Genomic DNA, 54,914 nt, shown 5'->3' on the forward strand with positions numbered 1-54,914 from the left:
GCAGGACCACCAGCCCGGCCGCGGCTCCCGCGGTGAGGTAGGCGGGCAGCAGCGGCCACGGCACGGCCGAGCGTTCCGGATCCCGGCGCGATGTCTTTCGTCGAAAACCATTGATCACCAAGGGAATCGAGGTCACCAGCACGACGGCGCCGGTGATCGACAACGCGTATCCGGGATGCCGCGCGCACGCCCCGGCCAGCACCGAGCCGCCCACCAGGCCCGCCGCCATGACGGCGTACCAGATCCCCACTGCCCGCTCACCGGTCAGCACCGCGACCCGACCCGCGATCAGCAACGGCCCCGTCGCCGCCCCCGCCACGAGCACGCCGACCGTGAAGGCCGCCACCCCCTGCCCCGAACCGGCCGTCACCAGGCCCACCCCCGCCAGCAGCCCGCACGCGGCGCGGAACAGCGGCGGCACACCCCGCCGCACGAGCAGCATCGCCCCGCCCGTCCCGGCCGCCAGCACGAACGCCGTCACCGCGAGGTAGAGGCTCACCGCGCCCGGAATCCCCGCCACCCCGGCCAGCGGCTTGGCCAGCAACACCAGGGCGACGCCCGCCACCGGCCCCGCACCCACCCCGGCCGCCGCCGCGGACCAGTCGCTCGGCGTCGCCGAATACGGTGCGCGACAGCCGGATTCGACGGTCGTGTCGGAGGTGGCCGGACTCGGCCCCGGATCGATTCGGATGCGCATCGGATCGCCATCCCTATCTTCGGCATCCGTTTCTCTAGAGGAAACGGAGTTTCACAGTTGCCCTATTGAACCCGGCGCACCCACCCGCGTCAAGGCGGGACGCAACCGTAACTACCTGGAAACAAGCTCGATTCAGGATCGGTCGTGAACCGGACGGATCTCGGCGATCGCTGGACAGATCGACGGCCCGGGTACAGAATCACGACTGTTAGGAAACGCTGTTTCGATCTCCGAAACACAGGAGAGGAGGTGACGCCCATGGTCCGGATCGCGGCCGCGCAACTCGCCTCGGGCACCGATGTCGCCCGGAATCTGAACGCCTGCCTCCGGATGATCGACGCCGCCGCGGCGGCCGGGGCCGAGCTGGTGGTCCTGCCCGAGTTCTGTAACCACCTATCGTGGTACGCCGACCGCGCCCACGCGCACAGAATGGCCTGCGAGCCCGGCGATTTCTTCCTCACCGCCATCGCCGAACGCGCCGCGCGGCACGCGATGTTCGTCAAACTCGGCGTCACCCTCGCCCGGCCGGACGGGCGGACCACGGCGACCAGCCTGCTGTTCGGTCCGGGCGGTGAACTTCTCGGCGAGTCGGACAAGCAGATCCTCATGGGCGCGGAGAACGACCACCTCGATCCCGGCCTTGCCGATTCGCCGGTGCTGGACACCCCGCTCGGCCGCATCGGCATGTACGCCTGCATGGAGGGGGTCATCTCGGAGGTGACCCGTTCGCTCGCGGTGCGCGGGGCGCGACTGCTGCTCAACAGCCTCAACTCGTTCGCCACCGACGAGGCGGATCTGCACGTTCCGGTGCGCGCGGCGGAGAACAAGGTGTGGGTGGTGGCCGCCAACAAGGTCGGTCCACTGCTGCCCGAGGCGCGGCTGCCCGATATCGCCGCCCGGCTGGGCGTTCCGGCGGATCGGCTGCACGGGGCGGGCGAGAGTCAGATCGTCGCGCCCGACGGCACGGTGGTGGCCAAGGCTCCGGTGTCCGGCGAGGCGCTCGCGGTCGCCGACATCGAGGTGAGCGCCGCCGACGACAAGCGCCGCCCCGACGGGACCGACGTGTTCGCGGCCCGTCGCCCCGAGTTGTATCGGCCGATGGCCGCCCCGGCGCGGCGTACCGCGCCCGCGGGGTCCGAGTCGGTGGAGGCGGCGGTGGTCGCCGACGCGGCCGAGGTCGCCGCGGCGGCCGCCGCCGGGGCGCGGCTGATCGTGCTGCCCGAACTCGCCGCCCCTGTCACGGATGTGGTTGCGGCGCTGAGTGATTCGAACGCGTACGCGGTGCTGACCGTGCGCGCGGACGACCGGCACACCGGCCTGCTGCTCACGGCGGAGGGGATCGTCGGGCGGCAGGATCAGTTGCACCGCACCGAGCGACATCCGTGGCTGCGCGAAACCGGTTCCGAACTCACCGTTTTCGCGCTGCCCTGGGGCCGGCTGGCGATCGTGGTCGGCGACGACGCGATCTTCCCGGAGACCTTCCGGCTGGCCGCCATCGCCGACGCCGATGTCGCCGCGGTCTGCTGCGCGCCCGCCGAGGACTGGGAGCTGACCCTGGGCCTGCCCGAGCGCGCCGCCGAGAACCGGCTCAATCTGGTTGTGGCGTCATCGGATTCTCGCGGCGGGCTGGCCGGCGCGATCCACGCCCTGAGTCCCGACTTCACCCTGTGGACCGCGTGGCGCGGACCGTTCACCGGGGTGATCAGCCAGCCGGAGAGCACGCTCGTCCCGCCCGGTGCGACGCGCGTCCACGCCGAGATCCGCCCCGCCGAGGCCGTCAATCGCGCCGTCTCCCGGGGCACCGATCTGGTCGCGGGGCGGCCCCCGGCCGCGCTGGCGAATCTGACGAGAGAACTGGAGTTGCGATGAGCGAGACCGTCCAACACGTCGAGGAGATGGTCGATTCGACCGCCCGCGCCGACGTGACCGAGACCTTCGAGGAGTGGCAGCGCCTGCTGCGCACCCTCGCCGACCGCATCGGCGAACGCTTCGAACTGCACCGCGACCCCTCGACCGCGGATCTGGAGTCCTACGGCGATCCGAGCACCGGCCCGTCGGGGCGGCTCGCCGCCTACGCCGGGCCCGAGATCGACTGGCTGGTGCACTCCTGGATCGGCGATCCGAGTACCGGTTTCGTGAACATGCACCTGACCGCCTGGCTCGGCCCGCGGATCCGGGTGCCGCATCTGGGCTGCGCGCTGCTGCTGTGGCCGGAGGGCTGGTTCTACATTGACGCCATTCCGCGCGGGGATCTGCTCGGCGAACCCGACTACTACGACCGCTACTACCTCGACGCCGACGAGCCGTGGCTCACGTTCAAGGCCGAGCACCCGGACTTCCGGTGGTTCACCAGCCGCACCGGATTCATCCGGGCGAGCCTGTCCCCCACCGCATACTGCTACTCCTTCCCCACCACCCGCGCCAATCTCGACACCGTCGCCGCGCTGCTCACCGACCGCGTGGGCCGCTGGCTGGGCTGGGTGGACGCGGCCGAACCGGTCGCGCCCGGCGAACGGGCGGCGCTGGCGGCGCGGGATCTGGCCGTGCGCCGCAATATCGCCGAACGCGATCCCGCGAACGTCATGGGCCGCCGCATGTTCGGCGACGAGCTCACCGACCGCCTCGTGCGCGCCCTGTGGGGCGGCGACCGGGTGCTGGAGAGGCCGAGCGCGTGACCGTCGTCCGATCCCTGTGGTGGTCCGCGCGCACCGAGGGCGTCGCGCCCTTCGACACCGCCCACCTGAAGATCTACTACCCGGCGGCGGTGTCGGGGGACGACACCGAGCGGCTCACCGGCGTGTTCGCCCCGGATCCGGCCGGTGCGCCGTATCCGGTGGTGCTGTTCCTGCCCGGGGTGAACGTGGCGCAGGACAGCTATCGCCGGTTCGCCACCGCCCTGGTCGAGTCCGGGTTCGTGGTCGTCACCTTCGATCGCGTGGCCGAATTGTTCGGCGGCCAAACGGGTTTGACGCCGGGTGTCGATCTGGCGGCGGCGCGGCCCGAGACCTACGGCAGCCGCCCCACCTGCCCGACCATCGGCACGATCCTCGACGCGGTCGCCGCGGTGAACGCGGACGGGCCGCTGTCCGGCGCGCTGGACACCGAACGCGTCGGGCTGGGCGGACATTCGGCGGGCGGCACGGTGGCATTGCAGTCGGCGCGGTACTTCCCGGCCGTGGGCGCGGTGTTCGCGTGGGGCGCGCACACCATGGTGGCGACCATGCTGGGCTGGGATCCGGGTACGGTTCTGCCCGCGCAGGTGACGTGCCCGGTGCTGCTGGGCGTGGGCACCAACGACGGCGTCATCCGGGGCAGCGCCGACCGGTACGGCGAGGACGGCGAGGATCGGCCCGATCCGGTGCGGCGCACCTTCGACGAGGCGCTGCCCGACGGGGAGCATCTGCTCGCGATCGTGCCCGGCGCCAACCACTTCGGCATCGCGGACGCGGACCCGACCGCGGCGCGCGCCTTCCTCGACGGGCCCGCGGACGCCTCGGCCCTGACCCCCTTCGCGCGGCTGACATCGGCGTTCCTGCGCACCCACCTGCTCGGCTCGGCGGCCGCGCGGGACGAGCTGAACGCCTTCGACGATGGCGTGCTGCTGAAGCGACGATAGGAGATCGCCCGTCATGCTCAAGAACTTCTGGTACGCGGTGGAATTCGCCGATCGGGTCGATCGCACGCCGCGGCGCGTGACGTGCCTGGGCCAGGATTTCGTGCTGTACCGCACGGAATCCGGTGCGGCGGTGTGCCTGTCGGATCTGTGCGTGCACCGCGGCGGCGCGCTGTCGATGGGCAGCCTCACCGGCGATCACATCACCTGCCCGTACCACGGGTGGCAGTACGGGACCGACGGCGCGTGCGTGCGGATTCCGGCCAATGCCGAGGAGCGGACCATTCCGCGCAAGGCCCGGGTGGACGCCTATCCGACCACCGAGCGGTACGGGATGGTGTGGGCGTTCCTCGGCGATCTGCCCGAGGCGGAACGACCGCCGATCCCGGTGATCCCCGAGCACGACGACGCGAGCTTCACGGCCGTGCAGTACGAGATGGTCGTCGACGCGAATTACGAACGGACACTGGAGAATGTGGTCGACGCCGCGCATACGCCGTTCGTGCACGGCACCTCGTTCGGGAATCCGGCCAAACCGCAGATCCCGGATTTCGGTGTGCGGCAGACGGATTGGTCGGCCGAGGCGGACATCCTGCTGAGCCCGCCGCCGCCGAAGGGCCTGTGGGGGCTGCTGTCGCGCCGGCGGCCGCGGCCGGAGTACGTGACCGTCACCAACGGGTGGTACCTGCCGAACGTGGTGAAACTGCATGTGCGGCTGCCGATCGGGGATCTGATCCTCTACGACTTCAACATCCCGCTGTCGCAGGAGCGGACGCTGATCAAGATCCTGGGCTACCGCAACTTCTTCACCGGATCCTGGGCCGACGGCAACACCCGCCAGCGCATCGAGAAGATCCTGTTGCAGGACCGGCCGATCGTGGAATCGCAACGGCCCGAACTGCTTCCGTTCGATCTGTCCGACGAACTGCACGTGCGCAGCGACGCCCTCCAGGTCGCCTACCGCCGCCGCCGCGCGCAGCTGCGCAAACAGGGCTGGTGGGTCGGCGACGACGACATCGTCACCGGCGACGCGCCGCGCCGGACCGCCACCGTCATCGCCTCCCCCGCCCGCCGCGACAATCCGGAGTTGGCCAGCGCGTGGGTGCACAAAGCCCGGACCGGAGGGGAACCGCGATGAGCCTGCCCGCCGCGCTGTGCGAGCGCACCGTCGAAACCACTACCGCCGCATACGATCTCGCGGTCGCCGTGGACCTCGAGCTGACCGGCGAATTGTCGCCCGATCCGGTCGGGCGGCTGCGGGTGTTGTGCGGTGATCCGCTGGCGAAGGTGGTGACCGTCGATCTGGTGGTCCCGCCGATCGGACTGGACAGCCACATGATCTTCGCGTTCCTGCCCGGCGACAGCGCGATTCCGCATTTCACGCTGGATTCGGTGGCGGCGAACGGCTACTTCGCCATGCATCTGGACCTCATCCCCCGGACGGATCTGGCGGTGTCGCTGGACTATCTGGACGCGGCCTTCCTGCCGCTCACGCCGTCGCTGGAGGCGGCCTGGCGGATCGAGGGGGTCTCGCCCGCCGCGGTCGGGCCCCGGCAGCGGGCCATGATGTCGCCGTGGATGGTGGTGTGCCGCGCCACCGAGTCGGCGTTCGGCGAACTCGGCGGGACGGTGGCGGAGTATCTGCGGCACTGGCTCACGCTGGTGGACAAGGGTGTTCCCCCGGTCGACATCGACCTCGCCGCGCGTGATCGCGTCAATCGGGCCAACCTGTTCAGTCCGCGGGTGGATCCGGTGTGGGCGCAGGTGACCCGGCTGCTCGGCGCGGAACAGGCCGAGCGGGTGCGCGGGGAGTTGCTGTCGTGACCGCCTCGCCCGCCCCGAGCGTGTGGCAGCGGCGCATCGCGGGGGAATGGGTCGGGCGGCCCTCGCTGTTCGACGCCGCGGGAACCTGGCTGGGGTTCGAGGACATTCGCCGCTCGTCGGTGTTCGCCGACGGGGTCACCACCTATTACATGGACGGCGGGCTGACCGGCGGCGGGCCGCTGGCGGCGCGGTTCGCGCTCGGGGCGCCGTTCGCCTTCGGCGTGGTCGACTCCGACGCCGACCGGCTCTACACCGGGCCGGATTTCTACGGCGCGGGTCAGCCCTACGGCGGATTCGTGGACGCGCACTACTACGGACCCGGGTGGCAGGTATCGCTCAACACCTGGAATCAGACCCTCGGCGACACCCAGGTGTACTCGTCGGTGCTGTACCAGGGCCCCGCCATGGTCGGGATGTTCAACGGCGTGTACACCCGGGACCCGGAGCTGGTCGACGAGCGTGTCGAGACCGAGACCCGGTGCGGCGCGGCCTGTTTCGTGCTGCCGACCAAGGACCGGAGCCGGTATCGCGGCGAGCTCGAGGTCTGGGGGGCCGATCAGCGGCCGCGGGGCGGCGCGCGGATGGTCCTCGACGTGACGCCGACCGGGCTGCTGACGGCCGACCATCACCTCTCGCTCACGGGCGAGGTCGAGCTGGACGTCCGCGCCACCGTGCGGCGGGACGGCACGCGATGGTTCCACGAGGGGCCGGGGCTGTGGGGGAACGCGACCGCCTACGGCCGGGCGAGCTATCCGCGCCTGCACCTGCCCGACGGACGGCGAATGCTCGGACGGGAGTTCATGATCGACGCGGAACCGGGCATGGGTGCGGGGTCGACGCTGGCAGTGGTGTACGAGCTGTTCGAGCACAACGCGCTGACCGCGGTGCTGCACGGCGTGCTGGAGCGGTCGTGAGCACGGTCGTCGTGACCGGCGGCACGCGCGGGATCGGGCTCGGCGTCGCGCGCGCCCTGCTCGATCGGGGCCATCGGGTCGCGGTGTGCGGCAGCGACTCCCGGCGGGTGGCGCGGGTGCGGGAGGAGCTGCCCGGCGAGGCGCTGGTCCGCGCCGCCGACGTCACCGACCGCGCGCAGCTGCGGGAGCTGTGGGACGCGGCCGTGCACCGGTTCGGCTCGGTCGACATCTGGATCAACAACGCCGGGATCAGCCACGCCCGGAACCCGTTGTGGCGGTTGCCCGTCGACGAGGTCGAGGCGGTGGTGCGGACGAACCTGCTCGGGGTGATCAACGGGTGCGCGGTCGCGCTGGCCGGTATGGCCGAGGCCGGGGGTGGCCACATCTGGAACATGGAGGGGCTGGGCAGCGACGGGCGCGTGGTGCCGGGGCTGGCCGTGTACGGGACCAGCAAGCGCGGGGTCACCTATCTGACCGAGGCGCTGGCGCGGGAGGTGCCCGCCGGGGTGTCGGTGGGCCTGCTCAGTCCGGGCATGGTCGCCACCGACCTGCTCAGCCACGGCTACGCCGATCCCGCCGAATGGGCGCGCGCCCGAAGGGTTTTCGACATTCTCGCGGATCGGGTGGACACGGTGGCGCCGTGGCTGGCCGAGCGAGCGATCACGCGGGCCCGCAACGGCGCGCATGTGCGCTGGCTGACCGGTCCCAGGATCGTGGGCCGGTTCGCACTGGCCCCGTTCCGCGATCGACACGTCTTCGACAAGGAGGGTTCCGATGCCTGACGTTCTCGGCTGGCGGGCCAAATTCGGGGTGCTCGCCCCGTCGACCAATACCGTGGTGGAACCGGACTTCGCCCGGATGGGAGTGCCCGGGGTCACCGCGCACTTCGGCCGCATCCACATTCGCGACCAGGATATGAGCGACGACGCGGGCATGGACCGGCTGCTCGACCAGATCCGCGCCGAACTGGCGGCCGCCTGCCAACGGGTGCTCACCTGCGAGCCGGACTACATGGTCATGGGCATGTCGGCGGAGACCTTCTGGGGCGGCGTCGAGGGCAATCGCCGGTTCGTCGCGCAGATCCACGAGCTGACCGGCCTCGAGGTCGCCACCGGGGCCGAGGCGTGCCGGCGCGCGCTGGAACTGTTCGGGGCCGAACGCATCGGCGTCGTCACGCCCTACCAGGCCGTCGGCGACCGGAACGTGGTGCGGTTCTTCGGTGAACTCGGCTTCGAGGTGAAGGCCATCGAGGGATTGCGTTGCCCCACCGCGGTTTCCATCGCCCACGTCACCGAGGACGAACTGCGGGCCGCGCTGCGCGCGGTCGACGGGGACGGGGTGGACGCGCTCGTGCAGTGCGGGACGAACCTGTCCATGGTTCGCCTGGCCGACGAGGCCGAACGCTGGCTGGGCAAGCCCGTCATCGCGATCAACGCGGCGACGTGGTGGATGGCGTTGCGGGACAACGGGATCGCCGATCGGGTGGAGGGGGCGGGCACGTTGCTGCGCGACCACTGACGGTCAGTCCTCGAGCAGGCGACGGGCGGCGCGGACCACGGCGAGGTCGATCATGCGGCCCCGCTCGTCCAGCACGGGCGCGCCCTGGGCGTTGTCGAAGCGGGCGACGAGGGCGCGGGCGGCGGCCAGGCGCGCGGGGCTGGGGGTGAAGACGTCGTTGACGATGGGGACCTGGGCGGGGTGGACGCAGGCGCGGCCACGGAAACCCATGCGGGCCAATGCCTTCGTGGTGGCGCGGAGGGCCTCGGGATCGGCGAGGTCGGTGCGGACCGGGGCCAGGGGCGGGGCGATTCCGGCGGCGGCGCTGGCGAGGACGATCCCGGTGCGGATGGCGAGGAGTTCCAGGTCGTCGGGGCCCGGATCGATGCCGGTGTCGGCGCGCAGGTCGGCCTCGCCGAGTTGCAGGCGGCGGACGCGGGGGACGGCGGCGATCTCGCGGGCGGCGAGCACGGCCGCCGCGCTCTCCAGCAGGGCGCACACGGCGACGGAGTCGGGACGGGGTTCGTGAGCGCGCAGCAGGGCGTCGGCGGCCCGGATCTGTTCGGGGGATTCGGTTTTCGCCAGGCACACCGTCGAGACCCCCGCCGCGGCCACGGCGCGCAGATCCTCCGCGCCGAGTTCGCCGGAGTTCACCCGGACCCAGATGCGTTGCGGGGCAACGTTCGTCGCGCGCAGCCAGGCCGTGACCTCGCGACGGGCGGCCGCCTTGTCCGGCAGCGGGACCGCGTCCTCGAGGTCGAGCAGCAGCACGTCGGCGGGACCGGCCAGGGCCTTGTCGAACAGTTCGGGACGATTGCCGGGAACATACAGCGCCGATCGCACCGGCCCTCCCAAGTATTCGAAACATTGTTTCCCTATGGGGAACGTAGTGGGCGAGAGGTCGCGTTGTCCAGCCCGAACGCCGATCGTTTCGAGTTGACAGCGGGCCCGCGGTGGGCGCTAATGGAGGTTCACAACCTTATGAAACGCCATTCCATCAGTGGAAACGGCCCTGCTTCCGGAGTCGCCATGCGCCCGAAGGGACCGGTCCTGGCCGCCTTGGCCACCGCCGCCGCACTCGCCCTGTCCACCAGCCCGGCCGCCGCCGACGCCCTGCCCGGCTCCGTCGAGATCCCGTGCGCCGCAGACGTTCTGCGGCAGAGCGCCGACTGGTATCTGCCCGCCGGACCGCCGCGCGGGCTGATCTGGCTGCAACACGGATTCGCCCGGACGAATGCCAATGTGGCCGAACTGGCCCGGACCTTCGCCGACGCCGGTTACCTCGTGTTCGCGCCGAGCCTGCCGTTCGTGAACCTGTCCGGCTGCACCATGCAGAACCTCGGCGACAACACCGCCTTCCTGGACAATGTCGCCGCGCTGCTGTCCGGCGATCCGACCGGGGCCCTCGGCGTCAGCCTGGCCGCCGCCGTCGGACCCGGGCGGGAGGTTCCGGCGATCCCGAGGGAGTTCGTCTTCGTCGGGCATTCGGCGGGCGGCGAGGTCGTCGAGTACGTGGCGAACCACCTCCGCACCAATGCCCCGGGCGTGTGGGCCGGGCTGCGCGGGCTGGTCCTGCTCGACCCGGTGAAGTCCTTCCTGGGCGAGAACACCGACCGGGCCCTGGCCGGGCTCGACCCCACCCCGCTGCCGATCCTCACCGTCTCCGGTCCGCCGTCCTGGTGCAACAACTTCGGCAGCGGAACGGCCGCGCTGCGCGCCCACCTGCACCGGCCGTTCGTCGGCGTGCTGCTCACCGGCGGGGCCCACACCGACGCCGAGGGCGGCAGCTCCGACGCGGTGGGCGAATTGCTCTGCGGCACACCGCAGCCCGCGAATGTCGCCACGCTGCACCGGCTCGCGGTCGGCTGGGCCGACGACTTCTTCTCCGGCGGCGCCACCCCCGACCTCTACCCCGCCGCGGCCTCCCCCACCACCGCGGGCACGATCCCCGCCGCCATCGGTGCGGTGGCCGCCGCACCGGGCGCCCAGGTCCTGTCCGGTTCCTGACCCGGGCGCGCGGTTCGTCAGTACTCGCGCAGGAGCCGTCCCGCACCCTCGACGCGATCGGTGATGCCGTGCTCGCGCAGGGCGTGCCAGAGGGTGGCGGCGTTGATGGCGACGACGGGTTTGCCGAGTTCGCTCTCCAGGCGGTCGGCCTGGGCGACGAAGGAGAGGTTGGTGCCCACCTGGACGATGGCGTCGACGTCGGGAGCGTCCAGGGCGGTGACGGTGTCGCGGATGCGCTCGGGGGTGACGCGGGCGATGGCCATGGCGGTGGGGCAGCGCAGGCCGGTGATCGCGGCGACGTCGAACCCGGCCTCGGTGAAGAAGCGGCCGACCTCCACATCGGCGACGGGCTGGTAGGGCGAGAAGACGGCGATGCGGCGACATCCCAAGGCGCGCAGGGCGGCTCGGCAGGAACCGGCCCCGGTGGTGACCGGCAGGCCGGTCCGGTCGCGCAGGCGCTGTTCGAAGGCGGCGTTGCCCGCGACGCCGCCCCAGAACGTCTCCGCGGACATGCCCATGACCATGCGATCGGGTTCGGCGGTCAGCACGTCGCGCACGGCGGTATCGATGGACGCGCGGATCTGGCCGAGCAGGGCCGTGAAATCGCGGTCGTCGGCCATCACCGGATCCGGGATGTACATCGACCCCGCGCGATAGGCCACGCCGGGCAGCCCGGCACGCCAATAGTCGTGTTCCACAACGGTATTCGTGCTGGGCACGATCACACCGAAGACTGCCCGGGGGCCCACCACATTGGTCATCTCGACTCCTTCGACAACACCTCGTCCACCGCCCGGTGCGCGCGTTCGCGGTCCACGGGACGATCCAGCAGCAGCACGTCCACCAGCAGCGGCGCGACGATCGCCAATGCCGCGTTCTCGACCCGCTCGCGGCCCGCCAGCCCGATCGCGGTCAGCGTGCGGCGGAACGGTTCGAGCAGATCCATGACGTAGCGGTGCCGCAACGGCACGCACGCGGGATCGGCGGACGACGCGGTCACCAGCGCGCGCAGGAACACCCCGACGGGCTTGTCGCGCAGGCGATCACACAGCAGATCCACCTCGCGCCGCAGATCCGCCACCGGATCGCCCGTGGGTTCCGGCGTCGGATGCGGGGCCACCGAGATCAACGCGGCGAGAACGTCTTTCGGGGTGGGCCAGTGCCGATAGATGGTCGTGCGGGCCACGCCGGTGCGGGCGTGCAGGCGCTGCGCGGTCAGGGCGCCCGCGCCCTCGGAGAGCACGAGGTCGAGCGCCGCGGTGAGCACCAGCTCCTCCGTCTCCGTCGCGGGTCCCGCCGGTCGTCCGGGTCTGTTCACGAGAATAAACGATACAGGTTGTTTTGGTTTCTAGTTTGCAGTACATTTTGTAGCGAAAAGTTGTTCCTCCCTTCAGGAGACCCCATGCGTCCGCATGTAGAACTCATCGACGAACGCGATCTGCTCTGGCACCCCGCCGAATTCGAGCACGCCACCGGCTCCGCCGAACAGCGCAACCTCAGCTACGACGAGGAGGACGGCTCGGCCTCGCTCAAGGTGCGCTTCACCACCGACTGGTCCCGGCCCGCGGGCACGCATCACGCCGACACCGAATGGTTCGTGCTGTCCGGCCGAATCCGCGTCGGCGACACCGACCTCGGCCCCGAGGGCTATTGGATGGCACCCAAAGGCGTTCGGACACCGGCGATCTCGGTGACCGAGGGCACGGAGATCCTGCTGTTCCGCGAGCAGGGCGACTGGCGGTTCGAACCGGACGGGGGTGACCCCGGCGGGGACGGGGGTTTCCTCGTCCTGGACGCGGCGGCCATGCCGTGGATCGATGTGAAGGACGGCAGTCCGATGCGGTTCGATCTCGGGGGCACCCCCGTGCCGGGGCTGTACATCAAACTGCTGTACCGCGATCCGGAGACCGGCTTCTACACCCGATTGATCAAGGCGAAGCCGGGGTGGCGGGAGGAGCCGCTGGCCCATCATCCGTGCAGCGAGGAGGCGTACTGCCTGGCGGGCGGGTTCGACTACAACTACGGAAGGATGTGGCCGGGAACGTATTTCTGGCGGCCCGCGCTCATCCGGCACGGCGACTTCACCGCCGACGCCGAGGAGGGCTGCACCTGGATCATTCGCTCCGACGCCGATCTGGTCGATTGGTACACCGACGAACCCGCGGTGGTCATGTCCGGCCGACCGCGCAACTGGGGTCCGGACTTTCCGCAGACCCTCGCGCCGCGCTTCATCGAACCGGTGCGTTCCCGATCGATCGGGCCGTGGGTCGATCCGTCCTATCAGTGAATCGACCGCACCGACCGGGACCGCGAGCAGCCGACCGGCGAACATAGTTCGGCGCGGGCGGGGTAGATCGTTCGCGATGAACGAGTTCATGCCGACCATCGGGGTCGAGGAGGAGTACCTGCTGCTCGATTGCGAGACCGGGTCACCGGTCTCGGGCAATCGCGCGGTGGCCCGCACGGCCGAGCGGATGGGCCTGGATCTCCAGCTGGAGTTGTCCGGCTGCCAGGTGGAGGCGGCGACGGGGGTGCATCGCGGCGTCGAGGATCTGCTGGACGAGTTGCGGCGCCTGCGCCGGGATGTCGCGGCGGCGGCGAAGGAGAACCGGACGATCGCCCTGGCGGCGGGCGTCTCCCCGACCGATCCGTCGTCGGTGGCGCTGACCGCCTCGGATCGGTACCGCCGCATCGGGGACTCCTTCGGGCTGCTCGCGCGCGAGGAGGTGGTGTGCGGGTGCCACGTGCACGTCGAGGTGCCCGATCGCGAGGTCGCCGTGCAGGTGAGCAACTTCCTGCGGCCGTGGTTGCCGGTGCTGCTGGCGTTGACGGCGAACTCGCGGGTCCACCACACCCGCGACACCGGGTACGCGAGCTGGCGCAACATCCTGTGGCACCGCTGGCCGAGCGCCGGGCCGCCGCCGTACTTCACCTCCGGCAACGAGTACGACACCCATGTGGACGTGCTGCTGGCGGCCGGGGTCATCCTGGATCGGAAGATGATCTATTGGGATGTGCGGCCGTCGATCTCGTTCCCCACCGTCGAGGTCCGGGTCAGCGATGTGCCCGCCACCGTCACCGAGACCGCGTTGCTGGCGAGTCTGGTCCGCGGCCTGGTGGTCACCGCGCGAGAAGCCGTGCGGCACAACCACGCAGCACCCGCCGTCTCCCCCGAACTGCTGCGCGCGGCCTATTGGAAGGCGGCGCGGACCGGCCTCGACGGCGACAGCATGGATCCCGCCGACGGCGGCCTGCGCCCGATGGCCGAACGCGTGCGCGAACTCGTCGAGCACGTCGGGCCGGTGCTGGACCGCTGCGGCGAACGCGACTTCGTGGAGACCACGATCCGATCGGTCCTCGCCGACGGCAACGGCGCGCAGCGGCAGGCGCGTGCCCTCGCCCGCCGCGGACGGGTGGACGATCTCGTGGACGAGCTGGCCGAGACCACGCTGACCGGCTGCCATTGAGCCGCGAAAGACGCTGATCCGCCCCGGGTTTGACCCGTCCGGTTCCGGGAACGTCGGCGGTAGCCGAGAGATTGCCTACAGAGGGGACGAACGATGGACGACTGGCCGACGGCGAAGTCCTCGGCGGGCGCGCGCCCGGACGGGGTGTCGGACGAGACGGTGCGCGGGCTGGGCAAACTGTCCGAGGCCCTGGAGTTCGTGGAACGCGCTCGCGGACATCTGTATTCGCTGCACCAGCTCATCGGCGGCGCCGATCTGGCCCTGTCGGAGGCCGCCGACCTGCTCGCGGCCGCGGGCCACGACGAATGGGCCGAGCGCGTGCGCACCGACCTCATCGGCCTCAACGTGCTCGACGGTCGCTGGACCTTCCAGGTGGTCGAGGAGTTCGACGACGGCTACTGGTCCACCTTCCGCTCGCTCGAGCGCGCCGCGCGCGAGGAGTTGGCCGACGGTGTGCGGCACATCTTCGAGGCGGAGATGAAGGAACAGCGCCGCACCGACGGCGCGCCGGGCCACGAGCCGGTGCCCGACTCGGCCTGATCGCTCAGCCCCGCCGCACCACCGGACCGAGCAGCAGCCCGCCCGAGGCGTCGACGCATTGTCCCGTAACCCAATTCGCGTCCGGCGAGGCGAGAAACGCCACCACGCCCGCGATGTCGTCCGGTTCGCCCACCCGGCCGAGGGCCGCCCATCCGGCCGCCTGCGCGCCGAGTTCCGCGTCCGCCAGCCACGGCGTGATGTCGGTCCGCACGATGCCGGGTTCCACCGCGTTCACCGTGATGCCGCGCGGGCCGAGTTCCAGGGCGAGCGTGCGGGTCAGGGTGTTCAACGCGCCCTTGGTCATCGAATAGGCGATGGTCAGGGGCGTGGCGATGCGGGCCGCGCCGGAGGAGACGTTGACGACGCGGCCGCCGTCGCGGAGCCGGGACAGGCCGTGTTCGAGGAGGAAGAACGGCGCCTTGGCGTTGACCGCGAACACCTCGTCGAAGTCGTCCTCGGTGACGGTGTCGATGGTCCCGTAGACGGCGACGCCCGCGTTGTTGACGATGATGTCGACGCCGGAAGTGTCGGCGTACCTGGCGATTTCGGTGTCGAAGCGCTGCCACAGCTCGCGCGCGTCGCCCGGCCGCCCGAGACGGGTGCCGATCGCGAACGCCAGCCCGCCCTTCGCCTCGATCGCCGACACCACCTCTGCGGCGGCCTCGGCGCTGCTGCCGTAGTGCACGGCCACGAGCGCCCCCTCCGCGGCGAGGCGTTCGGCGATGGCGCGCCCGATGCCGCGGCCGGCGCCCGTGACCAGGGCCGTCTTGTTCGCGAGAGTCCCCATGGGTGTCCCACCCTTTTTCTAGTGATCGCTAATCAAACAGCACCCTACGGCATTTGTTTAGCGGTCGCTATAGTTGCGGCATGGCCACTTCCGGACGTCGGGGACGCCCGTACGCGTTCGATCGCGAGGCGGCGCTGGACAAGGCGCTGCACCTGTTCTGGGAGCGCGGCTACGAGGCGACCTCCATCGCCGATCTGACCGCCGCGATCGGCGTCGCGCCGCCGAGCCTGTACGCGGCCTTCGGCAGTAAGCACGAACTGTTCGCGCGGGTGGTCGAGCGGTACGGGCAGCGGTATCGGACCTATCTGGCCGAGGCGATCCGGCGCGAACCCACCCTGCGCGCCGGAATCGAGCGATTGCTGCGGGAGGCGGCGGCCGCGTACACGATGCCGGGGCATCCGGCGGGCTGCCTGATCATCACGGCGACGGTGAACTGCGCCACCCCGGACGCCCGAGAGCTGTTGCGGGAGTTACGCACTGGGAGCCTGGTTCAGCTGGAGCGGCTCGTCGAACGGGCGATCGCTGTGGGCGAGTTGCCCGCGGACTGCGACGCGCACGCGCTCGCGGTGTTCACCGGGGTCGTGATGCAGGGCATGGCGTATCAGGCGCGCGACGGGTCGTCCCGGGCCGCGCTCGAGGCCGCGGCGGGGATCGCCGCCGCGGCCTGGCCGTGGGTGGACCCGGAGTGAGCCCTCAATTGTGTTGCGGCCCTTGGCCGTCGAGCCAGGTGGCGGTCTGGGCGGAGACGAGATCGAGCAGATCCCGCTGGGCGATATCGATGTCGAGCAGGTGCAGGCCCCAGGTGGCGTCGGGGATGGTGGGCAGGGCCGTGGCCGGGGGCACGCCGTCGCCGCCGCCCTCGATCATCAGCACGTGCGGCGCGGAGGTGGTGCAGTGGCCGCGGTAGGCGTCGACCGGACGACCGGTGAGGACGCCGTGCAGACCCGTGTCGGCGCCGGTGGCCAGGGCGGCCGGGTCGGTGCAGAGCACGTCGTAGTCGGGGCCGTAGGGGAATCCGCCGCGCGTGCCGCTGGTGTTCGGTTCGGTCGGCGCGAGCCCGAAGCGGGTCTTCGGCGGCGGGGTCGCGGCGAAGGTCGAATACGCTATGACACAACCGATTTCGCCGGTTCGGGTGCACGCCGGGATGGCGTCGAAGTCCCCGCCGATCCCGGTTCCGCGCCGGACCAGGACATTGGCCCCCGGCAGGATGGCCGAGACCAGCAGGCGCTGGTCGGGCGTGCCGTCGATACGCGTGCGCAGCAGCGTCCGCAGCATGACCGAGCCCTGCGAATGCCCGAGGAATACGACGCCGCGGCCGTGGTTGTGGTGCGCGAGGTAGTCCGTCCAGGCACGGTCGACGTCCTCGTAGGCGAGGTCCAAAGCCGGGGAGCGTTTCGCGCCGGGCGAGGCGAACAGCCCGAGCAGGGTGCCCTGCCGGTACATCGGCGCCCAGACATTGCAGCGGCCGTCGAAGGGGGCGGCCTGCTGGCGGGCGACGGTCCGCTGTTCGGGGCCGGGCGTGCGGTCGGCGTTGGCGGTCGGTTGCAGCGAGACCGTGGGATAGACGTAGAAGCAGTCGACGGGGGCGTCCGTGGTTGTGCCGCAGGGGTTCTCGGCCTGACCGGGGCGGCACAGCCAGATCGTGCCGGGGTCGTCGTCGGCGGCGGCGGTCGGGCACAGCCCGAGCATCGCCACGAAGGCGACGGCGACGACGGGGACCAGATGGCGCAGGCGGGACCGAACGGGCATGATCGAAGAATAGGGCCGCCCGAGGACGACCGGGCGTCAATTCCCCTCCATCACAATCGGCGGCACGGCCGCATGGGACGCGGCGGCGTGGGCCTTCACCCCGCCCACGAGAGCCGCCAGAGCCATGGCGACGATCAGGAGGCGAACCAGTCCGCGCAGCACCACGTCCTGCGCGAACGCGGCGCGCAGCCGCGGCGACGCCCGGCGGCGATCTCGTCGTCCAGGTAAAGCGTTGTGGCGCTGGTCGATTCGCCGTATCGCGGTCCGCGTCGCGGGCGACTTCTGGTCCTCCGTGGACGGCTGCATAGCGGCAGGCTAACCGACAGCAACCGAATATCGTCACACCTCGCGGGTGATTTCGGCCCGCTGGTCCTCGGCCGGGCGGATCTCGACGCAGCATTCGCCGGCGGCCGGGGCGAGGACGGCGCGCGTCGAATCGGCCCCGAGCCCGGCGAGCAGCCCGGTCAGATACGAGTGGTTCAGGGCGCAGACCAGCTCGGGCGCGCGGGCGGCCAGGGGGTGGAAAGGGCAGTTGCGCAACCGGATACCCCCCGGCGCGGTGTCGGCGGGCTCGAAACCCCACTCCGCCAACGCGTTTCGCACCAGGACGAGGGCACGCTCGCCCGTCCCCGGCCGCTGCCGCAGCTCGCGGCCCGTCGCCGCACCGCGCTCGGCGGCGGCGCGGACGGCCGCCGCGCGCCCCGACTCGCCGTCGCGCTGGCCGAGCACCGCGTCGACCAGGATGTCGGCCAGCACCTCGGGTCGCCGCTCGGGGATGCTGACCCGCACGTCGGCGTCCACGGGCCGATACACCTTCGGCGTCCGGCCCACCCGGCGGATGCCGCCGACATGTTCGTAGTGCGCCCGCAACAGCCCGACATCGACCATCTTGTCCAGATGGAACGCGGCCAGTTTCCGCGAGATCCCCACGTACTCGGCCGCCTCGTCCCGGGTGACCGGGCGGCCCGCCTCCCGGATGAACCGGTACATGCGGCGGCGCAGCTCGTCGTCGAGCGCGGCGACGGCGCCGATGGCCGCATCACTGGTCACCGGTCCACGATAACGCCGGTCGTGATATCCGAACCGGAACGGGTACGACGCGCGCGTACGGAACCTTGACCCGCTCAGGCGATTGAACCAAACTTTGTTGGCGTAATCGCGGGACACCTCGAGGAGGTCGTCGTGACCGAGGACATGCGGCAGGCCAAGCGTCCGGTGAGCGCGGCACTCGCCGGGCCCTACGGGCATCCGTTCCATCCGATCCTGGTGACGGTGCCGATCGGCGCCTGGATCGCCAGCGTCGTGTTCGATATCGGTTCCCATATCGTCGACGAGCCCGCCACGCTGGCTCGCGGCGCGCAGTGGCTGATCGCGATCGGCGTACTCGGCGCGCTGGCCGCGGCGGCGATCGGGTTCCTGGATCTGTTCGCCATCCCGAGCGGGACGCGCGCGTTCCGGATCGGGTTGATCCACATGAGCCTGAATCTCGTCGTCACGCTCGCGTTCGCGCTCGGATTCTGGTGGCGCACAGCGGGAACCGGTGTCGACGGCGCGGTCGGAGCCGGGCCGTTGACGCTGTCGATCGTCGCCCTGGTCCTGTTGGGCGTCTCGGGCTATCTCGGCGGCATGCTCGCCTACCACTTCGGTGTGCGGGTCGCCGACGAGAACACCCAGGCCGAGGGCTTCCGCCGCTGATTCCGCGTTCCATCCCTTCTCACCTCAGGAGACATCATGGGCATCGCGGCACTGATCCTCTGGCTGCTCACCGCGGGCGGCGGCTTCTTCATGCTCGCCACCTGGATCGCGAAAGGCGGTGCGCGGCAGCCGAGTTCGAGCCATCTTCCGGTTCCGGTGGTGTTCGGGCACTTCCTGCTCGCGGCGGCGGGGCTGGTGGTGTGGATCGTCTATCTCGTGGCCGACACCGACGCGCTGGCCTGGATCGCCTTCGCCCTGTTGGTTCCGGTCGCGCTGCTGGGCCTGGTGATGCTGCTGCGGTGGCTGCCGGTGTACCAGGGCCGCGCGACCGCCACCGATCCGGAACCGGCCGAGCGGCACTTCCCGGTCGCGGTGGTGGCCGCGCACGGCGTGTTCGCGGTCGCGACCGTCGTGCTGGTGCTGCTCACGGCCTTGGGCGTCGGCGAGAGTTAACGCTCGACGAGCAGGACGTCGAGGGTGCGGGGGCCGTGCACGCCCTCGACGCGGTCGAGTTCGATATCGCTGGTGGCGCTGGGCCCGGAGACGAAGGTCAGGGGGCGGTTCGGGTCCAGGGCGGCGAACGCCTGCGGGACGGTGCCGACGATCTGGTCGGTGAACACCACGCAGAGGTGATGGTCGGGGACGAGGGTCAGGGCCCGACGGCCTTGTGCCGCACCGGAATCGAGGACGAAGGTGCCCGTGGCGGCGATCGCCAGGGCGCAGCCGGTGAGCACGGCGTCGGCCCCGTCCAGGACGGCGATCGGAAGCGGCTCGGAATCGGTTACGGCCGTGAGTGATTCGATCCACGCCGCGGGGATGTCGGCGGGCACCACGACGCGGGCCGCCGCCCCGCACAGCCGGATCACCGTCGCGGCGATCGCGTGCTCCTCGATCCGATGCACGCGGGCGTGGTACCGCTCGACGGCGGCGGCGAAGCGGTCGGCGTCGGCGCGGCCCTGGAGCGGATGCCGGTCGTAGTCGCGGGGCACCGGCACCCGGTCGGTTCCCGAGGCCGCCAGCGCGGTCCGGATCCGGTGCAGCACAACGCTTTTCGCGTCACTCATCGCGGCCTCCCCGGGTACGGGCCCACCACTGGCGGAAGGTTTCGGCGGGCGGGGCGGGTAGGTCGCGGCTCGCCGTCCAGCGCGAGCCGGGCCACGGCAGCGCCGAGATCCGCCGATCCGAGCCCGCGAGCGCGCGCCCGGCACCCAAAGCCCGTGCCGCCGTGGCGAATCGGCTTTCGGAGCTCATCGCCCAGGCCGCGCCCTTCATCGCGAGGTCTTGTCCGCCGGGTAGGCCGTGCCGCTGGGTGTCGACGTGTTCGGCGCGCAGGTGGACCAGGATCGAGGGGATATCGATGCGCACCGGGCAGGCGTCGAAACACGCCCCGCACAGCGTCGACGCGTACGGCAGCGACGCGTTCGGATCGTCGGCGCCGCCGATGCCGGTCAGCTGCGGGCTCAGGATCGCCCCGATCGGGCCGGGATAGATCGAGCCGTAGGCGTGGCCGCCGGTGCGCTCGTAGACCGGGCACACATTCAGGCACGCGCTGCACCGGATGCATTTCAGGGCGTCGCGGCCGACGGCGTCGCCGAGTACCCGGGTGCGGCCGTTGTCGAGCAGCACCAGATGGAACTCCGCCGGGCCGTCGCCGGGGTGTACACCGGTCCACATCGAGGTGTAGGGGTTCATCGGCTCGGCCGTGGACGAGCGGGGCAGCAGCTGGAGGAACACCTCGAGGTCGGTGAATCGCGGCACCACCTTCTCGAGGCCCATCACCGTGATCAGGGTGCGCGGCAGGGTCACGCACATCCGGCCGTTGCCCTCGGATTCGACCACGGCGAGCGTACCCGTCTCTGCCACACCGAAATTCGCGCCGCTGACCGCGATCCCGGCGGTGAGGAATTTACGGCGCAGATACGCGCGGGCGGCCATGGCCAGCGCGCGCGGCTCGTCGGTCACCGCACCCGCGCCGGGCATCGCGCGGGCGAAGATCTCCCGGATCTCGGCGCGGTTGCGGTGGATGGCGGGCACCAGGATGTGGCTGGGTGTGTCGTGACCGAGTTGCACGATCAGTTCCGCGAGATCGGTTTCGACCGCCGCGATGCCGTGCCGCTCGAGGTGTTCGTTGAGCCCGATCTCCTGGGTGGCCATGGACTTGACCTTGACCACCTCGTCCGCGCCGCGCTCGCGGATCAGGCCGGTGACGATCTCGTTGGCCTCGGCGGCGTCGCGCGCCCAGTGCACGACTCCGCCGCGGGCGGTCACGTTGCGTTCCAGTTCCTCGAGCAGTTCGGGCAGCCGGGTGAGCACCTCGTGTTTGAGGGCGCTGCCCGCCGCGCGCAGCTCCTCCCAGTCCGGGCATTCGGCCACGGCCGCAAGACGTTTGGCGCGGATGGTGGCGGTGGCGTGGCCGAGGTTGCGGCGCAGCTGGGTGTCGCGCAGGGCCTCGCGGGCGGCGGCCGGAAACGATTGCGCGCCACGGAGATTGCCGGTGCCCGGGATGCCGAGGAAGGTCATGCGCGGGCCGCCGTCGTGTCGGTGGCGGCCAGGATCTCGGCCAGATGCACCGTGCGCACCCCCGAGCGCAGGCGACTCAGTCCCCCGCCGATATGCATCAGGCACGACGAGTCACCCGCCGTGCACACCTCCGCGCCGGTGCCGATCACGCGCGTCATCTTGTCGGCCAGCATGGCGGTGGAGGTGTCGGCGTTCTTCACCGCGAACGTGCCGCCGAAACCGCAGCACGAGTCGGCGTCGGCGAGTTCGAGCAGGGTCAGCCCACGCACGTGCCGCAACAGCCGCAGCGGTTTGTCGCCCACCCGCAACATGCGCAGCGAATGACAGGTCGGGTGGTAGGTGACCCGATGCGGGTAGTACGCGCCCACATCACCGACACCCAGCACATCGACCAACAGCTCCGACAACTCGTAGGTGCGGGCGGCGACCGCCTCGGCGCGCGCGGCCAACCGCTCGTCGCCGAATCTCCGTGCCACAGCGGCATGTTGGTGCCGCACCGAACCCACACACGACCCGGACGGGGCCACCACCGCGTCGCAGCCCGCCTCCTCGAACACCTCCACATGCCGCCGCACCAGACCCAGGGCCTCGCGCGCGTATCCGGTATTGACATGCATCTGACCGCAGCAGGTCTGCCGCTCCGGAAACACCACCTCGTGCCCGAGCCGCTCGAGCAGGGTGACGGTCGCGATCGCCGCGCGCGGGAACATGGCATCCGCCAGACATGTGACGAACAGGGCGATGCGCATGGCGTACTCCTCACGATCGGGTCCGGCGGAGAAGAACATGCCCCGAGATTAGACAGCCGTCCCGGCGGTCGACGGTTTCTGACCATCTAGTCAAACTCCCGACCGAATGGTAAGTTCGGCGGCATGGAGTCGAAGAATCAGGCGTTGACCAGGACGCAACGCGCGCGGCGGGAGGACATCGTGGCCGCCGCGATCGATCTGATCGACGCCCGGGGATTCGCCGCGGCCTCGGTGGATCGGATCGCGCAGGAGGCGGGGACGATCAAGGGGACGGTGCTCTACCACTTCAAGACCAAGGACGCGATCTGCGCGGCCGTCATCGCCGAGTTGTACACGCGCGGTGCGGCTTTCCGGGCCGAGCGGCAGCGGGATACGGAGTCGGTACGGGAACGGCTCGCGCACTATCTGCGCACCAACCTCGAGTTCATCCAGCTGCACGCCGTGCACGTGCGCGCGGTGCAACGCATCCTCGAGAACGCCCCGGGCCATCGCGAGCACATCCCCGACCTGCTCACGCCGTTGGCCGAACTGCTGCGAGACGGACAGCGCGCTGGCGAGTTCGCCCGCTTCGATCCGGTGATCGCCGCGGCCGCGATCCGCGCGCTCGTCGACGCCTCCGCCCAGTACCTCGCCAATGGCGGCGACACCGATATCGACCACTTCTTCACCGAGGTCATGCACTTCGTGGACCGGGCGACCCGCGCGCCGGCCACGGGAAACGGGGAACTGTGAACACCTCGCCCACCGTCACGCGTCTCACCGCCGCCTACACCCTGCTCAGTGTCGCGACAGTCGTTGCGCTGCTGATCCTTTCGGCACTCGCCCCCGACCTGGTCACCGATCAGGCGTGGGTGCGCGGGGTGATCGTCGCGGCCACCTCGCTGCTCACCTACGCGTTCGCGCGCCGGGCCGAACGCGGCGAACCCCGGGCCCTGCTCCGGCTGCGCATCGTGGTCACCGTCCTGGTGATCGCCTTCGCCGCCGTCCTGTTCTTCCTGCCGCTGCCGGGGTGGATGGTCGTCGAGCAGGTCATCGGCCTGGCTCTGCTCGTGGTCATCGCCGTGCTCGTCTTCCGCGGCCGGAGGCCGAGCGCGGTCACCGGTCGGTCGTAGCGGGGTCCGGCCCGGTCAGCAGGGCCGCCGCCACCGTGTCCACATACCAGGCTTCGAATCGAGTCGGCTCCCAACCGCGTTGGCGGACAAGGTAATCGAAGTTGTGGACGTCCATCGCCAGCCACAGGACGTCGACGATCTCGTCGCGGGAGTAGTCGGGGCGGAGTTCGCCGGTCGCGGCGAGGTCGGCGGCGAACATCGACATTCCGGCGCGGCGTTCGGCGCGGTTCTTCTCCCAGATCTCGGCCGCGTCGCCGTCCACGAGGGCGGCGCCGGCGACGGCGAGCATCACCTCGGCCTGCCGGGTGTGCGTTTCGACGAGATGCCTTGCGTACCTTGCCAATTTGGCGCGCGCGTCGGGCAGGGCGCGGATATCGGCGACGAATCGGCGCTGGGCGAGTTCGGTAGGTTCGTCGTCGCCCGCGATCGCGACGTCCACCAGTTCCGACAGCAGGGTCTTCTTGTTGCCGAAGATCTTGTAGACCGTCTGCACCGCCACCCCGGCCTCCTCGGCGATCGCCGCGAGCGTCGTCCCGCCGTAGCCGGACCGCACGAACAGCGTGCGGGCGGCGTCCAGCACGGCCCGCCGCGTGCGCCGCGCCTGGTCCTGCCGGTGGGTGGACTCGTATCGCCGCTTGACAACCACGCCGATAGTGTAGTGATCTATTAGATAGAGTCTTACTCTATCGAAAGTGAGCCGTCATGGCCGAGAACTCCACCACCGAGCGCGGCGCGCGGGTCGTCTACATTCCGCCGCCGCTGTACTACGCCGCCGCGCTCGCGGGCGGCATGCTCCTGAACGCCGCGTTCGCCCTTCCGGTCGGCGGGCGGCCCGCAACGGCCATCCTCGGGGCCGCGGTGGCCGCGGCGGGGCTGGCCTTCGCGTGGGCGGGGGTCGCGGCGGTCGTGCGGCACCGGACGACGATCGTCCCCCATCGCCCGGTGGCCAGGCTGCTGACCGGCGGCGTCTATCGAATCTCCCGCAACCCGATGTACACCGGATTGACCGCGGCCACAATCGGTTTCGGCCTGCTCGCCGGAAGCTGGTGGCCGATCCTGCTGCTACCGGTCAGCCTGTTGCTGGTCCTCCGCCTGGTCATCGAGCCCGAAGAGCGTTATCTGACAGAGCGATTCGGCCGGAGTTACGTCGACTATCGCGCGCGGGTGCGACGCTGGCTCTGAATCGCGGCCGCCTGCGGGGGCCGGAGTGTCTCCGGGCTCGTCTCCATGCGAAAAGCGTTGCGGTGGTTACGCTTCCGATCCTGCCGGATCGACCAGTCTGCCGTCGGCGACCAGCCCGCCGGACTGCTTGACGACGCGGCCGAACGGCACGACCTCCATGGTGACGATGCCCTCCGCCGCACCGGCGTACCGGGTGCTGAATTCGTAGAGTTCGGCGAGGTCCCGGCAGCACACCGCGATGATCAGGTTGTGGCGTCCGGACAGGGCGGCGACGAAACCCACGGCCGGAAGCCGGGCCATGGTCTCCCCGACCTCGTGCAGTCGGGATGGGCTGACCGCGCAGTACAGCTGCGCCCAGGTGGTGTAGCCCAGCGCCTCGTGCGCGAGATCGACGTCCAGGACGAGCGAGCGGGTGCGCACCAGGGTGTCCAGGCGACGGGCGGCCCGGCCCGGACTGATCCCGGCGGCCTCGGCGAGTCGCGCGGTGGTGGCGCGGCCGTCGGCGGCCAGGACGTCGAACAGCGCGGCGTCGTGGGGCTCGGCCGGGATGTCGATGATCTCCCCCGCGGGTGGGTGCTCGGCGGTCAGCCGCGCGATCTCCGCGGGGGTGAGCAGCGGATCGAGCTGGGACCATCCGCGGGAACCGAGTCCGAGGAAGACGTGCAGGACCACGCTGGCCTCGATGTCGTGGACCTGCGCGGACCGTGGGAGCAGCCGGGTGAGCAGCAGATCGCGCTGCCGCGCCGACAGCGACCGGACCGAGAACGACACCTCCGATCCCGGCGCCGACACGCCCATCCAGGCGATGTCGGCGCGGGCGGCGAGGGCGGTCGCCAGCCCCTGCGCGGCGTCGGGCCGGCACCGCAGCCGCACCTGCCAGAGCTGATGGCCGACGGCCAGCGGATTGACCATGCCGACGATGCGCACGATGCCGGCCCGGCGCAGTCGCCGATAGCGGCGGGCGACCGTGCGCTCATGGGCGCCCAATATCCCGGCGAGCGTGGCGAACCCGGCCCGGGGCGCCAGTTGCAGCGCGCGCAGGAGACGCAGATCTTCGACGTCCATCGGCCCCCTTGTGTCGGAAAGTGCCGTCCGGGTGGGCATTTCGAGCGGAAATCTCCACCGCGTCCCCTACGCACGCATCCTACGAGCCACGCCGCGGCTATAACAGCAGCATGACCGTTCAGCTCAACCACACCATCGTCCACTGCACCGACAAGCACGCCTCGGCCCGGTTCTACGCCGACATCCTCGGCCTGGCCGCCCCGGCCGAATTCGGCCCGTTCGTGGTGGTCCGCACCGACAACGACGTCTCCCTCGACTTCGCCGACGGCCGCGACGCCCCACGCCCCCAGCACTACGCCTTCCTGGTCTCCGAGGACCGCTTCGACGCCATCCACGCCCGCATCCGCGCCCGCGGCCTCACCTGGTGGGCCGACCCCCACCACACGCTCGAGAACCGCGTCAACACCAATGACGGTGGGCGCGGGCTGTATTGGGACGACCCGGACGGGCACGGGCTGGAGATCCTCACGGTGCCCTACGGCGGGTGGCGGCGCTGATGCCGGAGCACGCGACCGACTATCTGGCCGCGCCGACATTCACTCGCGCCGAGGTTCTGGCCAGGCCGAGTCCCGTACCCGGCACTCCCGGCGTCTACGGATGGTGGTTTCGCGCACTGCCCGCGGACATCGATACGTCGGGCTGTGCCACGAAAGATGGCCTGACGCTGCTGTATACGGGCATCAGTCCGACGAAGCCACCGGTCAACGGTCGCCCGCCCAGCCGCCAACACCTCCGTAAGCGGATCGCCACCCACTACGCCGGAAACGCGGCGGGGTCGACATTGCGGTTGACGCTCGGATGCCTGTTGGCGGACGAACTGGGGATCGAGCTTCGACGCTACGGCTCGGGTCGGCGATTCCATTTCGGTACGGGCGAGGTGTTGCTGTCGAAATGGATGCACACGAACGCCCTCGTCTCGTGGATCACCGCACCGGAACCCTGGCAGATCGAAGACGAGTTGATCGCCTGCCTCGACGTCCCCCTCAATCTTCAGGGCAACCGGCGCAACGCTTTTCATCCGCATCTCACCGCGATTCGCAAGGCCGCACGCGTCCGAGCCGCTGCGCTGGAGGTACTCCCGAATCCAGGGAAGGGCGGAAAGTACAGCCCGTAGGGGTCGGGGATCGTGGCGAACTCGGGGTTCGGCGAGGAGACTGGCCGTAGGACACCCCCTACGTCAGGAGTATGCGATGGCGGGTAATGGGCCTTTCGGGATCGATCCCGAGGACGTGGAGCGCGCGCTGCGGGAGGCGGGTGTGGAGTTCCGGGATCTGGCGGGGCGGATCGGGGGCTATCTGGGGCGGGTGGATCAGGCGACCATGGGGTCGGTGGTGAGCCTGTTGGGGCAGTTCGCGCAGCCGGAGCGGACGCGGGCGCCGGAGGGGGAGACGACCGGGGAGAGCGGCAGCGGGGTGTGGGCGATCTACACGGTGGACGACGACGGGGCGGCCCGGGTGGATCAGGTGTTTCCCAGTGAGCTCGAGGCGTTGCGGGCGCATCGGGACAATACCGACGCGCGGCGGCGGGTGCGGTTTCTGCCGTACGGGGTGCCCGCGAGCGTGTTGGACGCGCCCTGAGGCACGGCTTTAGCGACGCCGTTCGTGAGGCGTCAGTGAACGATCGTGCACATTTTCGCTCGGTTACTTCCGGCGGCGACGGCGGTCGGCTCGGGCGCGGAGGGCGCCCCGGGTCAGTTCCGCGATCTCCCGATTGAGTTCGTAGAGTTCGCCTTCCACATCTCCGGCGGCCCGGCATGCGGAGCGGTTCGCGCGCCGGAAACGGTCTGCGGCTGCCCTGCCAACCTCGCGCGCCAGTTCGGACACCCAGGCCGCTTCCTCGTTCGCCGAGCGCCGCCACTGCCGCCGAAGACCCGACCAGGGTTCTTCATCGATGATTTGCCGCCGAGCCATCTTTCACGCTCCAGTCGAGAGTTGGGTGCACGAACGTTCACTGACTCAGAAGAATATCGGCACTTCCGGTACCAGGCAACGCTCCGGTGCGTGGGAGACGCGGCGCACGGCTGTCGCTGAACATTCGCCAACTCCGTACACGGGCCGTATCGGCGCAGTAGAGTACGGCATTCGCGGCTCCATTTTCCTGGTACGGGAGGTCATGGTGGCCAAGATTGCCGGGGGTTGGTCGGGGCGCTGGTCGGTGTCGTGGTGTTGTGCGGCGGATGCGGGTCTCCGTCGACGCCGTCCGGTAGCTCGGTCACGTCGGCGGCGGCCGTCCGTCCGATCGACGAGGCGGCGTTGGGTGATCTGGTCCGCTCGACCGCTCGGGACTTCCTGGTGCCGGGTGTGGTCGCGCTCGTGCGGACGCCGTCCGGGGATGTCACGAGTTCCTACGGCACCCGGACATTCGGCGGCGGTCCCGCGGTGACGGCGGCCGACCACGTGCGCGTCGGCTCGATCACCAAGACGTTCACCGGCACGGTCGTTTTGCAACTGGTCCAGGAGGGCAGGCTCGGGCTCGACGATCCGGTGTCGAAATATCGTCCGGACGTCCCGAACGGCGGGGCGATCACCATCGCCCAACTCCTCGATATGCGCAGCGGGCTGTTCAACTACAGCGAGACCCTCGAACTGGCCGAGGCCATGGACGCCGATCCGGCGCGCGTCTGGCAACCCGATGAACTACTCGCCATGGCCTACGCGCATCCGCCGTACTTCCCGCCCGATCAGGGCTATCACTACTCGAATACAAATACGGTATTGCTCGGGCTCATCGCGCAGCAGCTGGATGGCGAACCGCTGGAACAGATCCTGCGCGATCGCCTGTTCGGTCCCCTCGGCATGACGGAGACCTCGTTCCCCGCGCTCACCTCCGCCGCGCTGCCCGACCCGCATCCACAGGGGTACATGTTCGGCAGCAATGTACTGACCATGGGCTCGCCGCCCGCCCTGCCCGCGCCGATGCAGGCCGACGCGCACGACGGCTCGCTGCTTCCGGGTGATCGGACCCTGGACAACCCCTCGTGGGCGTGGGCGGCGGGGGCCGCCATCTCCACGGTCGGCGATCTGGCCCGCTGGACCGAAGCGCTCACGAACGGCAAGGTGCTCGACCAGCGCACTCAGTCGCTCCGCATGTCCAGCCCGCGACCCACCGATCCGGCCAACCCGCCGGAGGCGCCGCGGTACGGGCTGGCGATCGCGAAATTCGGTGCGCTGTACGGACATACGGGAGAACTGCCGGGGTTCAACACCTTCGCGGGGACCGATCCGGAGCGGAAGGTGACCGTGGTGGTGTGGGCGAATCTGGAGCCCACCGTGGATGGGCATGCGGCGGCTTCGGAGATCGCCAAGCGGATCATCGAGAGGATGTACGCGTCCGCCGGACCCACGCCGACACGGTAGGCGCGGGGTATGCCCCGTTGCGAAAGGTCTTGCGGCCGTTCGCTTCCTGTGCGGCTCGGCCCTGCCGAAGTCGATCACCTCGGCCACCTTCAAAGTCGGACCGGTGTCGAGGATTCGCCGCGCCACACACGGGTATGCACCGAATGGCCGAGCATTGCGCATTATGCGTAATACGTCATCGGGGGGAAGGGCGCGGAATGGCGGGGATCGAGTTGAAGCCGCTCGCGGAGCAGGTCGTGGTGGTCGCCGGCGGGTCCAGCGGGATAGGCCGGGAGACGGCGCTGCGGCTGGGCGCTGCGGGCGCGAAAGTCGTTGTGGCGGCACGCAATGAGGACGGCCTCGCCTCGCTCGTGCGTGAGATCGGCGCGGCCGGTGGGGAAGCGGTGTACGCGGTGTGCGATGTCAGCGACCGCGCGCAGGTCGAATCCGTCGCCGATCTGGCGGTGGCGACCTACGGCCGCATCGACACCTGGGTCGCGGCCGCGGGCGTCGTCGTCTACGCGGATTTCGAGCACACCACACCGGAGGAGTTCCGTCGGCTCATGGAGGTCAACTTCATGGGCCAGGTGCACGGTTTCCAGGCGGCACTCCCCCACCTGCGCCGCGCGGGCAGGGGCGCGCTGGTGGCGATCGGCTCGGGCGAGACGGTGGTCGCCATGCCGCTCAACAGCGCCTACGCCGCGTCCAAGCACGCGGTGGAGGGCATGCTCGACGCGCTGCGACGGGAGTTACAGGCCGAGGGGACACCGATTTCGGTGACCAGCATCAAACCGTCGGCCATCAATACGCCGTTCTTCAACAACGGCCGCAACAAGATGGAGGTGAAACCCAAAGGGGCGCCGCCGTTTTACCATCCGGCAGTGGTCGCGGACTGTGTTCTGTTCGCGGCCACGCATCCGGTACGGGATCTGTATGCGGGTGGGGCGGCGAAATTGATGAAGGTGACCCAGCACCTCACTCCTCGGTTGGCCGATGCTGTTCTGGCGAGGTTGGGGATTCCGATGGAGCAGACCAGTGAGCCCGCTGTGGACGGGGAGGGGAATCTGTACGCGCCGAGCGGAGATGCTCGGGCGGAGGGGGATTTTCGTAAACAGGCGCTTCCGTTCAGCCCGTATACGTGGCTTGCTACGCATCCGGTCGCGCGGCGGTTGTTGTGGGTTGGTGCGGCGGGGGTTTCGGCGGCGGGATGCGCCGCGTGGTCGCGCGGGGGAACTCGCTGAGGGGACGCGGGGACCGCGCCGTGGTGTCGCGGTACCGTCGGGACGACCCATGCACTGACGGACTGCGTCGAAAGACCGGGTGGCGATGCGGAGACTGCTGTGGACGCTGGAACCCGTTCTGGCGGGTCTGGGTATTACGTGGCTGGTGGTGTTCCTTCGCGGTGGACAGGTAGCCGTGCCGCTGTCGCTGTGGAACGTGACCGCGGTCGTGTACATCGTCTCGGGATGGCTGATGATGCGCCGGGAGCTGTCATCGGCCACCCTGGAGAACCTGCCCGACCTGGTCGGCCCCCGCTGGTACACCCAGTTCTTCGCCGTATTGGTCAGCTGCTTCGGCCTGGCCGGCGGCACAATCGTCAGCGCCCACCGCGGCGACGCCGACGCCATAGCGCAAGGACTCGCGGCAGCCACCATCGTGCTGTCCTGGTTGCTGCTGCACACCGCCTTCGCACAGATCTACGCCCGAGAACACGCCGGTGAGGGCGGACTGGACTTCCCGAACTGCACCCAACCCCAACTCACCGAATTTCTCTACTTCGCGACGACGATCGGAACCTCGTTCGCGGTGTCCGATGTCACCGTTACGACCCGGTCCATGCGGCGGAGGGTGGTCATGCACAGCATTGTCAGCTTCTTCTTCAATGCGGCCCTCATCGCGATTGCTATCGACTGGATCAAAAGCTGATTGGGGGCGAGGTGGGAACCGCAAACCGAAGGGTCTTCGGAGGGTGTGACCAAATGAAAAAGTCAGGGCCGCTGCATTATCGGACCTGACCTGTGAAACGAGTGGACGTTAGGGGAGCTTACTCGAACACGAAAGCGCAGGTAGATGCGTTGGAGCAGCTGCGTCGGAAGTTGCCCGACCCCAGCGTCACTGTTCCTCCGCCCATTGCGAAGCCCCGAACCGGCCGGACACGCCGACTCGGGCCTGACCAAGTTCAAGAACTCATCACCGGATATCGGAGTGGGGAGACGGTGTACCAGTTAGGCGTCCGGTTCGGTATCGAGCGGCGCACAGTCAGCGAGATCCTCCACCGTAACAACGTGCCGATGCGCCGCCGGGGCCTGTCCGCCGACCAGATCGATGACGCCATCCACTTGTACAACCTGGGCTGGTCCCTCGCCCGAATCGGGCAACGCCTAGGGGTCGACCCGACCACCGTGTTGACCAAACTCCGGCAGTGCGGCATCCGTACCCGCGACACCCACGGACGTCCACGCACATGAAGCGGGGCCGGATCGACGGACGGGAACGGACGTCGCTGTCGCAGGAGGGGTTACGTCCTCGGCAGCGGTGGCTTGGCAGGAACTTTCTGGCCGGACTCCGTTAAACGGCAGGGCCGATCATTTCTCGAAGTCCTAGTGCCGGGCTGTACATCAGAATTATCTCCCACGTTAAAGATTCGCGTCCTTCTCGTCAGTTAGATCGAGCACAAGGGCATGCAGCGTAGACGTGTCGACGACGGGCAGAGCCGAAACTGGGATCTCCAACGTGGAGATCGACCATGCGCGCGCCAGCAATTGTTTGCTCGATCTCCCGCAACCGCATAGTCCCGAACGTGCCAGCGCCCCCGAGCTTTCTGAGGTGAGCTCAATGGCCTCGCACCGTTCTTCGGTACCTGCGACGACATCAGCGATCGCGGTGAGTATCTCGGCCTGTTGGTTCGAATCGGTGATGGTGTGGGCGAGGGTTTCGGCGTGTTCGGTAAGTCGGGCTGCGTGTTCGGGATCGGTCGCGGCCACCGCCCGGACGATCCTGATGAGTGCCTTGGCCTGCCGGTTCGGGTTGGCGATGGTACGGGCGATGGTTTCGGCGCGTTTGGGATTGGTCTGGGCCACCACCCGGGCGATTATGGCGAGCGCGTTGGCTCGAGAGGTTGGGTTGGTGATGGTGTGGGCGATGGTTTCGGCGCGTTCGGTGAGTCGAGTTGCGCGTTCAGGGTCGGTGCCAGCTACCGCCTCGGTGATTCCGATGAGTGAAGAACTCTGCCAAAGCGGGTCGGTGATGGTGTCCGTGATTGCTTCAGCGCGTTTGGGATTGGTCTGGGCCACCACCCGGGCGATTGCGGCGAGTGCCTTGGCCTGCCGGTTCGGGTTGGCGATGGTACGGGCGATGGTTTCGGCGCGTTGGGGATTGGTCTGGGCCACCACCCGGGCGATTATGGCGAGCGCGTTGGCCTGCCCGTACGGGTCGGTGATGGTGTGGACGATGGTTTCGGCGCGGTCGGCGAGTCGGGCTGCGCGTTCGGGATCGATCGCGGCCACCACCTCAAGGATGCTGACGAGTGCGTTGCCTCGTGTGGTCGGGTTGGTGATGGTGTGGACGATGGTTTCGGCGCGGTCGGCGAGTCGGGCTGCGCGTTCGGGATCGGTCTGGGCTGCTGCAAGGGCGATTTCCGTGAGTGTCTCGGCCTGCAAAAAACCGTCGGTGATGGTGTCCGCGATGGTTTCGGCGCGTTCGGGATCGGTCTGGCCCACCGCGTAGACGATATTTTGAAGCACATTGTCGTGTTGGTTCGGGTCGGTGATGGTGTGGGCGATGGTCTCGGCCCGTTCGGTCAGCCGAGCCGTGCATTCAGGATCGGACCCAGCTACTGCTTTGATGAATTCGGCAAGCACGTGGACTTGATGGCTGGGGTTGGTAATGGTGTGGGCGAGGGTTTCGGCGTGTTCGGTGAGTCGGGCGGCGCGTTCGGGATCGGTCCGGACCACCACTCGGGCGATCGTGGCGAGCGCCTTGGTCTGCAGGTCAGGATCGGTGATGGTGTAGGCGATGGTCTCGGCATGTTCGGTGAGTCGAGCAGCGTGTTCGGGATCGGTCGGGGCCACCATCTCGATGATGCTGACGAGTGCGCTGACCCGCTGGTAAGGGTCGCCGATGGCGTGCGTGATGATCTCAGCGCGTTCGGGATTGGTTCGGACCACCACTCGGGCGGTTGCGGCGAGTGCCTCGGCCTGCCGCTTCGAGTCGGTGATGGTGCGGGCGATGGTCTCGGCGCGTTCGGGATCGGTCTGGCCCACCGCGTAGACGATATTTCGAAACGCGCTGTCGTGCTGGCGAGGGTGGGTGATGGTGTGGGCGATGGTCTCGGCGTGTTCGGTGAGTCGGGCCGCGTGTTCGGGATCGGTCTGGGCCACCGCGCGGGCGATCGTGGTGAGTGCCCCAGCTTGTTGGTGCGGGTTGGTGATGGTGTGGGCGATGGTCTCGGCGTGTTCGGTGAGTCGGGCCGCGTGTTCGGGATCGGTCCGGACCACCGCGCGGGCGATCGTGGTGAGGGCCTCGACCTGCCGGTTTGGGTCGGTGATGGTGTGGGCGATGGTTTCGGCGCGTTCGGTTAGTCGAGTTGCGCGTTCAGGGTCGGTGCCAGCTACCGCCTCGGTGATTCCGATGAGTGAAGAACCTTGCCAATGCGGGTCAGTGATGGTGTCCGTGATTGCTTCAGCGCGTTCGGGATCGGTCTGGGCCACCACTGCGACGATTCTGCCGAGTACCGCGGCTTGTTGGTGGGGGTCGGTGATGGTGTAGGCGAGGGTTTCGGCGCGTTCGGTGAGTCGGGTCGCGCGTCTGGGATCGGTCGCGGCCACCTCCCGGGCGATTGCAGCGAGCGCATCGCCCCTCTGACGTGGAGTGGAGTAGGAGTGAGCTAGGTCTTCTGCGCGGTCATATTGACCAAGAAGCGCCATCACGATCAGCAACCGGGTCGGAATGTTGTCGTTGCGACTGTGGAGGCGATCGCGATAGCGAGCCAGGCGTGCGGTGCTGAGGAGGTCAGGGTCGGGTTGGTTGCAGATATGTTGTTGTACCGTGCGGATCTCACTCAATGCGGTGGCATCGCCCCCTGTGCGCATACGCATCCGACTGTGACGAGCTGTATCGAGCGCCGCCGCGACCATCCGGGTCAAATCGTGGTGTCTGTCTAGGACTGAGAAGTAGCGGCGCAATAGGAAGTCGGGAGTGTCGGTCGGCCATGCCTGGTCTCGGTAGTGGTCGGCCCAGGCGTGGAGCCGGCTCATACCCGCGGTGAGGTGTCGCGTGCCGAGTCGTTCCTCAGCGGTGCGTTGCAGCGTTTCGTGGGCCAGCACGTACACCGGGTCACTGTGTCCGCCAGACCGCGGCGATGCCGTCGTCGTGCGGGTACGGAAACTGCGGCCGGCCACCGCGCGCAGTAGGCCGTCGATCTCGTAGGGCGCCATGCCGGAGAGTTCGGTGAGTTCGGATGCAGTGAGGCCATTGGCGGCGGTGATCAGCGTGAGCAGGTCACGGTGCTGGTCGGGTCCACCAAGCAACGCATCGAGTTCGGCGACAGCTTTGGCTTGGACGTCCGCGGCGAATGGTGATGAGGTGAGCGGATAAGGCTCGGTAGCTGTCAGCGGGTGACCATGCGGGATGGGCAGGGCGGGGCCGTGACGGCTGGCTACGACGACCCGCAGATTGGGCTCCGGCCTTGTCGGCAGCAGCGTGACGATCGGTGGTGTACCGGTGTCCTCGTCCAATCCGTCGACCACGAGCACCAACCGTCGTCCGGCTTCAGCTTCGCGGCGTGCGGCGAGGGTGAGGAGTTCGTTGCGCAGCCCGTCGCGATTGATCGTGGCGGCGGCGATGAGGGATCGTTGGTCCGGCAGCAGAACGGCGAGTTGATCCAGGACAGCAGCGGTGAACGCGTTGTGGTCGTTCTGATCGGCGAGGCGGTCGGTGATGAAGAACCCGATCGCCGTTATGTCGGCTGGAGGGAACAGCGTGAACCACGACAACAAAGCCGATTTACCCGCCCACGGCTCGGCCCTGATCCACATATACGGTTGCTCTCCGCGGCAGAAATCGACCACATCATCGAGTTCGTCCTGCCGATCTCGCAGTCCATCGACCGGGGCGAGGAACTCGCGCACCTGAGACACATACAGCGACCTGCCGGTGAGCAGCGCCCCGTTCGACACAACGCCGATCTCGTAACGGTTGTCTGTGTGATGAATCGACAGATCCCGCCCGGCTTTCACCCGGTCGAAGTCGTAGATCGGCGCGACGGGCCGTCGAGCCTGGTCGTTCATGGGTGTGTGGGATTATCAACGCCGGTGCGGATGTCCTCGAAGGACATGTCACCGCCGGAACGTACCCTGGCTGCTCTGATCCCCGTGCCCGTCGAGCGGACTCCTTTGACCCGTAGCCCCCTTTCGGTTTTCACGTTCCGCAGATCGACACCGATCGCCAGCTCCCGGTCGGTGGAGGGTGCATGCTGGACCCACAGCGAAACTGCGAACACACCCACGGTCAGCGCGACGACGGCGACCCATGCCCAGACCGAGTGATTCGCGCCGGTTGCATAGTTCACCGCCACCGCCAGCCCCGTGGCCAGCACTGCCGTCGCGGCAGTGGGCATCACCACCCGCAACAATGTCTGTCCTGAAGTCACACAACCTCCCGCCCAAAGTAGTGAGATCGATCCTCACAGCTCCACGCCGAGAAAGCCAGCCAGCATCACCGACGCCGACCATCAAGGCTCGGCTGAATTTCCCGCTTGAGCGGCAGACTCCGACAGCTTTCCAGAGACGACCGCCCGAAATGGTCGACGCCGCAGGTGATTCGATACCCAGGCGCAACGTCCCGATGCGCCGACGCGGCCTGTCCCCGACCAGACCGGCGAGGCGATCCACTTCTACTGTCTCGGTTGGACACTGACACAAGTCGGAAAACACGGGGCAGTCCCCACTTCGCCGTCGACCTAACCACCCATTAGCAGTCGTTCGACTGCGGCCAAACGCGGTCCCGGGCCGGTCGGGCATTGCAGACCGGCGGCCAGCCGATGCCCAGAAACCCCGCACTATCCAGGCTGGTGTGCTGCCAACGGTTGCAGGAGGGCGCAAACCGCCTGTGCCGCAGTTCGGTTCAGGTTGCACGCAGGAGAATGTGGCACGCCTACGCTGACACCAAATACGCCTGCGAAGGCCGTGCGCAGGCATGCCCGGCCGATTCCGTCGCTGTTACTCGCTGGCGTGTTCCCGCGTGCCCTCGATCACCGCGTCCACACAGCACTGCAGCACTATCATGTCGAGTGCAACAACCTGATCTAGATCGACTTCCACCGCGTTGTCCATCGTCGTGTACACCATGATGCCTGCCCAAAACCGCTTAATGGCCTTCAAGATCTCCACTGCCTCGACGAACAGATCGGTATCTAGCCGCTCCTCCGGATCGACGATGTACTTGATGAGCTCGTGGGTGACCGCGTGCCGATGGGTATAGATATCGTCCAACCGGTCCGCCTGCGCCATGGTGATGGCTTCGGACTCGACCAGCCAGAGCAGCGAGGCCCGAAACTTGTTCTTCGGTGCTAGATCCAGCACGTTGCGGCGGTAGGCGTCCTCGTTGACGATGCTGCGGCCGGAGTCATCGCAGCCCACACTGTAGAATTCTCGAACCTCGTCGAGCACAACCAGTTTCAGCCGCTCATGAAGCATCTGGAGCAGGCCGGCGAACATCAAGGCGAAACGGATGTTCTCTGGTCGCAGCTTGGCTTCGAGTGCCCGCTTATATCCCTCCGGATCGTCAGCAAATCCCACTGACTCAGTGTGCCGAAGCTGGCGGTGATCGGCATCAGAATTTGGTGGCGGCCATTGCCGCCGAGCCCATGGATCAGCTACGGCAGATCATCGCCGCCGGGAGAGAGTGCCTTTCGCACTCAATCAATACTGAGCCGAAGCGAAACTCCGGCAGCGCGGCATCCCTACCCGCGACACCTCCGGACGTCCACGCTCATGAAGCGGGGCAGGATCGACGGACGGGAACGGACGTCGTTGTCGCAGGATCGCATCGTCGGCGGGGCACTGTGAACATGGGAACGGGGATGACCTGCAATTTCCTGTAGGACGGTTGGTCATCGAAGCTGATTACCAGCTGTGAATCGGGTAGATCCCGCTGGTATGGGATCCATATTTTGTCTTGCGTCAAGTTTTTGGCGTTGTTTGCCGTGGTGGATGTTGCGGGTGCGTTATCGGGTGGTGGGGATGATGAGGATGTCGCAGGGGGTGTGGCGGGCGAGTTTGATGGCGGGGGTGTCGAGGATGTGGCTGGTGGCGCGGTCGGCCCATGTGTGTGGTGTGGGTTGGGTGACGACGATGAGGTCGGCGTGTTGGGTGGTGGCTAGTTGTAGGAGTGAGTGTTGGGCTGGTTCGGGGAGGAGGTGGGTTTCGATGTGGGGTGCGCCGTGGGCGCGGGCGTGGTCTGTGGCGGTGCGCAGGATGGTGTCGGTGGGGGTGGTGCCGCGGAGTTGGTAGTCGTCGGGGCGAAGGCGGTCGAGGTCGTCGGTGAGGGTGTGCAGGTCGAGTGGGTGGTGTACGCAGGTGATCAGGAGGCGGGCGCGGCTGGCGTGGGCGAGGTCGGCGGCGTGGTCGACGGCTCGGTAGTCGCGGTCTGCGGGGTCGGTGTCGACGATGATGGTGCGTATCGGGCGGGCGGTGGGTGTGGTGTGTGGGGGGTTTTCGGGTGTGGGATGTGGGTGGCGGTGGCCGGTGAGTGTGTGGAGCCAGCGTGGGATTCGGGTGTGGTGGTGGGTGGTCATGGCTGGTCCTCGGGGTCGGGCTGGTAGGAGGGGCCGGGTGCGGTGAGGGCGAGGGCGGCTCCGGCGGCGGCGATGCCGGCCAGGGCGAGGGTGGCGTGGTGGGTGCCGGACAGGAACGCGTCGCGGGCGAAGTCGGCGAGAGGCTGGGCGACGGGTCCGGCTTTGTCGGCCACGGCCAGTGCGGCGGCCAGGGAGTCGGAGACGGGTCCGCGTGCTGGTGGGGGCAGGTGTGTGAGGGCGGGTTGGATGCGGTGGTGGTATCCGGCGGCCAGGACGCTTCCGGCGACGGCGATGCCGATCGCGGCACCGATTTCGCGGGCGGCGTCGTTGACCGCGGCGGCGATGCCGTGTTTGGCGCGGGGTGTGTCGGCGACGATGGCGGCGGTGGCCGGTGCCGCGCACAGGCCGAGTCCGGCGCTCATGATCAGCACGGGGCCGAGGAGGTAGAGGTAGGTGGTGTGGGTGTCGATGCGTGAGAGCCACACCAGTCCGGCGGCGATGACGCTCATGCCGGTGGCGGTCATGATTTTGAGTCCGGCTCGTTCGCACAGCCAGGGCGCGATGAGGGAGATGCCGACCAGGGGCCCGGCCATGGGGGCCAGCGCGAGCGCCGATTGCAGAGGGCTGTAGTCGAGGATGAGCTGGAAATATTGCACGATCAGGTAGAACAGGCCGAAGGTGACCAGGAACTGCAACGCCAGCGACACCGCTCCGGCGGCGAATCCACGGCGGACGAGCAGCCGGATCGGTAGCAGTGGGTGGGGCACGCGGGATTCGGTGAGCACGAACACCACGGTCGCGGCGAGCGCGACGGCGAGTGTGGTGAGCACCAGTGGTGAGGTCCAGCCGTGTTCGGGGGCTGCGGTGACAGCGACGACGAACACCCCGACCGCCGTAGCCGAGGACATCGCTCCGGCGACATCGACCGGTGGCCGGTCCCGGTCGCGGGATTCGGTGAGGGTGAGCGCGGCGACGACCAGGATGGTGGCGGCGGCGGTGAGTGCGACGAACACCGCCCGCCACGAGAACACCTGTAGTAGCAGGCCGGATCCGAGCAGGCCGATCACGCCGCCGGATCCGGCGACTCCGGCCCACACTCCGACCGCGCGGCCCTGTTTGTCGGCGGGAAATCCGGCGGTCAGGATCGACAGGGTCGAGGGCATCACCAGTGCCGCGCCCACCCCCGCGACCGCGCGGGCAGCGATCACCCAGGCCGGGCGGTCGGCGAACAGCGGGATGGCGGACCCGGCGGCGAAGATGACGAGCCCGGCCACCAGCACGATCCGGCGCCCGTAGCGGTCACCGACCGCGCCCCCGGACAGCACCAGGCACGCCAGTGCCAGCGTGTAGGCGTCGACCACCCACGTCAGCTGTGCTTGGGTGGCGCCGGTGGACTCCGCGATCTGCGGCAGCGCCCCGTACAGGGCGGCCATCGACGCGATCACCAACGCCACCGACACACACGACACCACCAGCGTCCACCGCTGCGCACCCGACAAGCGAGCGGGGACGGGTATCGAATCGGTCTGCGGGACAGCCACCAAACCTCCCAAGAAACGCTAACGACATTATCGTTTCGGTGATGTCGTTAGCGTAACCCCGCCCGAGGCGTGAACACCAGGGTTTGCCGGTCGGGCACAATGAGGTGTGTGAGTTCCACCCCCGCCCTCAGCGACGACGAGGCCGGTCAGCGGGTCGATCCGCGCCGGGCCCGTTCCCGCGAACGGCTCCTGGACGCGGCGACCCGGCTGCTGGCCACCGGCGGAATCCACGCGGTCACCGTGGACGCGGTCACCAAAGCCTCCAAAGTCGCCGCGACCACCCTGTACCGCAACTTCGGCAACAGCGCCGGACTGCTCGCCGCCGCGTTCGAACGCCTCCTGCCCCAGGTCGAACCGCCCACCGGCACCGGCAGCCTGCGCGAGCAACTCACCGACCTGCTCACCCGCCAAGCCACCCTCATCGACCACACCCCGATCCACCTCACCGCCCTGGTCTGGCTCGGCCTGGGCCCCACCGAACCCACCGATCCTGTCGCTCCCATCGATCCCATCGATGCGGGCGACCCAGGCCGCGGTGACGGAGAATTGCACTCGCTACGCGCCCAGGTCATCGACCGCTACCGCCAGCCGTTCGACCAACTGCTCACCAGCCCCGCCGCCCGCGCCGAACTCGGCGAGCTGGACCCCACCTACGCCATCACCCAACTCGTCGGCCCCCTGGTCTTCACCCGCCTCACCGGCATTCACCCCATCACCCCCGCCTACTGCCACCACCTCATCAACGACTTCCTCACCGCCCACACCCCACCCCGACCCAGCCACCAGCGGTAAGCCACCCGCCCGACAACACCGGACCTGGCTTGGGGCTGCTGCACGGATAGGTGACAACCGAGATGGCTTGCCGAGGGGCGGGCTTGAGAGGATGTCACTGTGCCGAAGCCGTATCCGAAGGAGTTCCGCGACGATGTGGTCCGGGTTGCCCGCAACCGCGATGACGGAGTCACGCTGGATCACCGGGGTTCCGCAGAATTCGGAGTGCCTGGAGTCGCGTTTTAGGGCCTGAACTGGGGTGACATGGGGATTGCGCCCGGGGAGCGTGTCTCTAGGCGCGGGTATCGGTGCTGGTCAGCGGGTTGGGGTGAGTTCGATGATCTGCTTGGGTGTGGCGGCGCCGAGTCGGGTGAGGAGGTCGCGTTGGGGCTTGGTCAGCTCGGTGAGGCGGCGGAACGTGCCAGCGGGGCCGGTGAAGGTGCCGATATGGAGGCGGTCGAGTTCCCGGCGGATCGTGGGCCAGGTGGTGCCGGTGCGGGTTTCGGCGATGCGGGCCAGTAGCAACGCCAGCCAGCACAGCAGCATGTGGGCGCGGATGCGTTCCTCGAGGCGGTGATAGACCGGCCGCAGATCCAGCACGCTCTTCATGTCGCGCCAGCCGCGTTCGACCTCGAGGAGTTGCTTGTAGCCGATGGCGATGTCCTCGCTGGACAGGTTGGGATCCGAGCTGCGGAGCAGGTATTTTCCGTCGAAGTTGGCTTCGGCCTTGATTTTCGCGGCATCGACGCGCAGTTTCCCTCCGGCGGTGACACGCAGGAACCGGTTCAGCCCGGGCTTGCCGGCGATCTTGCCGCGCAGCTCACCGCGCTTGAAATCGCTCAAAGCGTCGGAGCCGTCGATCATTTCGCGCAGCGCGGCCACGAGCTGTTCGCGGGTGGCGGCGTCGCGTTCGGCCGCGTCGGGGTTGAAGCAGATCACGAACCGCTCTTGTTCGCTGACCCGGACTTCCTTCACGCGCATGTTCTCCGCGACGTCGAGGTAGCGGCCTTGTCGCGACATCGCGGCTTTCACCTCCACCGATCCGGACCGCAGTTTCTCCCCGATGATGTAGTGGTGGTCGCCCCGGCGCAGGTAACGGCGGTTTTCCGCGGACGAGAACCCCCGGTCGGTGACCCAGATGATCTTCGACAGTGTCCAGTCCCGCATATCGTCTTTCACCTGCCGGATCAGTGTCTGATCCGAGGCATTGCCCGGCCAGCACCAGCAGCGCACCGGGATCCCGTCGCGGGTGACCGCCATCCCGATCACGATCTGCGGCAAGTCATCTCGTGAATCCTTCGACTTGCCCCAGGTCCGGAACCCGACGGCGTCACTGCCGGCCTCGTCGGTGCCGGGGCCGGTAACCGGGTTGCCCTTGCCGTCACGCACGATCGGATCGTCGGCGTCTTCGGTCTCGAAATACGTTGAGGTGGTGTCGAAGAACAGCAGATCCACCTCGAGATTGAGCAGCGTCGCGATCCGGTCGAACACCTGGTGTTCGAGGTCGTCTTTCACATCATGGAGCCAGTCCATCGCCCGATAGTAGGCGTCATCGGTAACCTCGCCCAGCGCATCGATGTGCACGTCGGCGCTGATCCATTCCGCGGCAGCCAGTTTCGACGACGGTGACAGCGCCCGGTTGGCGACCAGGGCGAACAGGACCCGCTCGATCGCCGAAACATCACGGCGGCGGCCACGTTTGGGCTGGCCCAGGCCCGCGATGATGGCATCTATGCCCAGCCACCGCCATAGATGATCGAGCGCGTACGCCCCACCGAACGGCCTGGAGGACACGAACGCCAACCCTTCTCCAGCCGCGCCCGCGGCCAGAGCATCGGCGGGATCGAGCAGCCGCGACAGCGACGCGACCAGCCGTTTTATCGCGTCCCGGTCCAACTCGTCCTCGCGACCGAAGGTGAACAGCACTCTCGGTGTCGCCCGGCCCTTGATCGGGTCCCACTCGCTGTGGGCCAGATGCAGATACCTGACCGTGCCGGACTTGTTGTCCCGCTTGGTCGTCTTCACGTACACGACTCCAGACCATACGACGAACCACCAGGATATCGGGCTGAAATCAGAAAATCGCGTCTCTAGGTGATTTCAGCCCGAAACCCCAGCCCCAGACCCGCGACCTGCGGATTCACACCCGAAATCCTTCCAGAACCCCTGAATTCTGCGGAACCCGGGCTGTTCCGGCTGGCCGAGGCCGCCGTCGATCATCCGGACGGCATCGTGCGTGACGTGGTGTATCCGGTGGTCGGGGAGAAGACGCTGCGGGAGCTGGTGAAAGAGGCGAAGGCCAACGATCAGGCGTTCGCGGCTCGGGTGCGCACGGTGTTGCGTAGCTCGTACTCGAACCATTATCGGCGAATGCTGCCGGCATTGTTGGCGGCGTTGGAATTTCGGTGCAACAACACCGCGTACCGGCCGGTTATGGTGGCGGTGGAGTTATTGCAGCGGTACGCCGGCATCGACGGCAAGGTCCGCTTCTATGACAGCCACGCTCTGGCCCCGCTCGATGGTATTGTGCCCAAGGCGTGGCGGGAGGCGGTGGTCGATGAGAAGGGCCGTATCGAGCGCATCGCGTACGAGTTGTGTGTGCTGGTCGCGTTGCGGGATGCGATTCGCCGCCGGGAGATCTACGTCGACGGCGGTAACCGGTGGCGCAATCCCGAAGACGATCTGCCCGGCGATTTCGACACCGCTCGCGAGGTGCATTACGCCGCGATCCGTCAGCCCCTGGATCCGACGCAGTTCATCGCCGGACTGCAGAGCGGATGAGCAAGGCCCTCAACAGGCTCGATCGGGGCCTGACTGAGGGAACCACGGGTGGGGTTCGGTTGACGCGGCGCCGTGGTGAGCAGTGGATCAGCGTGCCGAAGCTGGAAAAGCAGCCGGAGCCGGAGAACCTGGAGAAGATCAAGGCCGAGGTCGCTCGTCGCTGGGGCACCCTGGACCTGCTGGATGTGCTCAAGGACGCCGATTTCCTGACCGACTTCACCGCCGAGTTCACCTCGGTGGCGTCACGGGAGGTCATCGACCGCGACACCCTGCGTAAACGGCTGCTGCTGGATCTGTTCGCGCTGGGGACGAACATGGGGATCCGGGCGATCGTGAACACCGGTGAGCAGGAGGAGTCCGAGGCGGCGTTGCGGCATGTGCGCAGGCACTTCATCACCCGTGACAACCTGCGGCGCGCGACGACGAAGCTGGTGAACGCGACCTTCGCGGCGCGGGATCCGAACTGGTGGGGTTCGGGCACTTCGTGCGCGAGTGATTCGAAGAAGTTCGGGTCGTGGGAGTCGAACTTCATGACCCAGTATCACCAGCGGTACGGCGGGTACGGGGTGATGATCTACTGGCACGTCGAGCGCCGCAACGTGTGCATCTACTCCCAGCTCAAGTCCTGTTCGAGCTCGGAGGTGGCGGCGATGATCGAGGGATTGCTGCGGCACTGCACCGACGCGGAGATCGCCGCGAACTACGTCGACACGCACGGTGCGTCGGTCGTGGGGTTCGCGTTCACCGAACTGCTGGGATTCAAGCTGCTGCCCAGGATGAAGAACATCGGGTCGATCCGGTTGTACCGGCCCGACGACGCGGGCGTCTACGGTGAGCTGGGACCGGTGCTGACCCGACCGATCCGGTGGGATCTCATCGCCCAGCAGTACGACCAGATGGTCAAATACGCCACCGCCCTACGGCTCGGGACCGCCGAGAGTGAGTCGATCCTGCGGCGGTTCACCCGCGGAGGCCCGAAACACCCCACCTACCAGGCCCTCGAGGAACTGGGCAGAGCGGTGCGCACAATCTTCGCCTGCGAGTATTTGGCATCAGAAGAACTCAGGAGAGAGATCAACTCCGGGTTGCAGGTGGTGGAGAACTGGAACTCCGCCAACGCAGTTGTCTTCTACGGCAAGGACTCCCAGCTCACCGGTGCCGACCGCGAGCACGCCGAGGTGTCGATGCTCGCGTTGCACCTACTGCAATCGGCGCTGGTGCACGTCAATACCTTGCTGCTACAAGCGGTATTGGAGGATCCGGAGTTCCACGATCTGGTCGGCGACACCGAGCGGCGGGCGCTCTCGCCGCTGTTCTGGTCCAACATCAACCCCTACGGCCGGTTCCGGCTCGACATGAACACCCGCCTGGACCTGTCCCGTGAGCGTGTAGCCGGATGATGGACCACTCGGCTCAGGTGTGCGGGCCGGTTGCCGGTGCGGGGCGCAGGACTTCGCCGGAGAGTTCGGCGACGACTGCGCGCAGGCGGGTCAGCTCGCCGAGTCCGGCCGCAGTGGCGGTGTAGACGCGGCGGACGCGGCCGTCGACGACGTGCTCGGTCGAGGTGAGCAGTCCGGCGTTCTCGAGCCGGTGCAGCAGCGGGTAGAGGGTGCCCGGTGAGATGGGGTAGCCGTGGTGGGCCAGTTCTTCGGCCATCCACGCCCCGTAGACCTCTTGTTCGGCGGCGTGGTGCAGCACGTGCACCGGTACCGCGCCGCGCAGCAACTCCCGCACCAGATCCATATCGACACACGATATCGTATTACAAGAAAAGCCAGCTAGACCGACGTTCTTCTCGGGGATCGCGTGAGGTTGCCGGCCCCCGAATCGTGCCGGGGACGCGGAATCGTTCATCGGCGGTTCGTGTATTGGTTCCCGATTACATCGAGTGCCTGGCAGCGCCTGGCGATATCGTCTGGCGATGTCGGAGGACGATAGATCTGCGAGGCTGTTGTGGCCGAGGGAAGCGACGCGCCGTTGCGTGAGCTCGAGCAGGCTTTGCGCATCCTTATCAACCGATTGGGCGCGCGTGTTCCCGAGGCCAGCCCGGCCCGGATCTCGCGGGCCTGGTACATCAGGTGCATGGCAGCTTGAACGCGACCGCTCGCGTGGATGCGCATCTGATCGCGTTGACCGAGCGCAGGGTCCTCGAGATCCTGCGCGGCCGTCAGCCGGTGGGGTGAGCGGGGGTGGTATCGGACCGGTCCTCTCCGACAGTGGGCCTGCTACCCCAGGCGCGGTGTCGGGTGGCTGCTGGTGGGTGGGACGGGTCAGCAGCGGGCGCGAGTCAGGCGGTGTCGCACACCGTAGGCGATAGCGCCCAGGGCGAGCACGGCTGCACCGGAGAGCACCGAGGTGAGCGGCAGGGCAAAGGCCAGCACGACACATCCGAGGCTGCCCAGGACGGGCAGGATACGCGGGGGCCGTCCTTCTTCGGAAGTCAGAGTCCAGGCGGCGGCGTTGGCGATGGCGTAGTAGACCAGCACGCCGAAGGAGGAGAAGCCGATCGCGCCCCGCACATCGAGGGTGGCGACCAGGACGATCACGACGACACCGACAGCGATCTCCGCGTGATGGGGCACATCGAAGCGCGGATGCACCGCTGCCAGTTGAGGCGGCAGATGCCGGTCACGGGCCATGGCGAAGGTCGTGCGCGAGACGCCGAGGATCAGTGCCAGCAGTGATCCGAGTGCCGCGACCGCCGCGCCGACCCGCACGACCGGCACCAGGGCGGGCGCACCGGCCGCGCGCGCGGTGTCGGCCAAAGGTGCTGCGGCGGTGCCCAATCCATGCGGGCCGAGCACGGCCAGCGTGGCGATGGCGACCAGGGCGTACACGACCAGCGTGATGCCCAGGGCGAGCGGAATCGCGCGGGGGATGGTGCGGGCCGGATCCCGGACTTCCTCCCCCAGGGTCGCGATGCGCGCGTACCCGGCGAAGGCGAAGAACAACAGTCCGGCCGCCTGCAAGACACCGCGCACCGAGGCATCCGAACCGATCGCCAGATGCCCGGGCGCGGCGGCGGAGGAGGTGAGCGCGGCGACCACGACGGCGGCCAGCACGGCCAGCACGACCGCGACGATGACCCGGGTCAGCAGCGCCGATTTCTGCACGCCACGGTAGTTGACCACGGTCAGCGCCACCACCGCGGCGACCGCGACCGCATGGGCCTGTCCCGGCCAGGCATACGCGCCGACGGTCAGCGCCATGGCCGCGCAGGAGGCGGTCTTGCCGACCACGAATCCCCATCCGGCCAGATAACCCCAGAACTCACCGAGGCGTTCGCGGCCGTAGACATAGGTGCCGCCCGATGCTGGGTAGCGGGCCGCCAGTCGCGCCGACGCGGTGGCGTTGCAGTAGGCGACCATGGCCGCGATCGCCAGTCCGAGCAGCAGTCCCGACCCGGCCGCGGCGGCCGCCGGCGCCAGCGCGGCGAAGATGCCCGCACCGATCATCGAGCCGAGCCCGATCACGACCGCGTCGCCGACCCCGAGCCGACGCTGTAGCTGGGTATCGGCCTGATTCGACGTCGGCATGGTGGACACACTCTCTCCCCGGAATCGTATGGAAGGGACGGCTGTGACGATATCCGATATCGGCGGGCGATACTGCGCAGGGCACGTACTGTTCACCGGCTCGTCGATCCGCGCCGCCCGGCCAGAGCTGGGGTCAGTGGGTGCGGGCGCCGGGTTTGCCCGGTGAGATGGTGTCGGGGCGGCGGGCCAGGGGCAACAGCCGGTGGTCGGGGGTGAAGAGCCGGTGCACCAGTCCCAGGGCGATGACGACGGTGGTGGCCGCGACCGCGCCCAGGATCAGAAACATCACCACCGCTTGCACGAGAACCGCTTGCACGGGCGGGACGCCGGCGAGGATGAGGCCTGTCATCGCCCCGGGCAGGAATACCAGCCCGGTCGCCTTGGTGGTCTCGATCTGCGGGGACAGGGCCGAGCGCAGCGCGGTGCGCACATACGGGGTGGCGGCCTGGCGGGAAGGCTGGCCGAGGGCGAGACGGGCCTCGACCTCGTCGCGTTTGTCGCGCAGTTCGTCGACCAGGCGTCGCGCGACCAGGACGGTGGCGGTCATCGAATTGCCGATCATCATGCCTGCGATCGGGACCAGGGTGCGGCCCTGCAGCGGGAACACCCGCAATCCGAAGATCACCCCGAGCGTGATGACCGCGGCCGCGGCGAACGCGGTGATCGCCAGCGTCGCGAGCCGTGGCACTTCCGGAGCGCGGCGGCGGGCGACATCACCGGAGTAGGCGATCATGGCGGCAGTCCACGCCCACGACCACCACAGCGACCGGCCCGGTTCCAGCAGCAGCGCCAGCGCCGCGCCGACCAGCAGCAGTTGTACCAGTGCGCGGGCCGCCGACCACAGAATCTGCCGTTCCAGGCCCAGTCGCTGCCACAGCGAGATTCCGGCGGCGACCACCACCAGCGCCAGAGAGGTCGCCAGTCCACCCCACCCGACCGCTCCGTTCATTGTGCGGCCTCCTCGATGTCGGGTCCCAGTGACGGTTCGATGCCCCGGCTGTGGCCGTGGTCGATGCGCAGGACCCGGTCGGCGATGCGCCGTACCTGTGCCGGGTCGTGACTGACCCACAGGACGCTCATCCCGGCGTCGGCCAGCTCGCGCACCGCCTGCTCGATCACCCGCGCCGCCGCCGCATCCTCGGACGAGGTGGGCTCGTCGAGCAGCAGTACCTGCGGGTCCGTGATCAGCGTGCGGGCCAAGCACATTCGCTGCGCCTCCCCGCCCGAGAGCGCGGTCGCGTCGCGGTCGAGCCAGGATCCGGTCAACGCCACCCGCGCCAGCACCTGCTCCATCCGCGCCTCGCTCGCGTGCGGATCGGCGACCCGAAGATTCTCGGCCACCGTGCCGGGAAACGGCGTCGGCCGCTGAAAACACATGCCCACCCGACGTCGCAGCCGCAACGGATCCAGCCCGGCCAGGTTCTCGCCGCGAAACAGCACCCGTCCCGCCGTGGGCACCTCGAGCCGATTACACAGGCGCAGCATCGTCGACTTGCCCGACCCCGACGGCCCGAACACCGCCGTGACCCCGCCTTCCGGGATCACCGCAGCGAACCCGTCGAGGGCACGCACTCCCTCGCGCTCGACCACGACTTCCTCGAACGCGAACAACGCCTCCGCCACCCGCACCACCTCCATCCGAACCTCGGGCTACGGCAGCCGATATCGGATACCGATATATCAACCAACCGTAGTACCTGGCAGTGCACGGTCGCATCCGCGCAGCGGGAACCGCGCGTGCGTCGATCTCCACGGCCCGGAACTCTCAGTACATCGACAGGAAACGAGTACCCGATTTCGCTGTGCGAGGGCACTACCATCACCGACTGTATCGGCAGGCGATATCGATGGCCGATGCATTGTCTCGGCCGGTGAGAGGGCTGATGGAGATGGACACTTCTGCTGACGATCCACCTGCCCAACACGGGCAACGTGTGTTTCGGCGCGGAGATCGCCTACCTGCTGTTGTGGGCCGCCACCACTCGCGGCGCACCGCCGGCCGTGCAGATGCTGCGCCGGCTCGTCGCCGCGCTGTGCGTGCTCCTGATCGGCGGCTTCATCACCGTACTCGCACTCGGAGGCGGCGCCGGAGAACGCTACAGCCATACCGGATAGACCCGCGCGCCCCCTCGATCCCGCCGCATGGAATGGGTACGCTCAGGATATATATCGGTAAGCGATATCGGGAGGCGATTGATGATGGTCGATCGGTCGTGGTGGGTGCGGCTGCTGGGCGCGGACGGACCGGCGGCGGTGATCTGTGTGCGGCTGCTGGTCGGGGTGGTGTTCCTCAGCGAGGGCATCCAGAAGTTCGTGTACCCGCATCAGCTCGGGCCCGGACGGTTCACCAAGATCGGCATTCCGGCCGCGACGTTCTTCGCCGATCTCGACGGAGTCGTCGAAATCGGCTGCGGCAGTTTGCTCATCGTGGGTCTGCTGACCCGCCTCGCCGCGGTCCCGCTGCTGATCGACATCTGCGGTGCTATCGGGTTGACCAAGATCCGTGAACTGCAGCCGGGCGGTTTCCTCGGAGTGCACGGGTTTTGGGGCATGGCCCACGACGCGCGCGCGGACTGGTCGATGCTGCTGGGACTGATCTTCCTGCTGTGGGTCGGGCCCGGGAGATGGTCTCTGGATCACGCGCTGACCCGCCGGGTCGGCGCATCGGGAGGCCGGAGGGAGGAGGTTGCCGTGTGAGCGCGGCCGGGAGCGTGCCGTCGGGGTCGTGCCCCTGCTGGGCCTCGTCGCGCCGATCATGATCGTCCGCCCGCTCGCACGACCCGGGGCGGACGCCCGCCCGGCCGACCCGGACCGATGAGTATCGGTGGGTCGGGTCAGTGGCAGTCGAACAATCCCATGAACCCATAGTCCATGTGCAGTTGCATGTGGCAGTGCAACAACGACAATCCGGGCTGGTCGGCGACGAAGTCGATGTCCATCTGCTGATAGCCGCCCAGCATCGCCACGTCCTTGCGCAGCCCGGCGGTCGCGGTACCCGCGACATGGGTGAGTTCGAAGGTGTGCCGGTGCAGATGCATCGGATGGATGTCGTCGGTGGCGTTGCGCAGATGCAGCCGATACCGTTTGCCGCGCTCGAGCTGCCACATCGGCTGCGCCTGCATCGAGGACTCGCTCATCGTGAACCGCTGCCCGTTGATCGTCCACACGTTGAATCCGCCGTCGGCGGCGTTGCGTTTCTCGATCAGCATGTCGAACACCTGATCCGGCGCCGCCGGAGCGTGCGCGCGCGGGTCGGCGAACAGTCGGTAATCCCACCGGAACGCCGGCGGGGCCGTCCACACCGGATCGCCGGTGGCGCCGGCGTATTCGACCACGATGCCCATACCGTTGCCGCGGTCGTCGTCGGACAGATCACCGAGCACCCACACGCCCGGGTTGGTCATCTCCACGATCGCCGAGACCCGTTCGGCGGTGCCCAGCCACAACACCGGCACCGCCACCGGGTTCGGGACCGGGTTGCCGTCCAGCGCGATCACGGTGAAGGTGTGCCCGGGCAGAGCCAGGCTGCGGTTCTCGGTCGCACTGCCGTTGAGCACATGCAACAACACCCGCTGCCCCTGTTTGACCTTGATCGGGTCGCCGTGGCCGAGCATGCGCCCGTTGATCGTGAACGTCGCATACCCCACCTCGTAACCGTGCGGCGCACCCGAGGCCAGCGACGCCGCCATCGCCGCCTCTCCCCGGTCCCGCAGCTGCGGCACCGGTTCACCGGCCAGGAAGTCCGCGGCCATGTCCCCGCCCTGGCTCAGCGACGGCTCGAACTCCTTCAAAGTCAGGAACACCTCCTGGTCATAGGCGCCGGGATGGGATGCCGGCTCGATGTATACCGGCCCGACCAGGCCGTTGTACTGGCCGATGGTCAGATCCGATCCCGCGGCCAGGTGAGTGTGGTAGAACCGGTAGCCCGCCGGGCCCGGGGTGCACGAGAGCTGGCGCATCCCGTGCGCGGGCACGAACGGGGTTCCTTCCTCGGCAGCGCCGTCGACCTCGGCCGGCACCGCTTGACCGTGCCAATGCACCTGCTCGGGGGTGGCGGTGTCGTTGTAGACGTCCACCACCATCGGTGTGCCCTCGGTGAGACGCAGCAGCGGGCCCGGGAACTGCCCGTTGTACAGCGTCGTCGACACCGTTTTACCCGGCGCCACCTCCACCGACCCTGCCGCGATCCGCAGCGTGTAATCCGCTGTCGTGGCCGACGGCGACCGGCCACAGCCCGCCGCCGCCCCACCCGCTACAACCGCTGCTCCACCCAGCTTCAGCACATCTCGCCGACTCATCTGCCCCACGCTTCGACCGCCCTTTGCCGATATCGGAACTCGATGTCGAGAAACGATAACGGATGACGATCGATCTCCCACCCCCGCTGGATGGAGTCGGTCTCGGTTCTCAGCGTGTTCTCAGTGCCGTCACGTAAAGATCACCTGCGTGTCACCGACCTCGCTGCCCGCCACCGTGTCCGCGTTCGACGGAGCTCGTATCGACGGGTCACTGTTGGTCGAGGTCACCGAATTCGCTCAACACACTCGCTGGCTCAATACCCCCATCCTGTGGTTCACCGACGCCGGGCTGATCGTGTTCGCCGTGCTCATGCTCGCCGCCTGGTGGCGCGCCAGACGCGAGAACACCACGGCCATGGCCGCCGCGCTGCTCGCCCCCGTCGCGGTCGTGGCCGCCTTCGCCCTCGCCGAGATCGTCAAGCAGATCGCGGCCGAACCCCGCCCCTGCCACGCGCTGCCGCACGCCTACATCCTCGAAGCATGCCCACCGGGCACCGACTATGCCTTCCCCAGCGGCCACGCCACCGTCGCCGCCGCCACCGTCGCCGCTCTCTACCTCACCAACCGCCGCCTGGCCGCCATCGCCGCTGTGTTCGCCCTGTTCGAGGCAGCCACCCGCGTCTACGTCGGCGGCCACTACCCCCACGATGTCGCGGCTTCCGCCGTCCTCGCCCTGCCGATCGCCTACCTCGTCCGCCGCGCCCTGCTGCAGCCCGCCGCAGCCGCTGTCACCCGGCTGCGCACCGGGCCGCTGGCACCCCTGGTCACCAGCACCGTGCAGTCGGCGGCGCGAATCACCCTAGGCTAGGCCCAGCGACCGCGTGCAGCGACGAGAGTGCGCACCCAACCGCGCTCGCTCGTTGCAGACAGGGTTGCCCCGCGGCGGTGCCATCCGCCTGTGGACATCAGCAGTATCGAAGGGACGTAGTTCGTTTCATAGGTGGTCGCCTATGAAACACGACGATCATCGGACCTCGACCAGCCCGAATTCCGTTTCATGGGTTGTTGCAAAAGAACCCGCAGTTGAAACGCACTCATGAAACACTCGAGCCTGTGAGCGAGGACTATCAGCGAGTCGAAGTCCATCCGTGCCCGATGTCGGCCTGCGCGGCCCCAGCGGGCTCACCGTGCCGCACCGGCACGGGAAAGGTCGCCACCCAATACCACACCGTCCGCTTCCGGCTGGTGCCCGCGCTGGCCAAGGCACTGTCCGTGACGACCCCCGCGATCCGCAACCCCGGCCGCGCATGGATCGAACTGCCCCGCCCCGCCGCCCTCAGCGCACCGGCCGGGCACGCCCGCATCGGCTACGCCCGCGCCTCCACACTGCGCCAATCTCTCGACACCCAACTCGACGCGCTCACCGCCGCGAACGTGAGCCGGGTCTTCTCCGAGAAGATCTCCACCCGCGCCACCCACCGACCCGAACTCGACGCCGCCGTCACGCTGTGCCGAGAACTGCGGGCCAGCGGCGTCGCGGTCACTCTCGTTGTGCACGAACACAAACGGCTCGGCCGCGGCATCGACCTGGCTGCCCTCGCCGACAACCTGAAATCCGCCGATATCGGCCTGGAATTCCTGACCGGCGAACTACAAGGCAGCCACGACCCGGCCGGCGTCGTGTTCACAGTGCTGGCCGCGTTATCGGGCATGGAACGCGAATACATTCGTGACCGCACCCTCGAAGGCCACGAATCCGCCCGCAAACGCGGCAAAACCATCGGCGGCGCGCACGTCACCGACCCCGACATGCTCGCCATGGCCCTGCACCTTCGCGACCAGCAACTCAGCCTGCGCGACATCGCCGCCCGCCTGGTCATCACCACCGGAACGAAGAAGGGCCGCCAGCCCTCACCCGCCACCGTCATGCGCATGTTGCACGACCACGACGCCGCGTCCTGACAACCCCAAACGAGCCCGGACCAGCACGGGACACCAGCAACCTTGTCCTACTTTGCACTTCCTGACAGCTTTAGGATTCCGGGGCCTACTACGTCTGATACGGACCCGCCTCGTCCCGGCCGGTCGACCTGGCCTGGACCGCCGGATCCCGCTGGCATGTAGAGGAAGCGTTCCAGCAGGCCAAGAACGAGGCCGGGCTCGACCACTACCAGGTCCGCGACTATCGGGCCTGGTACGCCCACATCACCTTGCCGATGCTCGCACTGGCCTACCTCGCCGCCTCGAAAACCATTGCCGCAAAGGGGGACCCGGAGAACAGGCCGCAGACATGATCGCACTGACACTACCCGAGATCCGCCGCCTGCTCGTCGCACTCGTCCTCACCACCTCTCACGGCGCCGATCACATCTGGACCTGGTCCCACTGGCGACGACGCGGCCACCCACTCGACTGATCCGCGAGTGCCGTTGCAGTACTAGAACCTGTTGCAGTGCTCGAACTGGCAGTTGACAGGGAGTGACGGCCACCACATACTCGTACCTCAAGTACCTAGTACTTGGAGTAGCATGCACGGAGGTGGTCATGGTCGTGTACCCGATCACGACTCTCGCAGTCGGCTGCTCTGCTGATTTCGAGGCGGTCGAATCCTTCGATTCGACCGCGCGGACGGAGCGACTGCTCCGGTCCTCGGGCGGAAGTTGAGAAATGAGACGGGAATCTGTGGTGGTCCCTTTACGTAACGAGTTGTCCGTGTCCGTTCGAATAGTACGGCACAACTTCTCCGATACGGTGGTTTCCGGATTGCGAACCTTCGGTCGGACCATGCGGGTAGCTTCGGCATCGGCTGCGGGGACGGCAAGCGATGTTGTCCGGTTGAAGTTCCAATGGCGTGAAGCTATCCAGCAGGCGTGGTATCTGATCACGGTGACTGCACTTCCCGCAGTGCTTATGGCTATCCCATTCGGAGTAATCGTCTCCGTTCAGGTCGGCAATCTGATTCACCAGATCGGTGCGGATTCTCTGCTCGGAGCGGCCGGCGGGTTGGGCGTGATAAAACAGGGAGCGCCCATGGCGACAGGCCTTCTGTTGGGGGCGGCCGGTGCGGCCGCGATTGCGGCAGATCTGGGCGCGCGAAATATTCGCGAAGAGATCGATGCGATGCGCACCATGGGGATCAGTCCGATGCATCGTCTGGTTATCCCGCGGATGGTGGCGATGGTTTTCGTCGCTCCGATGCTGAATATCCTGATCATCTTCGTCGGCGTCGTTGCGGGATACGCGGTGGCAATTGGTCCGCAGGGTGTCACGCCCGGTAGTTACTGGGGAACCTTCGGATCATTCACGACTGTCGCGGATATCGGGGTATCAGTCGTGAAATCGGTGCTGTTCGGGTTCATTGTCGTCGTGGTCGCCTGCCAGCGTGGCTTGGAGGCGAAAGGCGGACCTCGCGGAGTCGCCGATGGGGTGAATTCGGCGGTCGTTCTATCCGTCGTCTCGATTGCGATAGTGAACCTACTGATAACGCAGCTGGTTGCGATGTTCCTCCCCACGAGGCTTGCGTGATGTTTGAGCTGAAATTCACCCCTCCACGTGTGGTCAGAATTCGACGGTCCGCGGTACGCCTCGCGCGCATCCTGCCGATCGAGGCAGTGGGGTTCGTGATCGGGTTCGCGTGGCAGGCATTGTCGGCGATACCGTTCACGCTCAAGCGGTACCGCGCCGAGACGATGCGGACAATCACGGACATAACCTGGGGGCAAGGGTCCATCATCGTCGGCGGAGGAACGGTTCCGATGCTGGTCGTCCTGGGGCTCGTCATCGGAGGCTCGGTGGGCGTCGAGTCCTTTTCGACCCTCGATCTCATCAGTATGGGGCCGGTGACAGGCATCGTATCGGCCTTTGCCAACACCCGAGAGCTCGCTCCGATCGCCGCCGGCGTCGGGTTCGCCGCACAGGCGGGATGCCGTATCACCGCGCAGATCGGATCGATGCGGATTTCCGAGGAAATTGATGCACTGGAATCCCTCGGATTGCGATCGATACCTTTCGTCGTGACGACAAGAATCATCGCAGGCGCGGTCGCGATCGTCCCCACCTTTTTGATAGCCCTCCTCCTCAGCTATGTCGCCTGCCGCACGGTGATCGTTCAACTTCATGGTCAGGCTGCAGGGGTCTACGATCACTACTTCTATCAATTCATAAGCGGCTGGGACATGACCGCAGCAGTGATCAAGGTCCTCGTATTCGGAACTGCGGTAATTCTGATCCACAGCTATCAAGGATTCTTCGCGGTAGGAGGCCCGGAGGGTGTCGGGATCGCGTCGGGCCGGGCGGTTCGGGCGAGCTTCGTCGCCATCATCGGACTCGATATGGTGTTGACAATCTTGTTGTGGGGCATCAATTCGTCGATCGAATTCACGGGGTGATATGGATGCCTAGTTATGAACTGCCCGGGGTTACGTCGACTAAACGGGGATCCATACTTATAGGCTGCCTGGTGTTGCTGATCGCTCTTACGGTCGCCGCCACAGGGTTTTT

The 54,914-nt window shown here is 68.1% G+C and carries 59 protein-coding genes and 1 pseudogene (2 of these 60 only partly in view); 36 read left to right on the forward strand and 24 right to left on the reverse strand.

Annotation, left to right across the window (positions count from 1 at the left end; all coding sequences use genetic code 11):
- A protein-coding gene (locus ACFYTQ_RS32160; protein WP_387369136.1) for a hypothetical protein crosses the window boundary here: on the reverse strand, positions 1-697 show its 5' portion. It extends 446 nt beyond the left edge of the window; only the first 697 of its 1,143 coding nucleotides appear in the window; the start codon lies at positions 695-697; the stop codon falls past the left edge of the window.
- Between the two features lie 258 nt (positions 698-955).
- Here ACFYTQ_RS32160 and ACFYTQ_RS32165 point away from each other — a divergent pair, with 258 nt between their 5' ends.
- From ACFYTQ_RS32165 to ACFYTQ_RS32200, 8 genes are read left to right on the forward strand one after another with little or no spacing between them, the layout of a single operon-like run.
- Positions 956-2,566, forward strand: a complete 1,611-nt coding sequence (locus tag ACFYTQ_RS32165; RefSeq protein ID WP_387369226.1) for a nitrilase-related carbon-nitrogen hydrolase — start codon at positions 956-958, stop codon at positions 2,564-2,566.
- Positions 2,563-3,372 carry an oxidoreductase gene (locus tag ACFYTQ_RS32170; RefSeq protein ID WP_387369138.1) on the forward strand — a complete coding sequence of 270 codons (810 nt, stop codon included), beginning with the start codon at positions 2,563-2,565 and terminating at the stop codon, positions 3,370-3,372. Before ACFYTQ_RS32165 ends, ACFYTQ_RS32170 begins: the two co-directional genes overlap by 4 nt.
- Positions 3,369-4,313, forward strand: a complete 945-nt coding sequence (locus ACFYTQ_RS32175; RefSeq protein ID WP_387369140.1) for an alpha/beta hydrolase family protein — start codon at positions 3,369-3,371, stop codon at positions 4,311-4,313. Before ACFYTQ_RS32170 ends, ACFYTQ_RS32175 begins: the two co-directional genes overlap by 4 nt.
- 13 nt (positions 4,314-4,326) lie before the next feature.
- Positions 4,327-5,448 (forward strand): Rieske 2Fe-2S domain-containing protein, encoded by a 1,122-nt coding sequence (locus ACFYTQ_RS32180; protein WP_387369141.1) that lies wholly within the window; start codon positions 4,327-4,329, stop codon positions 5,446-5,448.
- Positions 5,445-6,134 carry a hypothetical protein gene (locus ACFYTQ_RS32185; protein ID WP_387369143.1) on the forward strand — a complete coding sequence of 230 codons (690 nt, stop codon included), beginning with the start codon at positions 5,445-5,447 and terminating at the stop codon, positions 6,132-6,134. The genes ACFYTQ_RS32180 and ACFYTQ_RS32185 overlap by 4 nt, the downstream gene beginning before the upstream one ends.
- Positions 6,131-7,048, forward strand: coding sequence for a hypothetical protein (locus tag ACFYTQ_RS32190; protein WP_387369145.1), 918 nt, complete (start codon positions 6,131-6,133; stop codon positions 7,046-7,048). The genes ACFYTQ_RS32185 and ACFYTQ_RS32190 overlap by 4 nt, the downstream gene beginning before the upstream one ends.
- Complete coding sequence (locus tag ACFYTQ_RS32195; RefSeq protein WP_387369147.1) at positions 7,045-7,830, forward strand: SDR family oxidoreductase; 786 nt, start codon at positions 7,045-7,047, stop codon at positions 7,828-7,830. Before ACFYTQ_RS32190 ends, ACFYTQ_RS32195 begins: the two co-directional genes overlap by 4 nt.
- Entirely contained in the window at positions 7,823-8,566 is a 744-nt protein-coding gene (locus ACFYTQ_RS32200) for an arylmalonate decarboxylase (RefSeq protein WP_387369149.1), read from the forward strand. The genes ACFYTQ_RS32195 and ACFYTQ_RS32200 overlap by 8 nt, the downstream gene beginning before the upstream one ends.
- A gap of 3 nt (positions 8,567-8,569) precedes the next feature.
- On the opposite strand, the gene ACFYTQ_RS32205 is transcribed toward ACFYTQ_RS32200, so the two are convergent.
- The gene (locus ACFYTQ_RS32205) at positions 8,570-9,388 is read right to left on the reverse strand and encodes an HpcH/HpaI aldolase/citrate lyase family protein (RefSeq protein ID WP_387369151.1); all 819 of its coding nucleotides are present in this window, start codon (positions 9,386-9,388) and stop codon (positions 8,570-8,572) included.
- 186 nt (positions 9,389-9,574) lie between these two features.
- Here ACFYTQ_RS32205 and ACFYTQ_RS32210 point away from each other — a divergent pair, with 186 nt between their 5' ends.
- Positions 9,575-10,552, forward strand: coding sequence for an alpha/beta hydrolase (locus ACFYTQ_RS32210; RefSeq protein ID WP_387369153.1), 978 nt, complete (start codon positions 9,575-9,577; stop codon positions 10,550-10,552).
- A gap of 17 nt (positions 10,553-10,569) precedes the next feature.
- Here ACFYTQ_RS32210 and ACFYTQ_RS32215 read toward each other — a convergent pair whose 3' ends face one another.
- Positions 10,570-11,313 carry an arylmalonate decarboxylase gene (locus ACFYTQ_RS32215; protein WP_387369154.1) on the reverse strand — a complete coding sequence of 248 codons (744 nt, stop codon included), beginning with the start codon at positions 11,311-11,313 and terminating at the stop codon, positions 10,570-10,572.
- Positions 11,310-11,870 carry a TetR/AcrR family transcriptional regulator gene (locus ACFYTQ_RS32220; protein WP_387369155.1) on the reverse strand — a complete coding sequence of 187 codons (561 nt, stop codon included), beginning with the start codon at positions 11,868-11,870 and terminating at the stop codon, positions 11,310-11,312. Before ACFYTQ_RS32220 ends, ACFYTQ_RS32215 begins: the two co-directional genes overlap by 4 nt.
- Before the next feature lie 84 nt (positions 11,871-11,954).
- Here ACFYTQ_RS32220 and ACFYTQ_RS32225 point away from each other — a divergent pair, with 84 nt between their 5' ends.
- The 3 genes from ACFYTQ_RS32225 (at position 11,955) to ACFYTQ_RS32235 (ending at position 14,559) form a co-directional block, all read left to right on the forward strand.
- Positions 11,955-12,839: a DUF4437 domain-containing protein gene (locus ACFYTQ_RS32225; protein WP_387369157.1), complete on the forward strand. Its 885-nt coding sequence runs from the start codon at positions 11,955-11,957 to the stop codon at positions 12,837-12,839.
- Positions 12,840-12,915: 76 nt separating this feature from the next.
- Positions 12,916-14,019 carry a glutamate--cysteine ligase gene (locus tag ACFYTQ_RS32230; protein ID WP_387369159.1) on the forward strand — a complete coding sequence of 368 codons (1,104 nt, stop codon included), beginning with the start codon at positions 12,916-12,918 and terminating at the stop codon, positions 14,017-14,019.
- A 93-nt stretch (positions 14,020-14,112) separates the two neighbouring features.
- On the forward strand, positions 14,113-14,559 hold the full coding sequence (locus ACFYTQ_RS32235) for a hypothetical protein (protein WP_387369161.1): 447 nt from the start codon (positions 14,113-14,115) through the stop codon (positions 14,557-14,559).
- 4 nt (positions 14,560-14,563) lie between these two features.
- Here the strand turns inward: ACFYTQ_RS32235 and ACFYTQ_RS32240 are convergent, their stop codons facing one another.
- Positions 14,564-15,346: an SDR family oxidoreductase gene (locus tag ACFYTQ_RS32240; RefSeq protein ID WP_387369163.1), complete on the reverse strand. Its 783-nt coding sequence runs from the start codon at positions 15,344-15,346 to the stop codon at positions 14,564-14,566.
- 80 nt (positions 15,347-15,426) lie between these two features.
- On the opposite strand from ACFYTQ_RS32240, the gene ACFYTQ_RS32245 reads away from it, so the two are divergent.
- On the forward strand, positions 15,427-16,035 hold the full coding sequence (locus tag ACFYTQ_RS32245) for a TetR/AcrR family transcriptional regulator (RefSeq protein WP_387369166.1): 609 nt from the start codon (positions 15,427-15,429) through the stop codon (positions 16,033-16,035).
- Positions 16,036-16,039: 4 nt separating this feature from the next.
- Here the strand turns inward: ACFYTQ_RS32245 and ACFYTQ_RS32250 are convergent, their stop codons facing one another.
- From ACFYTQ_RS32250 to ACFYTQ_RS32260, 3 genes are read right to left on the reverse strand one after another with little or no spacing between them, the layout of a single operon-like run.
- The gene (locus ACFYTQ_RS32250) at positions 16,040-17,095 is read right to left on the reverse strand and encodes a DUF3089 domain-containing protein (RefSeq protein ID WP_387369168.1); all 1,056 of its coding nucleotides are present in this window, start codon (positions 17,093-17,095) and stop codon (positions 16,040-16,042) included.
- 36 nt (positions 17,096-17,131) lie between these two features.
- Positions 17,132-17,401 (reverse strand): hypothetical protein, encoded by a 270-nt coding sequence (locus ACFYTQ_RS32255; RefSeq protein WP_387369170.1) that lies wholly within the window; start codon positions 17,399-17,401, stop codon positions 17,132-17,134.
- A 33-nt stretch (positions 17,402-17,434) separates the two neighbouring features.
- Positions 17,435-18,145 (reverse strand): helix-turn-helix transcriptional regulator, encoded by a 711-nt coding sequence (locus ACFYTQ_RS32260; RefSeq protein ID WP_387369172.1) that lies wholly within the window; start codon positions 18,143-18,145, stop codon positions 17,435-17,437.
- A 132-nt stretch (positions 18,146-18,277) separates the two neighbouring features.
- Here ACFYTQ_RS32260 and ACFYTQ_RS32265 point away from each other — a divergent pair, with 132 nt between their 5' ends.
- The gene (locus ACFYTQ_RS32265) at positions 18,278-18,790 is read left to right on the forward strand and encodes a DUF2231 domain-containing protein (RefSeq protein WP_387369174.1); all 513 of its coding nucleotides are present in this window, start codon (positions 18,278-18,280) and stop codon (positions 18,788-18,790) included.
- A 36-nt stretch (positions 18,791-18,826) separates the two neighbouring features.
- The gene (locus tag ACFYTQ_RS32270) at positions 18,827-19,243 is read left to right on the forward strand and encodes a hypothetical protein (RefSeq protein WP_387369176.1); all 417 of its coding nucleotides are present in this window, start codon (positions 18,827-18,829) and stop codon (positions 19,241-19,243) included.
- Here ACFYTQ_RS32270 and ACFYTQ_RS32275 read toward each other — a convergent pair.
- From ACFYTQ_RS32275 to ACFYTQ_RS32285, 3 genes are read right to left on the reverse strand one after another with little or no spacing between them, the layout of a single operon-like run.
- Positions 19,240-19,854 carry a lactate utilization protein C gene (locus tag ACFYTQ_RS32275; RefSeq protein ID WP_387369178.1) on the reverse strand — a complete coding sequence of 205 codons (615 nt, stop codon included), beginning with the start codon at positions 19,852-19,854 and terminating at the stop codon, positions 19,240-19,242. The genes ACFYTQ_RS32270 and ACFYTQ_RS32275 overlap by 4 nt on opposite strands.
- Positions 19,847-21,310, reverse strand: coding sequence for a LutB/LldF family L-lactate oxidation iron-sulfur protein (locus ACFYTQ_RS32280; protein WP_387369180.1), 1,464 nt, complete (start codon positions 21,308-21,310; stop codon positions 19,847-19,849). The genes ACFYTQ_RS32275 and ACFYTQ_RS32280 overlap by 8 nt, the downstream gene beginning before the upstream one ends.
- Complete coding sequence (locus ACFYTQ_RS32285) at positions 21,307-22,059, reverse strand: (Fe-S)-binding protein (RefSeq protein WP_387369228.1); 753 nt, start codon at positions 22,057-22,059, stop codon at positions 21,307-21,309. The genes ACFYTQ_RS32280 and ACFYTQ_RS32285 overlap by 4 nt, the downstream gene beginning before the upstream one ends.
- A 123-nt stretch (positions 22,060-22,182) precedes the next feature.
- On the opposite strand from ACFYTQ_RS32285, the gene ACFYTQ_RS32290 reads away from it, so the two are divergent.
- Together ACFYTQ_RS32290 and ACFYTQ_RS32295 are read left to right on the forward strand one after the other, a co-directional pair.
- A complete protein-coding gene (locus ACFYTQ_RS32290) occupies positions 22,183-22,791 on the forward strand; it encodes a TetR/AcrR family transcriptional regulator (RefSeq protein WP_387369182.1) in 609 nt (202 codons plus the stop codon).
- Positions 22,788-23,171, forward strand: a complete 384-nt coding sequence (locus ACFYTQ_RS32295) for a hypothetical protein (RefSeq protein ID WP_387369185.1) — start codon at positions 22,788-22,790, stop codon at positions 23,169-23,171. The genes ACFYTQ_RS32290 and ACFYTQ_RS32295 overlap by 4 nt, the downstream gene beginning before the upstream one ends.
- Here the strand turns inward: ACFYTQ_RS32295 and ACFYTQ_RS32300 are convergent.
- Complete coding sequence (locus ACFYTQ_RS32300) at positions 23,155-23,817, reverse strand: TetR/AcrR family transcriptional regulator (protein WP_387369187.1); 663 nt, start codon at positions 23,815-23,817, stop codon at positions 23,155-23,157. The genes ACFYTQ_RS32295 and ACFYTQ_RS32300 overlap by 17 nt on opposite strands.
- 56 nt (positions 23,818-23,873) lie before the next feature.
- Here ACFYTQ_RS32300 and ACFYTQ_RS32305 point away from each other — a divergent pair, with 56 nt between their 5' ends.
- The gene (locus ACFYTQ_RS32305; RefSeq protein WP_387369189.1) at positions 23,874-24,353 is read left to right on the forward strand and encodes a methyltransferase family protein; all 480 of its coding nucleotides are present in this window, start codon (positions 23,874-23,876) and stop codon (positions 24,351-24,353) included.
- Between the two features lie 66 nt (positions 24,354-24,419).
- Here ACFYTQ_RS32305 and ACFYTQ_RS32310 read toward each other — a convergent pair whose 3' ends face one another.
- Entirely contained in the window at positions 24,420-25,418 is a 999-nt protein-coding gene (locus tag ACFYTQ_RS32310; RefSeq protein WP_387369191.1) for an Lrp/AsnC family transcriptional regulator, read from the reverse strand.
- A 110-nt stretch (positions 25,419-25,528) separates the two neighbouring features.
- On the opposite strand from ACFYTQ_RS32310, the gene ACFYTQ_RS32315 reads away from it, so the two are divergent.
- The 6 genes from ACFYTQ_RS32315 to ACFYTQ_RS32340 all read left to right on the forward strand — a co-directional run bounded on the left by ACFYTQ_RS32315 (position 25,529) and on the right by ACFYTQ_RS32340 (position 30,679).
- Complete coding sequence (locus ACFYTQ_RS32315; RefSeq protein ID WP_387369193.1) at positions 25,529-25,915, forward strand: VOC family protein; 387 nt, start codon at positions 25,529-25,531, stop codon at positions 25,913-25,915.
- Positions 25,915-26,532 carry a GIY-YIG nuclease family protein gene (locus tag ACFYTQ_RS32320; RefSeq protein ID WP_387369195.1) on the forward strand — a complete coding sequence of 206 codons (618 nt, stop codon included), beginning with the start codon at positions 25,915-25,917 and terminating at the stop codon, positions 26,530-26,532. Before ACFYTQ_RS32315 ends, ACFYTQ_RS32320 begins: the two co-directional genes overlap by 1 nt.
- A 76-nt stretch (positions 26,533-26,608) precedes the next feature.
- Entirely contained in the window at positions 26,609-26,995 is a 387-nt protein-coding gene (locus tag ACFYTQ_RS32325) for a hypothetical protein (protein ID WP_387369197.1), read from the forward strand.
- A 675-nt stretch (positions 26,996-27,670) separates the two neighbouring features.
- Complete coding sequence (locus tag ACFYTQ_RS32330; RefSeq protein WP_387369199.1) at positions 27,671-28,774, forward strand: serine hydrolase domain-containing protein; 1,104 nt, start codon at positions 27,671-27,673, stop codon at positions 28,772-28,774.
- 197 nt (positions 28,775-28,971) lie between these two features.
- Complete coding sequence (locus ACFYTQ_RS32335) at positions 28,972-29,994, forward strand: SDR family oxidoreductase (protein WP_387369201.1); 1,023 nt, start codon at positions 28,972-28,974, stop codon at positions 29,992-29,994.
- Positions 29,995-30,079: 85 nt separating this feature from the next.
- Positions 30,080-30,679, forward strand: a complete 600-nt coding sequence (locus ACFYTQ_RS32340) for a DUF1345 domain-containing protein (protein WP_387369203.1) — start codon at positions 30,080-30,082, stop codon at positions 30,677-30,679.
- A gap of 710 nt (positions 30,680-31,389) precedes the next feature.
- Here the strand turns inward: ACFYTQ_RS32340 and ACFYTQ_RS32345 are convergent.
- The 5 genes from ACFYTQ_RS32345 to ACFYTQ_RS32365 all read right to left on the reverse strand — a co-directional run bounded on the left by ACFYTQ_RS32345 (position 31,390) and on the right by ACFYTQ_RS32365 (position 39,088).
- Entirely contained in the window at positions 31,390-35,040 is a 3,651-nt protein-coding gene (locus ACFYTQ_RS32345; RefSeq protein WP_104364647.1) for a hypothetical protein, read from the reverse strand.
- Positions 35,037-35,402 (reverse strand): hypothetical protein, encoded by a 366-nt coding sequence (locus tag ACFYTQ_RS32350; RefSeq protein WP_064909767.1) that lies wholly within the window; start codon positions 35,400-35,402, stop codon positions 35,037-35,039. The genes ACFYTQ_RS32345 and ACFYTQ_RS32350 overlap by 4 nt, the downstream gene beginning before the upstream one ends.
- A gap of 568 nt (positions 35,403-35,970) precedes the next feature.
- Positions 35,971-36,549: a hypothetical protein gene (locus tag ACFYTQ_RS32355; protein ID WP_064909768.1), complete on the reverse strand. Its 579-nt coding sequence runs from the start codon at positions 36,547-36,549 to the stop codon at positions 35,971-35,973.
- 428 nt (positions 36,550-36,977) lie between these two features.
- On the reverse strand, positions 36,978-37,547 hold the full coding sequence (locus tag ACFYTQ_RS32360) for a universal stress protein (protein WP_082976708.1): 570 nt from the start codon (positions 37,545-37,547) through the stop codon (positions 36,978-36,980).
- A complete protein-coding gene (locus ACFYTQ_RS32365) occupies positions 37,544-39,088 on the reverse strand; it encodes an MFS transporter (RefSeq protein WP_064909769.1) in 1,545 nt (514 codons plus the stop codon). The genes ACFYTQ_RS32360 and ACFYTQ_RS32365 overlap by 4 nt, the downstream gene beginning before the upstream one ends.
- A 99-nt stretch (positions 39,089-39,187) precedes the next feature.
- Between ACFYTQ_RS32365 and ACFYTQ_RS32370 the strand changes: the two genes are divergently transcribed.
- Entirely contained in the window at positions 39,188-39,880 is a 693-nt protein-coding gene (locus tag ACFYTQ_RS32370) for a TetR/AcrR family transcriptional regulator (protein WP_064909770.1), read from the forward strand.
- Between the two features lie 294 nt (positions 39,881-40,174).
- Here ACFYTQ_RS32370 and ACFYTQ_RS32375 read toward each other — a convergent pair whose 3' ends face one another.
- Complete coding sequence (locus ACFYTQ_RS32375) at positions 40,175-41,755, reverse strand: IS1634 family transposase (RefSeq protein WP_387369207.1); 1,581 nt, start codon at positions 41,753-41,755, stop codon at positions 40,175-40,177.
- A gap of 198 nt (positions 41,756-41,953) precedes the next feature.
- Here ACFYTQ_RS32375 and ACFYTQ_RS32380 point away from each other — a divergent pair, with 198 nt between their 5' ends.
- Together ACFYTQ_RS32380 and ACFYTQ_RS32385 are read left to right on the forward strand one after the other, a co-directional pair.
- The gene (locus ACFYTQ_RS32380) at positions 41,954-42,640 is read left to right on the forward strand and encodes a hypothetical protein (protein ID WP_197521859.1); all 687 of its coding nucleotides are present in this window, start codon (positions 41,954-41,956) and stop codon (positions 42,638-42,640) included.
- 92 nt (positions 42,641-42,732) lie between these two features.
- Complete coding sequence (locus ACFYTQ_RS32385; RefSeq protein ID WP_290047495.1) at positions 42,733-44,040, forward strand: transposase; 1,308 nt, start codon at positions 42,733-42,735, stop codon at positions 44,038-44,040.
- A 13-nt stretch (positions 44,041-44,053) separates the two neighbouring features.
- Here ACFYTQ_RS32385 and ACFYTQ_RS32390 read toward each other — a convergent pair whose 3' ends face one another.
- The 4 genes from ACFYTQ_RS32390 to ACFYTQ_RS32405 all read right to left on the reverse strand — a co-directional run bounded on the left by ACFYTQ_RS32390 (position 44,054) and on the right by ACFYTQ_RS32405 (position 47,814).
- Complete coding sequence (locus ACFYTQ_RS32390; RefSeq protein ID WP_064909825.1) at positions 44,054-44,374, reverse strand: PadR family transcriptional regulator; 321 nt, start codon at positions 44,372-44,374, stop codon at positions 44,054-44,056.
- A gap of 536 nt (positions 44,375-44,910) precedes the next feature.
- Positions 44,911-46,176 (reverse strand): APC family permease, encoded by a 1,266-nt coding sequence (locus ACFYTQ_RS32395; protein ID WP_064909774.1) that lies wholly within the window; start codon positions 46,174-46,176, stop codon positions 44,911-44,913.
- Between the two features lie 133 nt (positions 46,177-46,309).
- Entirely contained in the window at positions 46,310-47,125 is an 816-nt protein-coding gene (locus ACFYTQ_RS32400) for an ABC transporter permease (protein WP_064909776.1), read from the reverse strand.
- Complete coding sequence (locus ACFYTQ_RS32405; protein WP_094028087.1) at positions 47,122-47,814, reverse strand: phosphate ABC transporter ATP-binding protein; 693 nt, start codon at positions 47,812-47,814, stop codon at positions 47,122-47,124. Before ACFYTQ_RS32405 ends, ACFYTQ_RS32400 begins: the two co-directional genes overlap by 4 nt.
- 294 nt (positions 47,815-48,108) lie before the next feature.
- On the opposite strand from ACFYTQ_RS32405, the gene ACFYTQ_RS32410 reads away from it, so the two are divergent.
- Together ACFYTQ_RS32410 and ACFYTQ_RS32415 are read left to right on the forward strand one after the other, a co-directional pair.
- Complete coding sequence (locus tag ACFYTQ_RS32410; RefSeq protein WP_064909778.1) at positions 48,109-48,291, forward strand: hypothetical protein; 183 nt, start codon at positions 48,109-48,111, stop codon at positions 48,289-48,291.
- Between the two features lie 114 nt (positions 48,292-48,405).
- Positions 48,406-48,873 (forward strand): DoxX family protein, encoded by a 468-nt coding sequence (locus ACFYTQ_RS32415; protein ID WP_064909829.1) that lies wholly within the window; start codon positions 48,406-48,408, stop codon positions 48,871-48,873.
- A gap of 137 nt (positions 48,874-49,010) precedes the next feature.
- Here the strand turns inward: ACFYTQ_RS32415 and ACFYTQ_RS32420 are convergent, their stop codons facing one another.
- Complete coding sequence (locus ACFYTQ_RS32420) at positions 49,011-50,474, reverse strand: multicopper oxidase family protein (protein ID WP_064909780.1); 1,464 nt, start codon at positions 50,472-50,474, stop codon at positions 49,011-49,013.
- Positions 50,475-50,622: 148 nt separating this feature from the next.
- Here ACFYTQ_RS32420 and ACFYTQ_RS32425 point away from each other — a divergent pair, with 148 nt between their 5' ends.
- The 7 genes and pseudogenes from ACFYTQ_RS32425 to ACFYTQ_RS32455 all read left to right on the forward strand — a co-directional run.
- A complete protein-coding gene (locus ACFYTQ_RS32425; RefSeq protein ID WP_197521861.1) occupies positions 50,623-51,282 on the forward strand; it encodes a phosphatase PAP2 family protein in 660 nt (219 codons plus the stop codon).
- A 245-nt stretch (positions 51,283-51,527) separates the two neighbouring features.
- Positions 51,528-52,376 carry a recombinase family protein gene (locus ACFYTQ_RS32430; RefSeq protein ID WP_197521862.1) on the forward strand — a complete coding sequence of 283 codons (849 nt, stop codon included), beginning with the start codon at positions 51,528-51,530 and terminating at the stop codon, positions 52,374-52,376.
- A 125-nt stretch (positions 52,377-52,501) separates the two neighbouring features.
- Positions 52,502-52,708, forward strand: a pseudogene (locus tag ACFYTQ_RS32435) (IS701 family transposase); the annotation flags it as partial.
- Positions 52,705-52,830 (forward strand): hypothetical protein, encoded by a 126-nt coding sequence (locus tag ACFYTQ_RS32440; protein ID WP_255407288.1) that lies wholly within the window; start codon positions 52,705-52,707, stop codon positions 52,828-52,830. The pseudogene ACFYTQ_RS32435 and the gene ACFYTQ_RS32440, both read left to right, overlap by 4 nt.
- Before the next feature lie 251 nt (positions 52,831-53,081).
- On the forward strand, positions 53,082-53,939 hold the full coding sequence (locus ACFYTQ_RS32445) for an ABC transporter permease (protein ID WP_064902008.1): 858 nt from the start codon (positions 53,082-53,084) through the stop codon (positions 53,937-53,939).
- Positions 53,939-54,802 (forward strand): ABC transporter permease, encoded by an 864-nt coding sequence (locus ACFYTQ_RS32450; RefSeq protein ID WP_064902016.1) that lies wholly within the window; start codon positions 53,939-53,941, stop codon positions 54,800-54,802. The genes ACFYTQ_RS32445 and ACFYTQ_RS32450 overlap by 1 nt, the downstream gene beginning before the upstream one ends.
- Before the next feature lie 71 nt (positions 54,803-54,873).
- Positions 54,874-54,914 carry the 5' end (the start) of an MlaD family protein gene (locus ACFYTQ_RS32455; protein ID WP_181064692.1) on the forward strand. It continues 946 nt past the right edge of the window, so only the first 41 of its 987 coding nucleotides appear in the window; it begins with the start codon at positions 54,874-54,876; its stop codon lies beyond the right edge, outside the window.

The sequence above is a fragment of the Nocardia sp. NPDC004068 genome, from assembly GCF_042874315.1.
In the GTDB taxonomy this organism is placed as follows: Bacteria; Actinomycetota; Actinomycetes; order Mycobacteriales; family Mycobacteriaceae; genus Nocardia.

What these genes read in the sequence shown, in the direction of transcription:
- ACFYTQ_RS32165 (WP_387369226.1), top strand. Translation starts at nt 956, where the DNA reads ATGGTCCGGATCGCGGCCGCGCAACTCGCCTCGGGCACCGATGTCGCC.
- ACFYTQ_RS32170 (WP_387369138.1), top strand. Translation starts at nt 2,563, where the DNA reads ATGAGCGAGACCGTCCAACACGTCGAGGAGATGGTCGATTCGACCGCC.
- ACFYTQ_RS32180 (WP_387369141.1), top strand. Translation starts at nt 4,327, where the DNA reads ATGCTCAAGAACTTCTGGTACGCGGTGGAATTCGCCGATCGGGTCGAT.
- ACFYTQ_RS32185 (WP_387369143.1), top strand. Translation starts at nt 5,445, where the DNA reads ATGAGCCTGCCCGCCGCGCTGTGCGAGCGCACCGTCGAAACCACTACC.
- ACFYTQ_RS32200 (WP_387369149.1), top strand. Translation starts at nt 7,823, where the DNA reads ATGCCTGACGTTCTCGGCTGGCGGGCCAAATTCGGGGTGCTCGCCCCG.
- ACFYTQ_RS32210 (WP_387369153.1), top strand. Translation starts at nt 9,575, where the DNA reads ATGCGCCCGAAGGGACCGGTCCTGGCCGCCTTGGCCACCGCCGCCGCA.
- ACFYTQ_RS32215 (WP_387369154.1), bottom strand. Translation starts at nt 11,313, where the DNA reads ATGACCAATGTGGTGGGCCCCCGGGCAGTCTTCGGTGTGATCGTGCCC.
- ACFYTQ_RS32225 (WP_387369157.1), top strand. Translation starts at nt 11,955, where the DNA reads ATGCGTCCGCATGTAGAACTCATCGACGAACGCGATCTGCTCTGGCAC.
- ACFYTQ_RS32230 (WP_387369159.1), top strand. Translation starts at nt 12,916, where the DNA reads ATGAACGAGTTCATGCCGACCATCGGGGTCGAGGAGGAGTACCTGCTG.
- ACFYTQ_RS32235 (WP_387369161.1), top strand. Translation starts at nt 14,113, where the DNA reads ATGGACGACTGGCCGACGGCGAAGTCCTCGGCGGGCGCGCGCCCGGAC.
- ACFYTQ_RS32240 (WP_387369163.1), bottom strand. Translation starts at nt 15,346, where the DNA reads ATGGGGACTCTCGCGAACAAGACGGCCCTGGTCACGGGCGCCGGCCGC.
- ACFYTQ_RS32245 (WP_387369166.1), top strand. Translation starts at nt 15,427, where the DNA reads ATGGCCACTTCCGGACGTCGGGGACGCCCGTACGCGTTCGATCGCGAG.
- ACFYTQ_RS32250 (WP_387369168.1), bottom strand. Translation starts at nt 17,095, where the DNA reads ATGCCCGTTCGGTCCCGCCTGCGCCATCTGGTCCCCGTCGTCGCCGTC.
- ACFYTQ_RS32255 (WP_387369170.1), bottom strand. Translation starts at nt 17,401, where the DNA reads ATGCAGCCGTCCACGGAGGACCAGAAGTCGCCCGCGACGCGGACCGCG.
- ACFYTQ_RS32270 (WP_387369176.1), top strand. Translation starts at nt 18,827, where the DNA reads ATGGGCATCGCGGCACTGATCCTCTGGCTGCTCACCGCGGGCGGCGGC.
- ACFYTQ_RS32275 (WP_387369178.1), bottom strand. Translation starts at nt 19,854, where the DNA reads ATGAGTGACGCGAAAAGCGTTGTGCTGCACCGGATCCGGACCGCGCTG.
- ACFYTQ_RS32280 (WP_387369180.1), bottom strand. Translation starts at nt 21,310, where the DNA reads ATGACCTTCCTCGGCATCCCGGGCACCGGCAATCTCCGTGGCGCGCAA.
- ACFYTQ_RS32285 (WP_387369228.1), bottom strand. Translation starts at nt 22,059, where the DNA reads ATGCGCATCGCCCTGTTCGTCACATGTCTGGCGGATGCCATGTTCCCG.
- ACFYTQ_RS32290 (WP_387369182.1), top strand. Translation starts at nt 22,183, where the DNA reads ATGGAGTCGAAGAATCAGGCGTTGACCAGGACGCAACGCGCGCGGCGG.
- ACFYTQ_RS32305 (WP_387369189.1), top strand. Translation starts at nt 23,874, where the DNA reads ATGGCCGAGAACTCCACCACCGAGCGCGGCGCGCGGGTCGTCTACATT.
- ACFYTQ_RS32310 (WP_387369191.1), bottom strand. Translation starts at nt 25,418, where the DNA reads ATGGACGTCGAAGATCTGCGTCTCCTGCGCGCGCTGCAACTGGCGCCC.
- ACFYTQ_RS32315 (WP_387369193.1), top strand. Translation starts at nt 25,529, where the DNA reads ATGACCGTTCAGCTCAACCACACCATCGTCCACTGCACCGACAAGCAC.
- ACFYTQ_RS32320 (WP_387369195.1), top strand. Translation starts at nt 25,915, where the DNA reads ATGCCGGAGCACGCGACCGACTATCTGGCCGCGCCGACATTCACTCGC.
- ACFYTQ_RS32325 (WP_387369197.1), top strand. Translation starts at nt 26,609, where the DNA reads ATGGCGGGTAATGGGCCTTTCGGGATCGATCCCGAGGACGTGGAGCGC.
- ACFYTQ_RS32335 (WP_387369201.1), top strand. Translation starts at nt 28,972, where the DNA reads ATGGCGGGGATCGAGTTGAAGCCGCTCGCGGAGCAGGTCGTGGTGGTC.
- ACFYTQ_RS32340 (WP_387369203.1), top strand. Translation starts at nt 30,080, where the DNA reads ATGCGGAGACTGCTGTGGACGCTGGAACCCGTTCTGGCGGGTCTGGGT.
- ACFYTQ_RS32345 (WP_104364647.1), bottom strand. Translation starts at nt 35,040, where the DNA reads ATGAACGACCAGGCTCGACGGCCCGTCGCGCCGATCTACGACTTCGAC.
- ACFYTQ_RS32360 (WP_082976708.1), bottom strand. Translation starts at nt 37,547, where the DNA reads ATGACCACCCACCACCACACCCGAATCCCACGCTGGCTCCACACACTC.
- ACFYTQ_RS32370 (WP_064909770.1), top strand. Translation starts at nt 39,188, where the DNA reads ATGAGGTGTGTGAGTTCCACCCCCGCCCTCAGCGACGACGAGGCCGGT.
- ACFYTQ_RS32395 (WP_064909774.1), bottom strand. Translation starts at nt 46,176, where the DNA reads ATGCCGACGTCGAATCAGGCCGATACCCAGCTACAGCGTCGGCTCGGG.
- ACFYTQ_RS32400 (WP_064909776.1), bottom strand. Translation starts at nt 47,125, where the DNA reads ATGAACGGAGCGGTCGGGTGGGGTGGACTGGCGACCTCTCTGGCGCTG.
- ACFYTQ_RS32405 (WP_094028087.1), bottom strand. Translation starts at nt 47,814, where the DNA reads ATGGAGGTGGTGCGGGTGGCGGAGGCGTTGTTCGCGTTCGAGGAAGTC.
- ACFYTQ_RS32420 (WP_064909780.1), bottom strand. Translation starts at nt 50,474, where the DNA reads ATGAGTCGGCGAGATGTGCTGAAGCTGGGTGGAGCAGCGGTTGTAGCG.
- ACFYTQ_RS32440 (WP_255407288.1), top strand. Translation starts at nt 52,705, where the DNA reads ATGATCGCACTGACACTACCCGAGATCCGCCGCCTGCTCGTCGCACTC.
- ACFYTQ_RS32445 (WP_064902008.1), top strand. Translation starts at nt 53,082, where the DNA reads ATGAGACGGGAATCTGTGGTGGTCCCTTTACGTAACGAGTTGTCCGTG.
- ACFYTQ_RS32450 (WP_064902016.1), top strand. Translation starts at nt 53,939, where the DNA reads ATGTTTGAGCTGAAATTCACCCCTCCACGTGTGGTCAGAATTCGACGG.